Origin of the sequence: Streptomyces sp. NPDC005263 (assembly GCF_042872365.1) — a bacterium.
GTDB lineage: Bacteria > Actinomycetota > Actinomycetes > Streptomycetales > Streptomycetaceae > Streptomyces.
The window spans coordinates 679233-734783 of the sequence record NZ_JBIAKJ010000001.1; the positions used below are offsets into that span (position 1 = coordinate 679233).

The window sequence follows — 55551 nt, forward strand, 5'->3', positions numbered from 1 at the left end:
GCCGCGGAGCGGCGCGCCGACGCTCGGCGAGCACACCGACGACGTGCTCCGCGAACTCAACTGAACTCATACATCTGGAGGTACGGCGTGGGCATCCTCGACGACAAGGTCGCCATCGTCACCGGCGGTGGCAGAGGGCTGGGCCGGGCACACTGTCTGGCGCTCGCCGAGGCCGGCGCGACCGTGGTGGTGAACGACCTCGGCTCGGGCATACACGGCGAGCAGACCGGTGACTCCCCCGCCGACGAGGTGGTCGCCGAGATCACCAAGCTCGGCGGCCGGGCGATCGCCAACCACTCCTCGGTGACCGACTGGGCGGCGACCGAGACCATGGTCGCGGACACCGTCGCGGAGTTCGGCCGCCTCGACATCGTCGTGAACAACGCGGGCATCGTGCGTGACCGCATGTTGTTCTCGATGACCGAGGCCGAGTTCGACGCCGTGATCGCGGTACATCTGAAGGGCACCTTCGCGCTCACCCGGCACGCGTGCGCGTACTGGCGCGAGGCGTCGAAGCGGGGCGAGCGGGTCGCCGGCCGCGTGATCAACACGACCTCCGGGACCGGCCTGTTCGGCAACCAGGGCCAGTCCAACTACGGGGCCGCGAAGGCCGGGATAGCCGGGCTCACCGTCCTCACCGCCCTGGAGATGCGCAAGTACGGCGTCACCGCGAACGCCGTCTCACCCATCGCGGCGACCCGGATGACGGACGGACTGGCCGTCGGCGCCTCCCTCCAGGCCGTCGACGGCTTCGACCCGCGCGACCCCGCCAACGCCTCCGGAGTCGTCGTCTACCTGGCCTCCGACAGCGCGGCCTGGCTCACCGGCCAGGTCCTGCGCATCGAGGGCAACCGGCTGAACCGGCTCCAGGGCTGGACGGTCGCCGGCGTCCACCCCAGCGAGTCAGGGCAGGCCCTCACGTACGACGAACTCGTCGAAGCCGTACCGCGGTTGTACGGTGTCGCCCCGGCGGGCCGGGCCACCGGAGTCGGCCAGTGAAGGGCCACGACGCGGCGGCTCTCGTCCTGCGCGCGACCCTCGGTCCAATGCTCTTCGCCCACGGGTGGAACAAGGTCGCCGGGCCGGGCGGACTGGAAGGGACGACGGGTTGGTTCGAGTCGCTCGGCCTCAAGCCGGCCGAGGTGCACGCCCGGATGGCCGCCGGGACCGAGATGGCGGCGGGGGTGGGCATCACCCTGGGTGCCGCCAATCCCCTCCCCGCGGCGGCGGCCGTCGGCCTCATGACCGTGGCCGCGCGGACCGACCACCGCGGCAAGGGCTTCTTCGTCTTCAAGGGCGGCTGGGAGTACGTCGGTGTGGTGGGCGGCGCGGCCGTCGCGCTGGCGGCGCTCGGCAACGGCCGGTACTCGCTCGACGGGCTGCTGCGCCGCCGACGCGCGGGCGCCGGACCCGCGGTGCTCGCCGCCGGCCTCGGCACGGCGAGCGCGGCGGCGCTGCTGGCACTGTGCTACCGGCCGGAGCCGAAGCCGGACGAGACCCCGACAGATCACTGAGCACGGATCACCAAGTACAGATCACTGAGTACAGATCACTGAGTTCAATCAGGGCTATATATCAAGGAGTCGACATGGACGCGGCTGACTTCAGCGCGGTGCTGTCAGAGGTCCGGCGCTTCGTCCGCGAACGCGTCGTGCCGGTCGAGGCGGAGATCGACGAGAAGGACGAGATGCCCGCGGACATCCGCGAGGCGGCGAAGAAGATGGGACTGTTCGGCTTCGCGCTGCCCGAGGAGTACGGCGGGCTGGGTCTGTCGGCGTACGAGGAAGCCCAGCTGATGTTCGAGCTCGGGTACACGACTCCGTCCCTGCGTTCCATGTTCGGGACCAACAACGGCATCGCCGGGCACGTCCTGATGGTCGGCGGAACCGAGGAGCAGAAGGCTCAGTGGCTGCCGAGGATCGCCTCGGGTGACGTCCTGGCGTCGTTCGCGCTCACCGAGCCCGAAGCCGGTTCGGACCCGTCGACGCTGACCACACGGGCCCACCTCGACGGCGAGGAGTGGGTGATCAACGGCGCCAAGCGCTACATCACCAACGCCCCCCTGGCCGACGTCTTCATGGTCTTCGCCCGCACCGACCCCGACGCCCCGCGCACCCGCGGCATCTCCACCTTCCTGGTCCCGGCCGGCACCCCGGGCCTCACCGTGGCTCCCCGGGACCACAAGATGGGCCAGTTCGGCGCCTGGACGGCGGATGTGTACTTCGACGACGTACGCGTGCCCGCCGAGGCACTCGTCGGCGGCGCGGACGGCCTGAACCGTGGCTTCTCCACCGCGATGGGCTGCATCGCGCACGGGCGGGTGCACATCTCGGCGTTGATGGTCGGCATGGCCGAGCGACTGGTCGACGAGTCCGTGGCGTACGCGAGCACCCGCAAGCAGTCGGGGAAGCTCATCGGCTCCTTCCAGCTGGTCCAGGGCCTGATCGCCGACTCTATGACCGACTACTACGCGGGACGCGCCACGGTCCTGGAGGCGGCCCGGCGCTTCGACTCGGGCGAGGACACGAAGATCGGTCCGTCCTGCACCAAGTACTTCGCGAGCGAGATGGTGTGGCGGGTCGCGGACCGGGCGGTACAGATCCACGGTGGTGCGGGATACATGCGCGGGGTCGCCGTCGAGCGCTTCTACCGTGACGCCCGGCTGTTCCGCATCTACGAGGGCACCAGCCAGGTCCAGCAGGTCATCATCGCGAAAGCGCTGCTGGGTGAGGCGGCGCGGGCCTGAGGAACGGGACGCCCTGCGTTCGAGCCATGCCGAACGCAGGACGTGCAAAGGCGTGTCCCGTCGTGCAGGTCGTGGTCACAGGACCGCGGTGAGCAGCGACACGGCGGACTCCTGACGGCCGATGGCGGCGCTGTCGAAGGGCCCTGCCCAGCTCAGCCCGTACTGATCGGCGCTGTTGCGGTCGTGCGCGTAGGCAGAGCGGGCCTGCGCGTCGAGGTAGGCCCGGTAGGGGCGGCCGGGAAGCAGCGCGTCCAGCTCGGCGAGGTTGCGCGCGAAGACACCCTTGAACGAGGACTGGTCGGCGTTGCAGCCACCTACCGGCTCGCAGGTCTCCGTCAGGATCCCGTTCGGGGACAGCACCGGACTGGCGATCACCGCGTCGGTGATCTTCCGGCCCTCGGTGAGCAGTTGACGATCGTGGGTGCCCCGGTACAGCTCGGCGAGACCGCCCAGGACCACGCCCTGGTTGTACGTCCAGGTGGTACCGCCGTTGTTGGCACAGCCACCGCTCTGCGTGTTCAGACCGTCGTTGACGAGGTGGTCGCCGTTGATCATGCCACTGTCGCGGAACCACTTCCACGACTGGCGAGCGCGGTCCAGATACACGGTGTCCCGCGGAATCCGGTTGTGCAGGGATGCGACGAGCTTGAAGTACAGCTCGTTGCTGATCGCGTTCTTGTACGTCTTTCCGGGCAGGTCCCACCAGATTCCGCCGCCACAGGTGTCGTCCCCGTTCTGGCGCATGTAGGCCTCGTCCGTCCGCGCGATGTCCAGGTACTGCGTGTCGCGGGTGAGGTCGTACATGCGCACCATGGCCAGTGCCCACCACCCGGTGTCGTCCGTGGAGTCCGCCCGGAATTCGCCACCGCCCTGGGGCCACCAGTCCAGAGGCCGGCGCTGGAGCGCGATGGTGTTCCTGACCTCAGGCAGGTACGAACGCGAGCCGGTCTTCACCATGTAGTCGAGCAGCGCCTGGAGGGCGTTTCCCGACTGCCACCACGGAGAGTCCGGGTCCCAGCGCCCGGTGTTCTGGTCGTAGAAGCCCATCATCGCGTCCACGGCCGCCGTCGCCTTGGCGCGGCTGGTTGCCGCGCCACCGGGGGTGGGGCCGGCCACGGCCTGGGCGGGCACCGCGGCGCCCACCAGGCAGAGGATCGCAGCGCAGGCGGCGCTGCCTGTGGTCATGCGGAGTCTTCGGATCCGTTCGGGCATTGCGCATACTCCTTGCCAGAGGTGGTGCCGGGGTGCCGATGCGTGGGTGCCGATGCGTGGATCAGGTGGCGAGACCTGGGAGAAGGGCTCTGGGCGGGCGCAGTGACGGCGTGCCGGCCCAGCTCAGGCGACTAACACCTGTCCGCCCGCCTGACGGCAGAGTTGGAGCGTCCGGGGGTCGGCGCCGCCCGTGGTGACCAGGACGTCGATGTCGGACAGCGAGCACAGACGCAGGGACCCGGTGCCGGGGAACTTGGCCTCCGAGGCGAGAAGGACCAACCGGTCCGCGGCCTCGATCATCGCGTGCTTGATGGGTTCCTCCACGGCCATGTCGTCCACCACATGGCCGCCGGCGCGTACGCCCGTGCAGCTCAGGAACAGCAGGTCGGCGCTGACCTGACTCAGTGCCCGCTCGGTGAGCGAGCCCACCAGGGACTGGTAGTTGCGGCGCAGGACGCCGCCGAGCATCACCCGGTCGTGCGAGGCCGACACGTCGAACGGCTCCTCGTCGGCCGCGTTCTCCGCCGCCCCGCGCAGCGGCAGGGCGGCGCCGCCGTAGGTGCGCAGGAGCTCGCCGTCGCGGTCCAGCAGCGTCAGATCCCTGCGGATCGTCGACTGACTGACCTGTAGCCGATCGGCCAGTTCACGGACGGAGGCGACTCCTGTCGCCCGGAGCGCCTCTTTGATCTTCGCGTGCCGTTTGCTCGATATCACGCAGCGAAAGTAGCACTGGATGAGCAAGTTCAGTCATTTCACGATCGGAAACAATCATTTTACTGACCCAACCTTGTCACTTGACTGCAAAAGTGCGCACAGTTGAGCACTGGAACTCCTCCGGCCGACCCGCCAGCACCAGGAGAACAGCCCATGAGCGACAGAACGCGCCCCGCGCGGCCCCGCCACCTCGCCACCGCCGTGCTCGCCGTCGCCTGTCTTGCCACAGCGGCTGCCTGCGCTCCCGGGCCCAGCGGCGGCTCAGCCAAAAGCACCGCGAAGAGCGATGCGAGCCCGGTCTCCACCGACCCCGCCACGGCAGGCAAGGTCACTCTCACCGAGTGGGACCAGAACACCGACACGGGCACCAACGCCTCCACCGCGGCGCTCAACAAGGCGTTCATGAAGAAGTACCCGAACGTCACCATCAAGCGCGTCTCCCGCTCCTTCTCCGACCTCAAGACGACGCTGAAACTCGCGCTGTCCTCGGACAGCCCCCCGGACGTCGTCCAGGCCAACCAGGGCTATCCCGACATGGGCGCCTTCGTGAAGGCCGGGCTCCTCCAGCCCGTCGACCGCTACGCCAAGGCCTACGGCTGGAACACCGCCTACCCGTCCCAACTGCTCGACCTCAACAAGTTCTCCCCCGACGGAAAGACCTGGAAGACCGGCAGCCTCTACGGCGTCTCCCAGACCGGCGAGATCGTCGGTGTCTTCTACAACAGGGCCAAGCTGAAGTCCCTCGGCCTCACCGCGCCCACCACCCTCGCCCAGTTCGAGACCGCGCTCGCCAAGGCCAAGGCCTCCGGCCTGCTGCCCATCTCCTACGGCGACTCCGACAAGAGCCCCGGCATCCACATCTTCGGCGTCGTGCAGGCCGCCACCGCCGGCAAGGACGAGGTCCGCAAGCTCGTCTTCAACGCCGGCGGCGCGAAGTGGACCGACGCGGGGACCGTCAAGGCAGGTCAGACCCTGCGCGACTGGGCCACCAAGGGCTACCTGAGCTCTGGCTTCAACGGTCAGAGCGGCGACCAGGCGGCAGCGGCCTTCGCCCAGGGCAAGTCCCTGTTCCTGGTGGACGGCACCTGGCAGGCCGCCACCCTCGCCCCCAAGATGGGCAGGAACGCCGGCTTCACCGCGCTCAGTCCGAGCGCCGGAGCGCCCCCGCTCACCCAGGGCGGCGAGGGCCTCGCCTGGGCGGTCACCTCCAAGTCCGAGCACCCCGACGTGGCCGCCGCCTACATCAACTTCCTCGTCGACCAGAACGGCATGCGGGCCTCCGCCGACAACGGCAACCTCCCCGCCCTCCCGCCCTCCGACTACAAGCCCGCCGCCGGCACCGTCCAAGCCGACGTCCTCGACCAGTGGAAGGCCGTCAGTCAGAAGGACGGCCTGCTGCCGTACCTCGACTACACCACCCCCACCTTCTACGACACGCTCACCGCCGCCCTACAGGAGTTGACGGCGGGACAGCTGACGCCCCAGAAGTTCGGCGAGACGCTGCAGAGCGACTACTCCTCCTTCCAGCAGAGCCAGTAGGACCACACGACCGATGGCTGCCACCGCACCCCGCCCGACCACGCGCAAGCGCCCGGCCGACGCCTCCCACAGGCGCGCGGCCGGGCGCCGTGACCGCGTCCAGTGGAAGGGCTACCTCTACGCCCTCCCCGCCCTGACCGTCCTCGCGGTCTTCCTGCTCGTCCCCCTCGGTCAGCTCGTGCGGATCTCCCTCTACCACTGGGACGGCCTGTCCGCCTCCACCTGGGCGGGACTGGCCAACTACACCGAGATCGCCCGCGATCCGCAGCTACGGGCCTCCTTCGGTCACTCCTTCGTACTCATCTTCTTCTTCGCTCTCGTCCCGATCGCGCTCGCCCTGGTCCTCGCCGCGGTCACCACCCGCGCCGCCAGGCTGCGCGGGGTGTCCGTCTTCCGGGCGGTGATCTTCCTGCCCCAGGTCGTCGCCATGGTCGTCACCGCCACCGCCTGGACGGCCGTCTACGCGCCCGACGGGGTGCTCAACCAGGCGCTGGACGCCGTCGGTCTGGGGAGCGTCGACCGGTCCTGGCTCGGCGACTTCGGTACCGCGCTGCCCGCCGTCGGACTCATCGGCACCTGGCTGGAGATCGGCCTGTGTCTGGTGCTGTTCATCGCCGGCATCGGCCAGATCCCCCGCGAGCTGTACGAGGCGGCCAAGGTCGACGGTGCCGGAGCTGTCCGGGAGTTCTTCGCGGTCACCCTGCCGGGGCTGCGCGGCCAGATCACGGTGGCGCTCACCCTCACCGTCATCGCGGCGCTGCGCACCTTCGACCTGGTGTACATCGCCACCCACGGCGGACCGGGCAACGCCACCAGCCTGCCGGCCTTCGAGGTCTACAACCGGGCCTTCAACACCGGCCAGGTCGGTTCGGCCTGCGCGATCGCCGTGGTTCTGACCGGGGTGATCCTGCTCCTCACCTTCCTGATCACCAAGCTCCAACCCGAGGATGACGGATCATGATCTCCCGGCGTGAACGCGCACTGAACTACGCCGTCCTCACGGTCTTCGCCGCGCTGGCCCTCGTCCCGCTGGTCGGGGTGGTGGCCTCCTCGCTGACGCCGCGCGCTCAGTCCTCCCCGGCCTTCACCTGGCCGGACCACCTGGACTGGAGCAACTTCTCCACGGCGTGGGCGCAGGGGCACTTCGCCACGTATCTGCGCTCCAGCCTGCTGGTCGCGGTGAGCGTCGTCCTGATCACGGGCGTACTGGCGATCCTCGCCGGGTACTCCTTCGCGCGCTTCGACTACCCCGGCCGCTCGCTGCTCTTCTACGTCACCCTGGTCGGGCTCATGGTCCCGCCCGAGGCGTTCGTCATCCCTCTCTACTTCAACCTGCGCGACATCGGTCTCACCGACTCGTACTGGTCGCTGATCCTCCCGCAGACCGCCCAGTCGCTGGCCTTCGGCGTGTTCTGGATGCGCAACTTCTTCCGTTCCGTACCGTCCGCCGTCATCGAGGCGGCGCGGCTCGACGGGGCGTCGGACTGGCGGGTGCTGTGGCAGATCCTCGTGCCCATCAGCCGGCCGGCGCTGCTCACCATGGCGATGCTCGTGTTCATGTGGACCTGGAACGAGTTCCTGCTGCCGCTCGTCATGATCACCGACGAGGCGAAGCGCACCGCACCCCTGGGCCTGGCGTTCTTCCAGAGCGCGCACACCACGCAGTACTCCCTGCTGGCCGCGGCCTCCGTCATCGTCGCCCTGCCGGTCGTCGTCCTGTACGTCTTCCTGCAGCGGCACTTCATCTCCGGAATGCTGTCCGGCGCGGTGAAGGGGTGAGCACAGCCTCAGACCGATGACCGGCGCGGGCCGAACCGCCCGGGGGACGTCAGATACCGAGCCGGTCCAACAGCCGCTCGTGGTACACCGCCGGGCCGCCGAGGAGGAGTTGCGAGGACTTCGCCCGCCGGAAGTACAGGTGGGCGGGGTGCTCCCAGGTGAAGCCGATACCGCCGTGCACCTGGATGTTCTCCATGGCCGCGAACATGTACGCCTTGGAGCAGCAGGCGTGTGCCACCGCCGCGGCGACCGGGAACTGGGCCGAGCCCTCGGCGGCGAGCAGCGCGGCCTCCCGGCTCGCCGCCTCCGCCAGTTCCACCTGGACGAGCATGTCCGCGCACTTGTGCTTGATGGCCTGGAAGGAGCCGATGGGCCGGCCGAACTGCTGCCGGGTACGGGCGTGGTCCGCGCTCATCTCCAGGCATCTGCGTGCCCCGCCCGCCTGTTCGGCGGCCAGACCGATGGCGGTGATGTCCAGAACCCTCCCCATGACGCGCCCGCCTGCCCCGTCCGCTCCGATCAGCGTCGCGGGCACGGCGTCGAGGGTCAGCCGGGCCATCGCCCGGGTGGCGTCGAGGGTCTCCATCGAGGTGGCCGTGAGCCCCGTCGTCTCCCGCTCGACGGCGAAGAGCGAGGGGCCGGCGACGGTGCGGGCCACCACGAGCAGCAGATCGGCCGTCGTACCGTCGATGACGAAGCTCTTGCGGCCGCTCAGTGTCCAGTTGCCGTCCCCGTCCGGTACGGCGCGCGCGGAGATCAGAGCCGGGTCCCAGGAGCCGTCGTCCTCGGCGACGGCGAGGGTGGCCGTGGTCCGGCCGGCCGCGATACCGGGCAGGTGGCGCGCGCACGCCTCCCGGTCGCCGGAGGCCAGCAGCGCCTGGGCGGCCAGCACGACGGTGGCGAAGAACGGCGCGCACAGCAGGGCGCGGCCCATCTCCTCCAGTACGACCCCGAGTTCGACCTGGCCGAAGCCGTCGCCGCCGTACTCCTCCGGGATCACCAGGCCCGGCAGTCGCAGCTGGTCGGCCGCCTGGGTCCAGACGGCGGGGTCGTAGCGCGGTTCGCTCTCCATGAGCTTGCGCACGGCCTCCTCGGGTGACTTGGCGGCCAGGAACTCCCGTACCGAGGAACGCAGTTCCCGCAGTTCGCTGTCGTCCGCGGTCATGGACGCACCTCCTTGGCAGCGGCGGCCACCGGTTCCTTGGGCAGGCCGAGGACCCGTTCCGCGAGGATGTTCTTCATGATCTCCTCGGTGCCGCCGAGAATGCGCAACGCCGGGGTGGCCAGGAGCAGTTCGGACCAGGCGTATGTTCCCCACCGGCCGGTGTCGGCGATGATCCGGGGGCCGAGCACGTCGGACACGAAGTGCGCGGCCCGGGTGAGGTTGTGGCCGTACATCAGCTTGGAGACCGACATCTCGGGGCCCGGTGTGCCCCCGCCGCGCAGGGTGCGCAGGGCGCGGGTGTTGAGGTGCTCGGTGGCCATGGCGTCCACCAGGAGTTCGGCGAGGCGGGCCCGCAGGGCGCGGTCGTCCCAGGTCCAGGTGGCGCGCATCAGGGCCGAGAGGCGGTCCGGGGACAGGGCGGCGGCGACCGGGCCCGCGCCCTCGCTGCCGACCGTGGCCCGCTCGTTCATCAGGGTGGTCAGGGCGACGCTCCAGCCGCCGTCGACCTCGCCGAGCCGGTGGTCGTCGGGGATGCGGACGTCGGTGAGGAAGACCTCGTTGAAGTCGGCGCCGCCGGTCATCTGACGCAGCGGTCTGACGTCGACACCCGGGGCATCCATGGGGACCAGGAAGGCCGTGATGCCCCGGTGCTTGGGTGCGTCGGGGTTCGTGCGGGTCAGGGCGACGCCGATCTGGCTGTGCTGGGCGACCGAGGTCCACACCTTCTGCCCGTTCAGCACCCAGTCCTCGCCCTCGCGGACGGCCCGGGTCGCCACGCTCGCCAGGTCGGATCCGGCGCCGGGCTCGCTGAACAGCTGGCAGGCGATGGCGTCACCGCGGTACAGGGCGGGCAACCAGCGGTCCTTGATGTGCTGCTGGGCGTGGGCCAGGAGGGTCGGGCCGATCATGCCCAGGCCGATCACGCTGAGCACGCCGGTGTCGGCGACGTCGTAGTCGGACTCGACGGCGTCGTAGACCAGGTCGTGGACGGGGCTCAGGCCCCGGCCGCCGTACTCGGGCGGGCCGGTGATCCAGCCGAAGCCGTTCTCGTGGCGGATCCGCTGCCAGGCGCGCGCCCGCTGGACGTGCTCGCGTTCCTCCTCGGGCGGGAGGCTGCTGAAGTACGCCATCGAGTCGTCGCCCTCGCCCCAGGTGAAGGCGGTGCGGTCGGGGGCCTTCGCCGCGTGCGCGTCGAGGAAGCGGCGCGCCTCGGCGGCGAAGTCCTGCGGGTCGGGCGGTTCGTGGAGCGGGTCCATGGCGGGTTCCCTGGGGTCTCAGGTCGACAGGATCGTCACCGCCGACGCGCCGGGCGCGCCGTACAGGTGGGTGTAGCCGACGCGGGGTGTGCCGGGGATCTGCCGGGTCCCGGCCGTGCCGCGCAGTTGGAGGACGATCTCGTGGATCTGCCGGAGACCGGACGCGCCGATGGGTTCGCCGTTGCCGAGCAGGCCGCCGTCGGTGTTGACCGGGAGCGGGCCGCCGATCTCGGTGGCGCCCTCGGCGATCAGGCGCTCCTGTTCGCCGTCCTTGCACAGTCCGTTCTCGGCCATGTGGATGACCTCCGACCCGGCGTCGGTGTCCTGGAGCTGGGCGACGTCGACGTCTTCCGGGCCGATGCCCGCCCGCTCGTACGCCTCCCGCGACGCCTCCACCGTCGGGCTCTCGACGGGCTCCCCGACGGGGAACGACGGGCTCTGCACCTCGAAGGCTCCGAGCCTGCGGCTGCGCAGGGCGGTGGAGCGGACCCGTACGGGCTTCCCGGTGTACTTGTGGGCCTGGTCGGCACGGCACAGGACGAGGGCGGCGGCGCCTTCGTTCGGGCCGCAGTACATGAACTGGCGCAGCGGGTAGTTGAGGACCGGGGAGGCCAGTACTTCCTCCGGCGTGAGGGGGGTGCGGCGCCAGGCCTTCTCGTTGCCGGCCGCGTTGCGGAAGTTCTTCGACGCCACGCGGGCGAGGGTCTGGTGGGAGATGCCGTGGTCGTGCATATAGCGGTTGATCTTCATGCCGAAGAAGTGGGTGGTGAGGAACAGCCCGGTCTGTCCGTACCAGGACGGGATGCCGGCCACGGACGGATCGGCGGCGAACGCGCCCCGCGGGTGTTTGTCCATGCCGATCGCGACGGTCAGGTCGTGCTCGCCGGTCTCGATGGCGCGGGCGGCCAGCGCGAGGGCCGTACCGGCGGTGGCGCAGCCGTTGAACACGCCGCGCAGCGGGATCCCGGTCAGGCCGAGACGGCCGACGACGGCGTCCGGGTTGGCGACCTCGTAGCTGCCGATGTAGCCGCCCTGGACCTGGGGCCAGGTCACTCCGGCGTCCGCGAGGGCCAGCCGGACCGCGTCCGCGCCCATGTCCAGCGCGGGTTTGCCGGGGAAGCGGCCGAACGGGTGGAGTCCCACCCCGATGATGACGGCCTCGGTCACGATGTCTCCTCCTCGGCCGGGGCGAACGCGAACGTCATGACCTCGGTGCCGTCGTCCTGCGTGGTGTAGGGCACGAGCGTCAGCCGCATGGGCTGTCCGATGTGCAGCTTGTCCGGGTCGGGTTCGGTGAGCCGGGCCTCGACCAGCAGTTCACCGGGGAGTTCGATGTAGCCGACCGCGTAGGGCTCGAAGGCCTCGGGACCGTCGTACGGCGGGGACGGCGGGCGGAAGTCCTGGGTCGTGTACGTCCACAGCGTCCCGCGATCGGCGAGCAGCCGTTCCTCCGACTGTCCGCTCGCGCATCGCACGCAGACCGGGGCGGCGGGGAAGCTCACCAGATGGCAGTCCGCGCACTCCGAGCCGATCAGCCGGAGGGGCTCGGACGTGGATGGCGGCCAGGTGAACAGGCCTTGCGCGACGGGTTTTTGGGCGGCCGTCACCTCAGTGCTGGTCATCTCGGACTCCGTTCCGGTTGCCGAGGGCGTCGGCGTTCGGCGCCGCCTTGGCCACCAGGTTCGGGACGACCGAGGACAGTTCCTCCGGTGTCCACCGGGAATCCGCGCTCGCGCCGGGTCCGTTGACCCAGCCCTCCAGGACGGTGATCCGGTTGCCCATGACCCCGAAGACCCGGCCGGTGACCTCGCGCGAGGCGGCGGAGCCCAGCCACACCACGAGCGGCGAGATGGCCTCGGGGGTGAGGTCCTGGGCCTCGGCCGCCCGCTTCATCATCTCGATGTCCTCGGTCAGCCGGGTGAGCGCGGTGGGCGCGATGGCGTTCACCGTCACCCCGTAGCGGGCCAGTTCGGCGGCGGCGATGAGGGTGAGGCTCGCGATGCCTGCCTTGGCGGAGCCGTAGTTGGACTGGCCGGGGTTGCCGAAGATGCCGGACGGGGAGGTCGTGTTGATCACCCGGGCGTCGTTGTCGTGCCCGGACTTGGCGCGCTCGCGCCAGTACGCGGCCGCGTGATGCAGGGTGGCGAAGCCGCCCTTGAGGTGGACGGCGAGGACGCTGTCCCAGTCCTGTTCGGTCATCGACACGATCATCCGGTCACGCAGGATGCCCGCGTTGTTGACCAGGACGTCCAGGCCGCCGTAGGTGTCCACGGCCTGCCGGACGAGCCGGCCGGCGCCGTCCCAGGTGGAGATGTCGTCCGTGTTGGCGACGGCCTCGCCGCCGGCCGCGACGATCTCGTCCACCACGGCCTGGGCGGGCCCGGCCGAGGCGCCCGCCCCGTCGCGCGTGCCGCCGAGGTCGTTGACCACGACTTTCGCCCCGTGCGCGGCGAACGCCAGGGCGTGGGCCCGGCCGATCCCGTTGCCGGCGCCCGTGACGACCGCGACGCGGCCGTCGACGACTGCTTCGGACATCCTCAACTCCTCTGTGATGACGATCAGTTGGCCTCGGCGAGCAGGACCCGTGGGTCCTCGCTGCCGCAGGCGCACCGGCCGGTGGTGACCTGGCCCGCGATACCGAGAGGTGTCTCGGTCAGCAGCGAGGCGCGTCCTTCGCCCGCCGCGACGGTCAGCTGTCCGTCCCGTTCGCCGACCCGCCATTCGGCGGCGTTGACGTGCGCGCCGCAGCGCTCGGGGCACTCCAGCGCGAGGGCCGGTCCCAGGGCCGAGAACACGCCGGCGGACACACCCACCGCGCGCAGCGGCGGGACGGCCGCGGGCCGGGCCAGCACGACCGGCGTCGAGCGGAACATCTCGCCGACGTCGGTCGTGCCGGCGAGTCCCTCCAGGGTCTGCGCCGACAGGCCGATGACGGCGTGCGGGGTGAGTTCGCGGTGGAAGACCGAGGTGCGGCGGTGGTCCCAGCCCATCGCCTCGGCGATGCCGTACGTCACCTTCAGCGCCCGCAGGGCGCCGATCACCGCGTGACACCAGAAGCCCTCGAACCCGGAGGTGGTCAGCAGCGCCCGCTGCCCGGCGCCGAGGCCGTGCTCCCGCAGCCGTGCGGTGGCCCAGTCGGTGTCGCGGGCGAGTTCCGCCCAGGTCAGTTCCATGTCCTTAGTGCCGTCGGCGGTGGGGAAGCGCACCAGGTAGGCGAGTTCGGGCCGGTCGAGGTTCCGGGCCCGGGCGAGGGTGTCGGCGCGGGCCATCAGCTCTTCACCACCCGGGGGAACTTCGCGACGCTGGTCATGGTCTTCAACAGGTCCTCCTCGGTGCGCATGTCGAGCACCGGTTTCACGCCGGTCCGCTCGCGCACGGCCTCGCCGAGCCGCCCGGCCAGGGCGTCGACGTCGTCGGTGAGATGGGGGTCGTAGCCGACCCGCAGCCGCAGTTCGTCGACCTCGCGGCCGTCCCGGACGATCTGGAAGACCCCGGCCACCGTCTCGGGCTGGTCCTCCACGGCCTGCCAGATGTCCCGCAGGACCACCGAACGGCCGTGGACCAGTGTCTCGTCGCCGCGCCGCCCGGCCACCCACATCCGGGCGTGGGTACGGCCGCAGCCGCAGCGGTCCCCCGACAGCCGGACCAGGTCCTCGCTGCGGTAGCGGATCAGCGGCGCGGCCCGGTTGTCCAGGTCGGTGGCGACCAGTTCACCGAGGTCGCTGTCGGGCACGTCGCGCCAGCCGCCGTCCTCGTCGACGTCGACGCACTCGGCGAACACGGTGTCCTCCCAGAGGTGGAAGCCGTCGTGCTCGCGGCACTCCCAGGCGGTGCCGGTGTCGGCGGCGCTGGTGTACTCGTAGACGTCGATGCCCCAGTCGTCGCGGATCCGCTCGCGCATCTTCCGGCTGAGGGGCTGACCGGCGCAGGAGGCGCCCTTGAGTGAGGAGAAGGCCTCCCTCAGGTCCACCTTCTCGGCCAGGTGTTCCAGCTCCACCATCTGCGGATACATCATCTGCAGGTAGGCAGGGCGGTAGGTGCGCAGGGCCTCGACGACCTCGGCCATGTTCCCCATCCAGGTGTCCACCTCGACGACCACCGCGCCGAGCGCCTGGAAGCCGGGGTCCATGAGGTTGCGGAAGGTGCCGGGCGGGCTGAGCACCCGGTCCCCCGGCCTGAGCCCCAGCTCCCACAGATCACGCACCTGCGCGGTCACCAGGGGCGGCGCGTCCTGCCAGATCTCGGCGAAGAACTCCGGGTCGCCGGTGGTGCCGGAACTGGAGGAGACCGAGGTCAGCTCGTCGACCGGGACGCAGAGCAGACCGCCGAACGGGTCGCCGGTGCGGGCCCGGCAGGAGCGGATCATGTCCTTGGTGATGAAGGGGATCCGGGCGCGGAAGTCCTCCAGGGAACGGATGTCGCGCGGGTGCACGCCCTGCTCGTCCCAGAGTTCCCGGTAGAAGGTGGAGTTGGCGTAGGCGTACTCCACCAGCTCCAGGACGCGTTCCTCCTGGAGCGCCCGCAGTCGCTCGCGGGGCATGGTCTCCACCTGTGGCTCGAAGTACCTGTCACCGGTGTGCCTGTCACCCACCATGGCGCCTCCTCGCGGCTCAGTGCCCAGATCTTCCAGCTATCAGCGCAATCAGTCAACCAATTCGACGGATTAGAGGTCCAGGCTCGCACTCCACCGACAGATATAGTTAACTATTAGCACTCATTAGACCTTCGGGAGTGTTCAGGAGCGTGCGCTGTGAAGATCGTTGTCTGCGTGAAACATGTGCCCGACGCCACTGCGGACCGCACCTTCACCGAGGACGGCACCACCGACCGGGACTCGGTCGACTCGCTGCTGTCCGAACTCGACGAGTACGCGGTCGAGCAGGCCCTCAGGATCGCCGAGTCGGGTGTCGAGGCCGAGATCAGTTACCTCACGATCGGCCCCGACGACGCCCGGGACGCGCTGCGCAAGGCGCTGGCCATGGGTGGCGACTCGGCGATCCATGTGAACGACGAGGACATCGAGGGCAGCGACGCCTTCGGCACGTCTCTCGTCCTGGCCAGGGCGATCGAGCGGCACGGCTTCGACCTCGTCCTGTGCGGGATGGCCTCGACGGACGGCACCATGGGTGTCGTACCGGCGATGCTGGCCGAACGGCTCGGTGTCCCGGCCGTCACCCACCTGGAGGACCTGGCGATCGAGGACCGCACGGTGACCGGCCGCCGCGAGGGCGACGGCGCGACCGTACGGATCCAGGGCGCCCTGCCCGCCGTCGTCTCGGTGACGGACCGCTCCGGGGACGCCCGCTACCCCTCCTTCAAGGGGATCATGGCCGCGAAGAAGAAGCCGCTGGAGACCCTCGACCTCGCCGATCTCGGCATCGACGCCACCGAGGTCGGCCCGGCCGGCGCCCGGTCGGCCGTGGACGCCGCGACCAGGCGCCCGGCGCGCACCAAGGGAGAGATCGTCGCCGACGACGGCACCGGCGGCGCCGGGCTGGCCGCGTTCCTCACCACCAAGAAGTTCATCTGACCCCTGGCCGCACGGCCCAGCGAGACCCAAGCGAGAGGAGTGCATCACCGTGGCCGAGATCCTCGTCCTGGTCGACCACACGGACGGCGCAGTACGCAAGCCGACCCTCGAACTGCTCACCCTGGCACGCCGGTTGGGCGAACCCTCGGCCGTCTTCCTGGGGCCGGGCGCGGACGCCGCAACCGAGGCCCTCGGCCGGTACGGTGCACACCGGGTCCATGTCGTGGACGCCCCCGAGGTCGACGAGTACCTCGTCACCCCGGCCGTCGACGCCCTCACCCAGATCGCCGAACGCACCGGACCGGCGGCGATCCTGCTGCCGTCCGGGCCGGAGGGCAAGGAGATCGCCGCCCGGGTCGCCCTGCGACTGGGGTCCGGCCTCATCACCGACGCGGTGGACGTCCTCGCCGGGCCGGACGGCCCGGTCACCGAGCAGTCGGCGTTCGCGGCCACGTACCAGGTCACCGCACACGTCACCCAGGGCGCGCCGGTCATCACGGTCAAGCCGAACGCCGTCGCGCCCGAGCCCGCCCCGGTCACCCCCGCCGTCGAGAAGCAGGACATCACGTTCGGCCCGGCGGCCACCGCCGTGCGGGTGCTGTCCCGCACCCCGCGCGAGCGGGGGGACCGTCCCGAGCTGACCGAGGCCGACATCGTGGTCTCCGGCGGACGGGGGGTGGGCGGGGCCGAGAACTTCGCCGTCATCGAGCGGATCGCCGACCTCCTGGGCGCGGCCGTCGGGGCCTCCCGGGCCGCCGTGGACGCCGGCTGGTATCCGCACAGTCACCAGGTCGGCCAGACCGGCACCCAGGTCTCCCCGCAGCTCTACCTGGCCGCGGGTATCTCCGGCGCGATCCAGCACCGGGCGGGCATGCAGACGTCCAAGACCATCGTCGCCGTCAACAAGGACCCGGACGCCCCGATCTTCGAGCTCGCCGATCACGGCGTCGTCGGGGACCTCTTCGAGGTGCTGCCGCGCCTGGCGGACGAGATCGAGCGGCGCCGGAGCTGATCCGGCACCCTTCGGCCGCTTCCGGCCCGGAGCTGATCTCTCATCCCTCCGGCCTTCCATTCGACCGTTCATACAACTAAAATCGCTAACTGATTGCATCCATTGACCCGAAGGGGCGTCATGACGAAGATCTGGGTCAACTCCGGGGACTCCCATGTGATGGAACCCGCCGACGTGTGGACCGAGCGGCTGTCCGCACGGCTCGGGGCGCGGGCGCCGCGCAGTGAGCGCGGCGAGAAGTACGAGATGCTCTACATCGACGGTGAACGCATCGACCGTCAGCTCGGCGACTTCATGGACGCCATGCGTCCGCCGGGCGCCTGGGACCTGAACGTCCGGCTCAAGGACCTCGACCAGGAGGGCGTGTGGGGCCAACTGGCCTTCCCCTCCATGGGTTTCTGGCTCGTCTCGATCACCGACCGGGAGCTGGCCCGGGAGACCGTACGGGCCTGGAACGACTGGGCGTACGACGAGATCCTCCGCAAGAACAAGCGCGTCATCACGACCGCCTGCCTCTCGACGGCCGACATCGACGACGCGGTCGCCGAGGTAGAGCGGGTGGCGGAACTGGGCTTCCAGGCAGTTTTCCTGCCGTGCGCGACCCGGCCGGGCGAGGAATACGCCCTCGACCGCTGGGAGCCGCTGTGGACCGCGGTCGAACGGGCGGGCCTGGTGCTCGCCTTCCACATCGGCACCGGCGGTGAGAACGTCGTCTTCCGCGGACCCGGCGGCGCGGTCGTCAACTACATGGAGACCACCTATCCGGGCATGCGAGTGGTGTCCCACATGGTCGCGGGCGGCGCGCTGGACCGCCATCCCGACCTGAGGATCCTCATCGCGGAGGGCGGCGCGGGCTGGGTGCCGGCCATCGGCGACCGGATGGACGAGGCCTACCGCCAGCACGGCATGTTCGTGCGGCCGAAGCTGAGCCGGCTGCCCAGCGAGATCATCAGGCAGCAGGTGTACGCGTCCTTCCAGCACGACAAGAGCTCGGTGGAGATCGTCGAGTCGACGGGCTACCGCAACGTGATGTGGGGCGACGACTACCCCCACCTGGAGGGCACGTACGGCCACACCCAGTCCACCCTGCACGACCTGTTCGACGGCGTGTCCGAGGACATCCGCGAGCGGGTCACCCGGGGCACCTTCAACGAGCTCTTCCGGCTGCCGGAGCAGACTCCCCAGGAGGCGGCCGTCTGACCGGCGTCGGCGACGGAACACCGGTGACCACTCCCCCCTCCCCCGCGTATCCCGACGACCTGGAACGGCCCGGGCTGGTCAGGACCGGACGGTCCACCTTCCTCAGGCCCGTCCGGCCCGAGGACGCCGACCGTCTGGTCGCCTTCGTCGGCAGCCTGTCCCGGGCCACCCTGGCCTACCGCTCGCTGGGGCCGGTGGTCCGCGCCCGCGACGACGTCATCCGGCGCGGCGCGCACGTCGACTACCTCAACGAGCTGGCGCTCGTCGCCCTGGCCGGCGACGAGATCGCCGGACTGGTCCGCTACGTCCGCGACCCCGAGGAACCCGAGCACGCCGAGGTCACCTTCACCATCCGGGACGACCACCAGAGCGAGGGGTTCGGCAGGCTCCTCCTGGAGCACATCGCCGCCGCCGCCCGCGCCCGGGGCATCCGGGTACTGGAAGCCGACGTGCTCGCCGACAACACCCGGATGATCAACGTGTTCCTCGGCTCCGGCTACCGCGTCGAGGCCGGGCCGCCCGGGCAGATCATCCACTTCGAGATCGCCATCGACCCGCAGACCCTGGCCGTCGCCCGGGCCGAGCGTCGCGAACACACGGCCGTGCGGCGTTCCCTGCGGCCGCTGCTCGAACCCCGGTCGGTGGCGGTGATCGGCGCCAACCGCGACCCGCTGACGATCGGCCACGAGATCGTGGCCAACCTGCTGCGGGGCGGCTTCGAAGGCAGTGTGTTCCCGGTCAACCCGCGCGCCGAGCGGATCGCCGGGGCGCGCGCGTATCCCCGGGTCCGTGACCTGCCCGAGGCGCCGGACCTGGCGCTGGTCGCCGTACGGGCCGAGGCCGTGCCCGATGTCGTGCGGGAGTGCGCGGACGCCGGGGTCAAGGCGGTGGTCGTCGTCTCGACGGGCTTCGGGGAGCAAGGAGCCGAGGGGCGGGCGACGGAGCTCGAGCTGGCCCGTTTCGCCCGTGCCTCCGGGATGCGGCTGGTCGGCCCGAACTGCATGGGCGTGGTCAACACGACGCCCGCGGCGCGGCTGGCCGCGACCTTCTCGCCCGCCCTGCCGACGCCCGGCCGGGTGGCGATGTCCAGCCAGTCCGGGCCGCTGGGGCTCGCGGTGCTCGACTTCGCCCGGCGGCTGCGGCTCGGCTTCTCGGGGTTCGTGTCGGTGGGGCACGCCGTGGACGTGTCCACCAACGATCTCCTCCAGTGGTGGGAGGAGGACCCGGCGACCTCGGTGATCCTGCTGCACGTCGAGACCTTCGGCAATCCGCGCCGGTTCGCCCGCGTCGCCCGCCGTATCGCACCGCGCAAGCCGATCGTCGCGGTCCATCCGGGCCCCGCGGACTCGGCGGTGAGCTCGCTGTTCGCCCAGTCCGGGGTGATCCGCACCCGCAGCCTCCAGGAACTGTTCGACGTCGCCCTGCTGCTCGCCCACCAGCCTCCCCCGCCCGGGGACCGGGTCGCCGTGATCACCAACGCGGGCGGGCCGGCGGCGCTGACCGTCGGGGCGTGCGCGGCGAGCGGTCTGTGCGTGCCCGCACTCGGTGACCGCACCCAGAGACGGCTCCGGGCGGCGCTCGGACCCCACTGCGACGTCGCCAACCCGGTCGACCTGACGCCGAAGGCCACCGCCGCGCACTACCGGCAGGCACTGGACGCGGTCCTGGCCGACGACGGCGTCGACGCGGCGGTCGTGCTGTTCATGCCGCCGCTGGCGGACAAGCCCGACGAGGTGGCGTCGGCGATCCTGGACGCGGCCGCGGCCCGGCCCGACAAGACGGTGGTGGCCAGTTTCCTGGGCGGCGCGGGCGTCGCCGATCTCCTGCACCGGGGCGACCTGGTGGTCCCGACGTACGCGTTCCCGGAGGCGGCGGCCGCCTCGCTCGGACACGCGGCGGCCTACCAGGCCTGGCGCGGCACTCCGGCGGGCGTCGTACCGGACCTCCCGGATGTCGACACCGGGCGCGCCCGGTCGCTCGTCGCGGCGTGTGCCCCCGGCCCGGTCCCCGCGGCGGTCGCCGCCGAGTTGCTGGCCGCGTACGGCATCGGCGTGACGGACGTGCGTCCGGGCCCGGGCCCGGACGCGTTCCTCACCGTCGGCGCCGATCCGGTCTTCGGCCCGGTGGTCTCCTTCGGTCTCACCGGGGACTACGCCGACCTGATGGCGGACGTCGCCCACCGCGTCACCCCGCTCAGCGACCGCGACGCCCGGGAGATGGTCCGCTCGTTGCGGGCCGCCCCGCTGCTGGACGGCCGGGTGGGCGGCCCGGGGGTGGATCTGGCGGCCCTCGAGGACACCGTCCTGCGGATCTCGGCGATGGTCGAGGACCTCCCCGAGATCGAGGCGCTGGAACTGCGCCCGGTACGGCTGCTGCGGCCCGGGGACGGAGTGGCCGTCACGCACGCGACGATCCGACTCGCGGACAACCCGACAGGAGGACCCCCGTGAAGGTGGGCATCTACTTCGACCTGCGCAACCCGCCGCCGTGGCAGCGGAGTTGGTCGCGCGTGTACGGATTCGCCCTGGAGATGTGCGAGGAGGCGGACCGGCTCGGCATCGACTCGGTCTGGTTCTCCGAACACCACGGCTTCGAGGACGGGTACCTCCCGCAGCCGCTCACCATGGCGGCCGCGGCCGCCGCCCGTACCCGCCGGGTGCGCCTGGGCACCGCCGTCATCCCGGCACCGCTGCACGCGGCCCCCGAGATCGCCGAACAGGCCGCGATCGTGGACATCATCAGCGACGGCCGCCTGGACCTGGGGCTCGGCACCGGCTACCGGGTGCCCGAGTACCGGCTGTACGGTGCCGACCTCGCCAAGCGCTACACCACGACCGACCAACGGGTCCGGGAGATCCGCGGCCTGTGGGCCGATTCCCTGGTCACACCCGGCCCGGTCCAGGATCCGCTGCCGATCTGGCTCGGCTACCAGGGCCCCCAGGGCGCCCGGCGGGCCGGCCGGCTCGGCACGGGACTGCTGTCGCTCAACCCGGCCCTGCTGACGCCGTACCGGGAGGGACTCGCCGAGAGCGGGTACGACCTGTCGGCGGCCCGGATGCAGGGCTCGTTCACCACGTTCGTGACCGAGGACCCCGACGGCGACTGGCCGGTGGTGCGCGAGCACCTGGCGTACCAGTGGGACAGCTACCGCCGATCCATGGTGGAGGGGACCGACCAGCCCGCTCCCCGCCCCATCGACCCCGAGAAGTGGCGGGAGACGGGGCTGCGCGCGAGCGGCGTGGGCCAGTTCCTGTACGGCACACCGCAGGACACCGCCGATGCCATCAGGGCGTACGTGGCAGGGTTGCCCGTGGAGGGCGTGTTCCTGTGGGCCTCGCTGGCCGGGATGCCCGACGAGATGGTGGCCCGCCAGGTCCAGCTCATCGCCGGGAAACTGCGCCCGCTGCTGGCCGACGTCTGACAAGCCGATGTCTGACAAGAGGAGTCACACCATGTCCGCGACGACACCTACGGGGCCCTGGGCGGGGTCGGACTTCCAGGAGCCGCCGCGCACCCCTGGTGGGGTGGCCCTGTGCGGGGCGTGCCGCGCCGCCGGCTCCTGTCGGCTGGGAGTGGAGCACGAGCGGCTCGACGAGGACGGGGCGGCACGGTTCGAGCTGTCCTGCCCGCGTGAGCAGGAGGGCGGGCCCGATGTCGCGCACGGGGGCTGGACCGCGGCCGTCCTCGACGACTGTCTGGGCCATCTGCCGCTGCTGCACCGGGTGTTGAGCGTCACGGCGGAACTGAGCGTGAGTTTCGTGAAGCCGGTGCCGGTGGGACGGCCGCTGGAGGTCCGGGCGTGGGTGGAGAAGCGGGAGGGCAGGCGCTGGTACATCGCGGGCGAGATGGTGCTGCTGCCGACCCGGGCCGTGCTGGCCCGGGCCTCCGGGATCTGGGTGACCCGGGACCGGGGCCATTTCGACCGGCACCAGGAGTGGCTGGCCCAGCAGGACACGGGCGGCGAGGCTCAGTAGGACCTGAGCCCCATGCTGCGGGCGATGCCGTTGCGCTGGATCTGGCTGGTCCCTCCGGAGATCGTGGCGACGATCGACTCCCGGTAGCGGAAACTCATCACGCTCTCCGTGGAGAAGCCGTGGCCCGCGCAGACCTGCATCCCGAGCCGGGCGGCCGCCACATAGGTCTCCGAGCCCTTCAGTTTCGCCATCGACCCTTCCCGTGTGCACGGTCTGCCCTGGGCGAGCAGCCAGGCCGCGCGGTACGCGAGCAGCCGGGCGGAGTCGATCTCGGTCTGCAGATCGGCCATGGCGTGGGCCAGTGCCTGGAAGTTGCCGATCGGCCGGCCGAAGGCGTGCCGGGTGCGGGCGTACTCCAGCATCTCGTCGAGGGTGGCCTGGGCGGCGCCCAGATAGCCGCCGGTGATGATCACCTTCTCCAGTTCGATGTTGGAGAGCATGACTTTCCAGCCCTCGTCGCGCGGGCCGACGAGGTTCTCCTTGGCCACCAGGGCGTCATGGAAGAAGACCTCGTTGGTACCCAGGATGTGCCGGGCGAGCGTGGGCGTCCGGCGTACGTCGACGCCCTCCGTCGCCGGGTCGACGAGCAGCAGACTGATGCCGCCGTGCTTGGGCTCGCGGGGGCCGGTGCGTACGTAGGTCGCGATGGTCGTGTCCGGCAGACCGCCGCCGGTGCACCACGCCTTCTGCCCGCGGACGAGGAAGTGGTCCCCGTGGTCCTCGGCCGTGGTGCGCAGGGCGGCGGCGTCCGACCCGCTGTCCGGTTCGCTCAGGCCGACGGCCAGCCGGTGGCGCCCCGTCATCACCTGCTCGCGGATGAAGTCGCGCTGCGCCTCGCTGCCCCAGCGGAACACCGTGATCCCGGGGATGAGTACGCCGATGTAGCACATGGCGACGTCGAAGCTGGCCCGCCCGAGTTCCTCGGCGATCAGGATCAGCTCCAGCGGTCCCCCGCCGTCCCCGCCCTCGTCCTCGCTGAACGGCAGCGAGAACCACCCCAGGTCGGCCATGCCCCGGAACAGCTCGGGCGGTACGACGCCCTCCTCGTCCCACTGCTTGGCCTTCTCGGCCGGGCACACGTCGGCGACGAACTCCCGTGCCGTCGCGCGCAACAGGTCCTGCTCGTCGGTCAGCCCGAAGTCCACGGCCACTCCTCGACACCACTAGGATATTCATCTAGCTAATTATTCTATGTTAGCGGATAGGTGGGAGAGCGGAAGGGGGAAGAGGCTCGGTGAACCCGACAAAGGCGGTGCGGCGGATGTCGGGTGCTCGGGACGGGTGTCGTCGCACGCTGGGGGCATGGATGACACGACCTTGGTATCCCGTTTCCTCCGCGACGGCTTCGTGAAGCTGGAGGGCGCCGTCGCGCCGCGGGTGGCCGCGGACTGCGCGCGGCTGCTGTGGCGGGAGACGGGCTGCGCCCCGGACGACCCGTCGACGTGGACGCGGCCCGTGCACTGGGTGGCCGGCATGGCGCAAGGGCCGTTCGCCGCCGCACCCAACTCCCCGTCGCTGCATCACGCGTACGACCTGTTCGTCGGCGCGGGACGGTGGGAGCCGCGTTACTCGCTGGGCACGTTCCCGCTGCGCTTCCCGCACGAGGAGGAACCGGACGACGCGGGCTGGCACGTCGAGGGCAGCTATCTGCCCGACGGCGAGAGCTGGTACTTCACGAATCTGCGGTCCCAGGGCCGGGCGCTGTTGATGCTGTTCCTGTTCAGCGAGGTCGGTGCGGACGACGCCCCGACCCGGATCCGGGTCGGCTCACACCTCGACGTGCCGAAGGTGCTGGAGAAGTACGGGGAGGACGGGGCGAGCGGACTGACCCTCGCGCCCGATCTGGTGGCGGCGTCCGACCACCGGCCACTCGCCCTCGCCACCGGGTCACCGGGCGACGTCTTCCTGTGCCATCCGTTCCTGGTGCACGCGGCGCAACCGCACCATGGAGTGCGGCCGCGCCTCATGGCCCAGCCGCCGCTGATGCCTGCCACGCCGTACGAACTGGAGCGGGCCGACGGCGCGTACTCACCCGTGGAGATCGCGATCCGCCGGGGTCTGGGACAGGACGCCCCCGGTGTGGACGGGGACGGCACCGACCGCAGCGCCGGGTAGACGGACTTCACGGCATCCCCGGCACGGTGGCCACGAACAGGGAAGAGTGGAGAGGGAAGAGGGAGGGGGCCGGGCATGCTGGAGCGGCTGAACCAGGCCATGGAGCACATCGAGGGCCATCTCGACCAGGCCGTCGAGGTGGCGGAGTTGGCACGCCTCGCGGGCACCTCGGAGTACCACCTGCGCCGGATGTTCTCCGCGCTCTCGGGCATGCCGCTGTCGGAGTACATCCGGCGCCGCAGGCTCACCCTCGCGGGCGCCGAGGTACTCGCGGGGCGTGGGACGCTGCTGGAGATAGCGGTGCGCTACGGCTACGGCTCCGGCGAGGCGTTCGCGCGGGCGTTCCGTGCCATGCACGGCATCGGACCGGGCGAGGCCCGGCGTACCGGAGCCGCCCTCAACTCCCAGTCCCGGATGGCCTTCCGCCTCACCGTCGAAGGCAGCAGCACCATGCGGTACCGCGTCGTGGACAGGGGGGACTTCACCGTCGTCGGGCTCAAGGCCCGGGTGCCGCTGGTGCATTCGGGGCCGAACCAGGCGATCATGAATTTCGTCCGGGGGATCGACCCGCGGACCATGGAGCAGCTGGAGAAGCTGTCGGACCAGGAGCCGCACGGCATCGTCGCGGTCTGCGACGATCTGGACCCCAGCCGCGCCGAGGGCACCGAACTCGACTACCACCACGGCGTGATCACCTCCGCGGCCGCTCCGGAGGGCACGACCACGTTGACGGTCCCGGCCGGCACCTGGGCGGTGTTCACCACCTCCGGGCCGGTACCGCGGGCCATCCAGGAGCTGTGGCGGGACGTGTTCACCGAGTGGTTCCCGTCGAACCCGTACCGCACCCGCGCCGGCCCCGAGATCCTGCGCACCCGTCTGTCGCCGGAGAAGACCGAGGCCGACGCCGAACTGTGGCTCCCGGTGGAGCCCGAGCACGGCCGGAACGGCTAGCGGCTAGCGGCTAGCGGCTAGCGGCTAGCGGCTAGCGGCTAGCGGCACACGGTTATCTGCCTGGCCCGCGATTGAGGAGGGCGGCGCACCAGCGGAAGTGGCCGTCGCTGCCGTCGGAGCTGAACAAGTCGTAGGTGGTGAGGGCGTAGACCGTCTGGTAGAGCGCCAGGGTGCCCGGGTCGTGGTGCAGCTCGGTGGCGAAGAGCCGGGTGAGGGCGGCGGTGCGCTGCTCGGCGTGCGGCCCGTACATGTCCCAGATGGCAGCGGTGACGGCGGCCTCGAAGGCGGGGTCGCCCGCTGTGGTGAAGAAGCCGAAGTCGAGGAGGGCGACCGGGCGACCCCGGTCGTCGACATGCAGGTTGGGCGGCACGAGATCGCCGTGGATGACGGTGACGGCGGTGTCGGGCAGCGCTTTCAGTGACTGGACGGCTCGTGCGACCTTTGCGGAAAGGTCGGTGACATGGGCGTCGAGCACATTGCCGTGGCGGCGTAGGGCGCGTTGGACGAGGCCGGCGAGGGCGTCCGGGAAGCGTGTGTGGCCCGCCCAGAGTGGGCGGTCGTCACCTTGGACGGTGAGCTGTCGCATGGCCTCGGTGCCCGGGACGGTGGCCAGTCCGCGCAGGACCGTGAGGAGAGCGTCGGTCTCCTCAGCGGGCACGTCGCGTTCTTCGGGTCGGACCGGTGTGTCCTGGCCGAAGGGTGATCCCGGCAGGGCACGTTCGTAGGTGACGAGGACGCCCTCGTGTTCCTCGACCTCGAGGATGTCCGGTGTGGCGAAGGGTAAGAGGCGGCGAGCGAGGTCCGCGTACACCTGTCGGGTCAAGGGGAGGTCGGCCGGTGGTCTGCCGCTCCAGACTTTGGCGACCGTGCCCTCGTCGAGCCAGTAGACGGCGCCCTCGACCCCGGCTGCCAGGGGTCGGGCCCCGTGATGTCCGCGGTGTGCGAAGTGACGGAGCCAGTCCGCGCTGTGCTGTTGCCTGTAGTCGACCACGGGGGAAGTACAGTTCCCCTCGCCCCGTCTGTCACGTGAATATGCCTCACGGTGGCTGGTCACAGGGCTGGTGGACGCGCCGGGGCGGCGACCGGCTCCAGCGGTCGTCGCACGCGGAAGCGGTCACGTCGGGACAAGGGCCGTTCGACGAGGACGTACGAGGCGAGAGCCGCCGCGACCGTCGCCGCCAACCCGGCGGGAAGCAACCGGCCGCCCTGCACGCCGAGGTCGGACAGCAACCTGATGACGGGGTAGTGCCACAGGTACATCCCATAACTGAGGTTGCGCCCCACCCACACCGCCGCGGAAACGGACAGCAACCGGGAGGGCCACGCCTGAGGGCACAGCTCCAGCGCGGCCACCACCACGGCCGACAGAACCGCGGCGGCCAGCAACCCGACCGTGAACCACACGGGGTTCCAGCCGCTCGCCTCGGTGATCGGGACCTGCCAGGCGATCAGCCCCAGCAGCGCGAGCGCGGGCCAGCACAGTCGTCCCGCCCAACGACGCAACAGCGCCAGCCGGGGATCGTCGGCCCGCAGTCGGGCCAGGACGACGGCCAGCAGCGCCCCCACGAGGAGCTGGTCGGCGCGGGTGTCGGGGCCGTTGTATATGCGGTGCGCCGCCGTGGGATCCCACAGCGCCGTCCGCCAGAGCACCGGCAGGACGCACAGCGCCGCCACCCAGCCCAGCACGGTCCGCGCCGTCGCGTTCCGCAGCAGCACCAGCAGCAGAAGCGGCCAGGCCAGATAGAACTGTTCCTCCACTCCCAGCGACCAGGTGTGGCTGAGCGGCGCCGTGAGGTCCGAGTAGGGTCCGGGCTCCCCGGCTCGTACGAGGTTGACCACGGAGGTCGCGGCCAGCGCCGCCGCCACCCACGCCCCGTCGAACAGCGGCAGCGGCAGGGCCACCGAGAGCAGGGCGGTGACCGCGCACATCACCAGCATGGCCGGCCCCAGCCGCAGCCAGCGCCGACGGTAGAACGACCGCAGGTCGACGCGGCCGGTACGGGCGTACTCGGCGAGCAGCAGCCGGGTGATGACGAACCCGCTGATCGTGAAGAAGACGTCCACGCCCACCGAGCCTCCGGGCACGGCGTCCGGCTCCAGGTGATAGACGATCACCAGCACCACGGCGACCGTCCGCAATCCGTCGAGCCCGGCCACCCGCCCACCGCGCAGCGCCGACGAGAAGCCCCGTCCGCCGCTTCTGCGCCGTGGCGCCGGCATGGGGACGAAGGGGGGCACCACTCGCCCGGCCGGGCTCTGCTCCGCGGGTTTGTCTACCGTGCTCCGGTGGGGGGTACTCATAAGGGCCGCGTCTGCCCGGGCATGGTGGACGGCACACACATTCTCATGCTCCCCACAGGTTCAGCACCGCTTTCCGGCCGCCGGGTGCCGCGACCTAGATGGTGGACATCTACGACAGAACAGGAATAGTCACGACATGCTCGGAATTTCGCGATAAGGGATAATTGACCTGTCATGGCGACGCGCGATCGTGCGTCCCCCCACTGACCATGAACAGGCAGGTCGGACCATGCCCAAGAAATCCCCTTCGTCCGAGCCACCGCACGGAAAGGGCCCCAGCCGCCACAAGGGGACCGGCCAGCACGGCTGGTCGCCCGACGTGGATGAGACGCGGCAGCAGGACAACCCGAGCGCCCGCCGCTCCTTCCGTGCGGAGGAGGCCGGCGAGAAGGGTCCGGGCCGGCGGAAGTCCGCGGAGGAGAAGAAGTCCGTTCCCGGCGACACGGTCGAGAGTCGCAGTGCGCGCGGCGAGGAATACGGCGACGCGGACGAGAAAGGGAAGCGGGACACCGGACGCAAGGGCCGTTCCCAGCGGCCCAGCGGCACCAGGGACGCCTCCGCCAAGTCCGGCGTGGACCCGCAGGACCCGCCGTCCGAGCGCTGACCTGGTCAGGGCCTGTCCGGCGGATCGTGCCGGAGGGGCCCTGACCGCTGTTCGGGGCGCGGACGGCCCGGTCCTCGGCGAGCGACACCCCTGTCAGCAGATCCGCGGCAGCTGCTCCCCGATCGGCAGATCGACCACCCGGGTTCCCCCGAGGCCGGTCCGGGCCACGACCATGCCGGGGTGTTCCTCGACGGCCTCACCGATGATCGCGGAGTCCGCCCCCAGCGGATGGGCCCGCATCGCGTCGAGGACCGCGTCGGCGTGCTCACGCGGGACGAAGGCGACCAGCTTGCCCTCGTTGGCGATGTACATGGGGTCCAGGCCGAGGATGGCGCAGGCATTGGCCACGGCCGGTGGGACCGGGACCTCGCGTTCCCGGATCACCACCCCGGTGCCGGAGGCCTGCGCGATCTCGTTGAGCGAGGCTGCCAGACCGCCCCGGGTGGGGTCGCGCAGCACGTGCAGATCCGGGGTGACGGCGAGCATGGCGTCGACCAGGCCACCGAGCGGCGCGCAGTCGCTCTTGATCTCCACTCCGAACTCCAGGCCCTCACGCACGCTCATGACCGCCACCCCGTGCAGGCCGATGGCACCGTTGACGATCACGACATCGCCGGGGACGACCCGCTGCGGACGCAGATCGACGCCCGCCGGGACCAGACCGATGCCCGCGGTGTTGATGTAGATCCCGTCGCCGTGTCCGGCCTCCACCACCTTGGTGTCCCCGGTGGCCACCTCCACGCCGGCGGCGCGCGCGGCCGCCCCCAGCGCCTCGGACACCCGCGTGACCACATCCAGCTCGACGCCCTCCTCCAGGATGAACCCGCAGGACAGGTACGCGGCACGGGCACCGCTCATGGCGAGGTCGTTGACGGTGCCGTTGACCGCCAGGTCGCCGATCCCGCCGCCGGGAAAGAACAGCGGCCGCACCACATAGGAGTCGGTGGAGAACGCCAGCCGGGCACCGCCCAGGGACAGCACGGCGGCGTCACCCATCTGGGCGAGCACCTCGCCCCCGAAGGCGGGCGCGAAGATCTGCTGGACCAGTTCGGCGGAGAGGACCCCACCGCCGCCGTGGCCCATGACGACGCGGGGCCTCTCACGCAGGGGCGCCGGACACGTCCACCCTTCGACGTCCAGGGCGGCGGGGGCGGGCAGATCGGTGGTGTCAGACAACGGGGGTCGCCTCCCGGGCCTTGGTGGCGGGCATGTCCAGCCTCCGGTAGAGGTAGTACGCGGCACAGGCGCCCTCGCTGGAGACCATGGTGGCTCCCAGCGGGGTGCGGGGGGTGCACAGGGTGCCGAAGGCCTCGCACTCGTGCGGCTTGAGCAGTCCCTGCAGGACCTCGCCGCTGCGGCACTCGGCCGGTTCCTCGGTCCGGATGCCCTCGACCGAGAAGCGGTGCTCGGCGTCGTGGTCGCGGTACGCCGACGACAGCCGCCAGCCACTGTCGGGGATCACCCCGATGCCGCGCCAGGCACGGTCGGTGACCTCGAAGACGTCCTCCAGCATGGCGCGGGCGGCCGGGTTGCCCTCCGGGCGGACGGCACGGGCGTAGGCGTTGTCGACGGTGTGCTCACCACGTTCCAGCTGGCGGACGGCCCGGCGCACCCCTTCGAGGATGTCCAGTGGCTCGAAGCCGGTCACGACGATCGGAACCCGGAAGCGTTCCGCCAGTTCCGGGTACTCCCCCATGCCCATCACGCTGCAGACGTGCCCGGCCGCGAGGAAGCCCTGCACCCGGCAGCTCGGCGACGACATGATCGCCTCGATGGCCGGGGGTACCCGGACGTGGGACACCAGCATGCTGAAGTTCCCGATGCCCAGCTTCCGGGCCTGATGGACCGTCATGGCGTTGGGTGGTGCGGTGGTCTCGAAGCCGATGCCGAAGAACACCACCTCGCGGTCCGGGTTCTGCCGCGCGATCCGCAGCGCGTCGAGCGGCGAGTAGACGACACGGACGTCACCGCCCTCCCCGCGGACCTGGAACAGGTCCCGTCCGGTGCCCGGCACGCGCAGCATGTCGCCGAAGGAGCAGAAGATCACCTCCGGCCGGGAGGCGATCTCCAGGGCCTTGTCGATGACCTCCAGCGGGGTCACGCACACCGGACAACCGGGTCCGTGGATCAACTCGACCTCATCCGGCAGGAGTTGGTCGATGCCGTGCCGGATGATGCTGTGTGTCTGCCCTCCGCACACCTCCATCAGCGCCCACGGCCTGGTCACGGTGGCGTGGATGTCGTCGAGGAGCCGACGCGCCAGCTCCGGGTCCTGGAACTCTTCGATGTACTTCACCGGTTGTGCACCTCTTCCACCGGGTCCGAACCCGTCTCCGCCGCCGCCGCTTCCCAGGGGTCGCCGAACTCCTCCTGCAGCAGGCCGAGTTCGGCGAAAAGTTCGAGCGTGTGTCGTGCCGACTCCTCGTCCAGCCGTTGCAGGGCGAAGCCGACGTGGACGATGGCGTACTCGCCGACCTGGAGGTCGGGCAGGTACTCCAGGCACACCTCCTTGACCACGCCGCCGAAGTCGACGGTGGCCATCCGGGTGCCGTCCCGTTCCTCGATGTCCAGCACTCTGCCGGGTACCGCCAGGCACATGAGCCTCTCCTCGCTGTGGGTCGCGCGTGGTCAGTCGGTGGGAGTGGTCCGGGCGGCCACCATCAACTGGCCCAGGGCCAGGCCGCCGTCGCCCGGCGGCACCAGGTGGTGCCGCAGGACCGTGAAGCCGTCCTCGCGCAGGGTGGTGGCGCAGGCAGAGGAGAGCAGCGTGTTCGCGAAGACGCCGCCGGTCAGGGCGACGGTGTCCAGTCCGTGCCGCTCCCGGGCCCGCGCGCAGATCCTGTGCACCAGGCCGCTCACGGCCCGGTGGAAACGAGCCGCGACCAGGGCCGTCCCGACGCCTGCGCGCAGATCACCGACGATCGCCGCGAGTACGGGTGCCGGATCGGCCCGCACCGCGCCGTCCCCGCTCTCCTTTGACGTGTGCAGGGCGAAGGCGTACGCGGTGGTGTCCTCGGCGGGTGCGAGCACAGCCGCGCCCTCCAGCTCGACGGCGGCCTGCGCCTCGTATCCGGCGCGGTGGCACACCCCGGCCAGAGAGGACACGGCGTCGAAGAGCCGACCCATGCTGGACGTGGGAACACAGTTCAGGCCGCGCTCCAACTGCCGTTCCAGCAAGCGAAGTTCGTCGGGAGGGCAGGCGGCCGTACAGGCGAGGTCGGCGGACCAGTCGATCCCGGCCGCCCTGAGATGGGCCAGCGCCATGCGGTACGGCCGGCGGACCGCGGCGTCGCCACCGGGCAGCGGAACGTACCCGAGGTGCCCGAACCGGGTGAAGCGGTCGTAGTCCGCGAGCAGGAACTCCCCGCCCCACACGGCGCCGTCGTCGCCGTGGCCGGTGCCGTCGAAGGCGACGCCGATCACCGCCCGGGTGCCGTCGAGGCCGTGCTCGGCCATCGCGGCGGCGACGTGCGCGTGATGGTGCTGGACCCGCACCACGGGCCGGTGCGCCGCGTTCCGGTCGGCCCACCGGGCGGAGCGGTAGCCGGGGTGCCGGTCGGACGCCAGCGTCTCGGGCCGCACCCCCGTGATGGACTCCAGCTGTGCCGTCGCGCGTTCGAAGGCCCACTGTGTACCGACGTCGTCCATGTCGCCGATGTGCGCCGACAGCCATGCCCGGCGGCCCTCCCCGAGGCAGAAGGCGTTCTTCAGGTCCCCGCCGACGGCGAGGGCCGGCCGCACCGGCACCGGGAGGGAGAGCGGCAGTGGCGCGTATCCACGGGAGCGGCGGATCAGCAGCGGTTCCCCGTCGCAGACGCGGACCACGGAGTCGTCGCACGGGACGTGGATCGGCCGGTCGTGGGTGAGCCAGGCGTCGGCCAGGTGCGCGAGCCGCTCCAACGCCTCGGGGTCGTCGGTGACGATGGGCTCCCCGGAGACGTTGCCGCTGGTCATGACGAGCAGCCGGGGTTCGTCCGGGTCGCCGGGCAGGCCGAGCAGCAGATGGTGCAGGGGCGTGTACGGCAGCATCACCCCGAGGTCGGGACTGCCGGGCGCGACGGCCTCGGCGGGCCTCGGGTCCCCGGCGGTGGACGACGGGTGCGTACGCCTCCGCAGCAGGACGACCGGTCTGGCCCGTCCTTCGAGCAGGTTCCGCTCCTCGGGACTCAGCCGGACGAGGTGACGTACGTCGTCCGCGGTCCTGGCCATGAGGGCGAACGGCTTGTCGCCGCGTGCCTTGCGGCGTCGTAGGAGGGCGACCGCCGACTCGTTCGTGGCGTCGCACGCCAGGTGGTAGCCGCCCAGACCCTTCACGGCGAGGATCGCGCCGGCGGACAGCAGGGCGCGGGCGTCGTCGACCGGGTCCGCCCCCGTGAGGTGCTCGGACCGCGGGGCCAGCAGCCGCAGACGCGGCCCGCACGCGGGGCAGGCGACCGGCTGCGCGTGGAAGCGGCGGTCGGCCGGATCCGCGTACTCCCGGGCGCAGTCGGCGCACATCGCGAAGCCGGCCATGGTGGTGTGGGCCCGGTCGTACGGCACGCCGGTGACGATCGTGAAGCGCGGGCCGCAGTGGGTGCAGTTGACGAACGGGTGGCGGTACCGGCGGTCCGCCGGGTCGGACAGCTCGGCGAGGCAGTCGGCGCAGGTGGCGCAGTCCGGGGAGACCAGGGTGCGGGCCGGTCCGTCGGTGCGGGAGGTGAGGATGGTGAACGCGGTCCCGCCGGCCGGGGGAACCTCCCGGTGGTGGACGGACTCCACGCGGGCCAGCGGGGGTGCCTGGGCGGCGATCCGGTCGCAGAACCGGGCCACGGCCGCGGCGGTGCCCTCGACCTCCGCGACGACGCCTTCGGGCGTGTTGGTCACGTGTCCGGCCAGGGCGAGTTCGGTGGCGAGGCCGTACAGGTAGGGCCGGAAGCCGACCCCCTGCACCACTCCGCGGACGGTCACCCGGCGGCGTCGCGGGGTGTCCTCGGCGACGGCGGCCGGGGCCTGCGGACCGCTCACGAGGGGGTGTGGGCCATCGTGCCGGTGGCCTCGGGGTGCGTGTGCGGGTGACCGTCGGGCTCGTGCGTGTGCCCGTGGTGCTGGGGCAGCCGGGCCATGACCGGCGCGTGGAGGGGTGCGCCGTCCGCGGCTGCCAGCGCCCTGTCGAGCAGCGCGCCGACTCCCTGCCCCCGGCGCGCCGAGGTCAGGACCACCTCGACTCCCGGGTTGACCTGCTCCACGTTCGCGCGGAACGCGGCCTCGTCGAACCCGACGGCCTCGGCGATGTCGGTCTTGGTGACCACCACCAGGTGGGCGAGGCCGAAGGCGGTGGGGTACTTGAGCGGCTTGTCCTCGCCCTCCGTCACGGAGGCGAGGGTGACCCTCAGGGTCTCCCCCAGGTCGTAGGAGGCCGGGCAGACCAGGTTGCCGACGTTCTCCACGAACAGCAGCCGTGTGTCGTCGGGCAGCCACCCGTCCAGGTGCCCGGCGAGCATGCCCGCCTCAAGATGACAGAGTCCGTCGGTGAGCACCTGCTTGACCGGGACGCCCGAACGCGCGAGACGGGCCGCGTCGTTCTCGGTGGCCAGGTCGGCGCTCAGCGCCGCGACCGGAACGGACCGCTCGCGTGCCCGCAGCAGCTCCTGCTCCAGCAGCGCGGTCTTGCCACTGCCGGGGCTGGACAGCAGGTTGACGACCGCGGTGCCTCGGGCCGTGAGGTGGGCGCGCAGTTCCTCGGCGCTCGCGTCGTTCTTCGCGAGTACGGCCTGGCGCAGGTCGACGACACGACACATGGTTCAGCGCTCCTCGGAGATCGGTTCGCGGGTGGGCGCGTGCGGGAGGCCGCCGTCCTCCCATTGCACGTCGATGATCTGCAGCTCCCGGCCGGTCAGCAGGTCGGTCCGCGTGCCGCCGCATTCGGGGCAGGTCAGCCGGGGTGGCATGCCGACGGCCCAGTCGTGTGCGCAGGGCGTGCAGCGGGCCCGCCCCGGCACCGCTTCGGTGACCAGTTCGGCGCCTTCCAGCAGGGTTCCGGCGCAGGCCAGTTCGAAGGAGAAGGCGAGCGCGTCGGGTACCACACCGGCCAGTTCGCCCACCTGGAGTCGTACCGATCGCACCGCCGTGACGTCGCCGGCCCGCGCGGCGGCCTCTGCCACCTGGTCGACGACGGCCAGCGCGACGGACATCTCGTGCATGGGTCTGGCGTCCTTCCGTGCGCGGCCTGCCTCCGGTCGGATTTCATTAGAGGCTTGTGCGGCCGGGCCGCACGGCCCGGCACGCCGTGACCGGCCGGCGGGTACGCCGTTCGACGCAACCGCGCGGCGCACCGGTCGCGGCCACCCTTCACATCCGTCGGATGCGCAGGTAGCGCCGCACGTCGGGGAACACCTCGACGGCGACGGCGACCATGGCGGCGAAAGCCGCTCCACCGATGACGATCTTCTTCATCCCGTCTCTCTCCTCATGTCGAGGCCTCAGCGGTTGAGGCCTGCGCCCGGGGCGGCTCGCCGTCCCGCAGCAGCTCTTCGATCAGCCGGACAGCCTCCGGTACGGCGTCGGAGACCGGCGCGCTGAGACCGATGCCCTCCTCCACCGAGGCCGGTTCGCACCCGACGACCAGGACACGGCGTGGTGGCTCGGCGCCGGTCCCGGCGCACAGGGTGCCCAGCAGCGCCAGCACGGCGTCGGGGGTCATCCGGTGACCGTCCAGCGCGTGGGCGGCGGGCGAGGCGCTCTCGCCGAGGTCGTGTTCGATCACGTACAGCGTGCCGGGAGCTCCGCCGCGTGCCGTGGCGTCCACCAGGACGAGGGTGTCGTAGCCGTCCAGGAGCTGGTACGCGAGGTGCACCCCGCGCACCCCGATGTCCACGACCTCGATGTGTCCGGGCATCTCGCGCTCGGCGAGCCGGCGGGCGGTCTCCACGCCGAAGCCGTCGTCCCCGAGGAAGATGTTGCCGATGCCGGCCACCAGGACCCTGGGGCCCGACTGCGGGGAGGGGTTCATGCGTCGTCCTCCAGCGGTGTGACCTCGTCGGGCTGGAAGTACAGGTACCGTCCCTGCTCGCGGCGGATGTCGGCGCCCGGGTCGCCGTCGACCGTGACCGCCAGGTGCACCTGGCCGTCGACGTCGTGCAGCACCGCCTCGACCGTCGCGGTGCGGCCCCGCAGGAAGATGTCCTGCGCGTCGGTGCGCCGCAGGCCCGGGCGCAACTCGACGCGGCTGCCCCTGCCCACCGACCGGCCGTCCACGTCCACCCGGTCGCGCTCCGGGTCGAAGCCCGCCTCGCTCGCCGGGTCCCACCAGGGGGTGTCGGGCCGCCGCACTCCGTGCTCGTCGGGGAAGCCGCCGTCCTCGGTGGCGGGGCCCGGGCCGGTCACCTCGCGCAGGCTGCGCACCGCACCGTGCAGACGTTCCAGGACCTCGGCCGGCATCGAGTCCGCCAGGTCGATCACGGCGGCCGCCCGCTCGTCGGTGCCGCGGGCCTCGCGTTTCTCCTCGTCGGTGAGGGCCGCGGTGCGCAGCGCGAGGATCTCGTCGATCTCGGTGGCGTCGTAGAGCGCGCCGGGGCTCTCCGGCGCGATGGCCGGATGGTCCTCCAGGATGATCGGCGAGGACAGCACCAGGTCGGCGCGCCCGGGTTCGCCGGCGAGTACGGGCCAGGTGTGCAGGTTGCGGCAGCCGGCGACCGCGGCCTTCGCCCACTCGGGGGGATCGGTCATCGACAGGAACGACCCGGCGCTGAGGGCCATGAGCGTGTGGGTGGCCACCAGGGAGTGCGGCAGCGCCGCGTCCCGGTCGGCGCCCCTGCCGCCGGGAGGTGTCCAGTCGCTGGTGTTCTCCACCACGGCGGTCAGCCGCAGGGTCCGGTAGGGGCCGTCGATCTCGCCGGCGGACAGCCGGATCGTCCCGCTGATCTCCTCTCCGCGCCGGACCAGTCGGCCGACGGTGCGGCCGGCCGCGTCCAGAACGGGTGCGGTGTCCTCCCGGGCGGGGCGTCGGAAGGGATGCGTGACGCCGTCGCCGAGGAGCTCGTCCACCGACGCGACCACCTCGACGCGCTCCTCCTCGCCCTCGTCCCAGGGCACCAGCACCCGGTCTTCGAGGCGGAGCTCGGGCACCGTCTCGTAGCCGCCGTCCGGGCGGAGCCGCTGTACCGTGCGCCGGCGGGCGTGCAGGAAGCGCACCTCGACCGAGAGGGTGGCCCCCGCCTTCGGTTCCATCAGGCACTCGGTGTGCTGGAAGTCGTGTTCCTCGCAGTCGGCGCCCCAGGCGGGCGGCACGAGCACCCCGAACTGCCAGCGCAGCCGGTTCTTGGCGGCCGAGGCGCGGTACGGGTAGAGCACATAGCCTTCGAAGAGGACCGCGTCGGCCACCTGCCGGGCGAGGGCGAACCGTTCCTCGGTCTGGGGCGCGAACGCGGGCGCGGTCACGGTCGGGTCCTTCCGGTGGTGCCGGTGAGTGCGCGCAGCGGGTCCTTGCGGGGCGGGTCCGCGGCACCGCTGTCGTCGAGCAGGGCCTTGAGGGTCGCCTCCCAGGAAGGCAGCGCGTGCCGGGAGCGGTAGGCGAGGAGGGCGTCCATGGTGTCGCGCGGCAGCCGGATCCAGCCGCATCCGGGGAAGTGCTGCTCGACCATCTCCCGCCAGGTGGCGACCGGCATCCCGAAGCCCGCCTCCCGGTCCCAGGGGACGGGTTCGACCTGGAAACCGCCGGCTCCGGTGAACGCCGTACCGGAGAACAGCATCAGCAGCGGAACCTCACCGCCGGTGAGCGCGGCGAGGTAACGGGTCGCGGCGATGTCCAAGTCGTAGGTGCAGGGCACGACGAGGTCGACGTCGGTCTCCCCGGTGAACCCGGGGACCATGAGCGAGACCTGCGCGAACTGCACCGGCTTGAGGGTGCTGCCCCAGCGTGCGCGCTCGCCGAAGAGGTCCCCCAGGCCGTCGGCCTCGGCCGGGTCGTAGGTGCGGCGGGCGGGTTCGATGCGGATCTGGCAGCGCAGCGCGAGGGCGTGCACGCGGGCGTTGTCGGCGGCGGTGACGCGCAGCCGGAAGACCAGGGTCGGTCCGGCGGCGTACCGGTCGGCGCGGACGCCGGTGCAGGCGAAGGAGAACTCGGTCACGGCCGCACCGCCTCGCCCACGGGCCGGGCGCGTCGCGTGACGTCGGCGAAGAACGCGTCCAGGGCGGCGCGGGCCTCGGCCCCGCCGTCGAAGCCCTGCCACAACAGGCGCATCCGGCCGACGAGTTCGTAGCAGATGTCGATGGGGACCAGGTGGCACTCGCCGTGGCCGTCGGTGCGGCGCAGCAGCAGCGCCTCCACGTCGGGTTCGAGCAGTGCGGCGAGGCGGCTGTCGCCGAGGACCGCCGTCCAGGTGGCCGGATCGAGTTCGCTCTCGGTGGCTCCGGCCGGGCTCGGGTACAGGGCGACCAGCCGGTCGAGTGCCGCGTTGCGGAAGAGGAAGGCGACGCCGACCGGGATCTGCAGCGCCTCCCAGGCGCTGTCGTCGAGGTGGTGTGCGGGGTCGGTGAGGTAGCGGGCCGGGACCGTGCGGAAGCGGCCCGCGGCGGCGCCCGGCTGCTCCATCAGCAGCGCGCAGGGGGCGCACGCGCAGACCAGGGCGCGTTTGTCGGTGTCGACGAGATGCCGGTGGTCCGCCTCCACCGTCACGGCGCACAGTTCGCACCGTTCGGGCCGCGGAGGTCTCTCGGTGAGGAACCTCCGCAGGCCCGGTGTGCGCGTCGCCGGGGACGCCGTCATCGGGCCCCCGCCGGTGCCGTGCCGATCTGGAGCAGGGTGGGCGCCGCGGGAGCGGCCTGTACGTCGACGGTGCTGACCTCCGGTGCGAAGCAGGCGAGCGCCGCCTCGGCGGCTTCCCGGGCGCCCGCTGCCGCTCCGGGCCCGGAGCCGCAACCGCAGCCGCCGGCCTCCCGGGCCCGCAGCGTCAGGGTGCCGCTGTCCTCGTCGAAGTCCACGACGTCCAAGGCGTGTTCGCGGACGCTGTCGAGGGCCCGGGCGATGCGGGTGTCGCGGTCCTCGGGGTGCAGCTCGTGCAGGACCAGCAGGCTCGCGACGAGTTCGTCACCGAGGAGTGCCACCGGCGGTTCGCCGGGGGCGGCGGACAGCAGGTGGAGGATGCGGGCCAGACCGGCGCCGTAGAAGTCCATGAGGGACCGTACGAGTTCCTCGGCCGCCGCGGCGGCGGCCGGGTCGCCGCTCGCGGTCAGCCGTTCCAGGACCTCCTCGACCCGGCGTCCGGTCTGCTCCGCGCTCACCGGCACGGCGGCCGTGCTCGCGCTCATCCGCCCAGTCCGCTCAGGCCGGTGGGCACGTGCATCGACTTCACCGTCTTGCCGTCCCCGAGGTACATGTGAACGCCACAGGGCAGACAGGGGTCGAAGCTGCGGACCGCGCGCATGATGTCGATGCCCTTGAAGTTCTCCGGGGTGTTCTCCTCGAAGATGGGCGTGTTCTGCACGGCGTCCTCGTACGGGCCCGGCGTGCCGAAGGTGTCCCTGGTGCTGGCGTTCCAGGGGGTGGGCGGGTACGGGTGGTAGTTGGCGATCTTGCCGTCGCGGATCACCATGTGGTGGGAGAGGACACCGCGGACCGCCTCGGTGAAGCCGACCCCGATACTCTCGTCCGGTACCTCGAACTTCTCCCAGGTCTGGGTCCGGCCGGCCCGGACCTCCTCGAGGCCCTTCTCCGCGAAGTGCAGTGCGACGGCGGCGGTGTAGGCCTGGAAGTAGGTGCGCGCGCGGTTGCGTTCCAGCGCGTTGCTCCACTTCGGGATCTTCCACTCGAAGCGGGTCTCCGGCTTGGTCATGGTGCGGGGCAGGTTGATGACGACGCTGTGGCCGGTCGCCTTCACGTACCCGGTGTCGACGAGGCCGGACAGGGCGGTCGACCAGAGGCGGGCGATGGGGCCGCCGCCGGTGTCCAGGGCGAGGTGGTCCTTGCCGTCGAACCAGCGTGGCGACATGACCCAGCTGTACTTGTCGTCGAAGTTCCGCTTCTGCGGGGCGGGGATGGTGTGCTGGTTCCACGGGTGGCGCGGGTCCACCGGGTTGCCGAGCGGGTCGTGGGTGACGAACTGTTCCTGGCCCTGCCAGTCCTCGTAGTAGGAGCTGCCCAGCAGGATGCGCATGCCGAGGTTGATCTCGGTGAGGTCGTTGGTGACGAGTTTGCCGTCGACGATGATGCCGGGGGTGACGAACATGCGCCGGCCCCAGTCGGTCATGTTGGCGTAGGTGAAGTCGCAGTACTCGGGGTCGTTGAGCGCGCCCCAGCAGCCGAGCATGACCCGGCGGCGGCCCACTTCCTCGTACCCGGGCAGTGCCTCGTAGAAGAAATCGAACAGGTCGTCGTGCAGGGGCACGACGCGCTTCATGAACTCCACGTACTTCATCAGCCGGCTGAGGTAGTCCGTGAAGAGCTGTACGGAGGCGATGGTGCCGACGCCGCCCGGGTAGAGCGTGGAGGGATGGACGTGGCGGCCCTCCATCAGGCAGAACATCTCCCGCGTGTAGCGGCTGACCTGGAGGGCCTCGCGGTAGAACTCCCCCTCCAGGGGGTTCAGCGAGCGCATGATGTCGGCGATGGTGCGGTAGCCGTGCTCGCCCGCGTGCGGGGCCTCGGTGCGCTCGGCGAGTTCGAGGACGCCCGGGTTGGTCTCCTTGACCATCTTCTCGCAGTAGTCGACCCCGACCAGGTTCTCCTGGAAGATGTTGTGGTCGAACATGTACTCCGCGGACTCACCGAGGTTGATGATCCACTCGGCGAGGTGCGGGGGCTTCACGCCGTACGCCATGTTCTGCGTGTACACCGAGCAGGTGGCGTGGTTGTCACCGCAGATGCCGCAGATGCGGCTGGTGATGAAGTGGGCGTCGCGGGGGTCCTTGCCGCGCATGAAGACGCTGTAGCCGCGGAAGACCGACGAGGTGCTGTAGCACTCCGCGACCCGCTTCTGCTTGAAGTCGATCTTGGTGTGGATGCCGAGGCTGCCCACGATCCGGGTGATCGGGTCCCAGGCCATTTCCACCAGGCCGCTGCCGTCGCCGGCCGCCTTCGTCTTCGGTGCCATCTGTGTGCCGTGCCCTTCGTTGCGCGGGGAGGTTCGTGGGGGGGGGTGCACGAAGCGGGGAGCGGATCACCTGCGGCGAAAGCTCACCAGGGGGGTCGGTATCCGGTGGTGATCTTGTCTCCGGTGCGGCGCCACTTGGGCTCCTTGTCCACCGTTTTCGCGGTGATCGACCGCAGCTTGCGGATCACGGTGCCGTACGCACCGCTGGTGCCGCTGGACACCTTGGCGCCGGGAGGCTCGTCCATGAACGGCATGAACTTGTCGGGGAATCCGGGCATGGTGCAGGCGATGCAGATGCCGCCGACGTTGGGGCAGCCGCCGATGCCGTTCATCCAGCCGCGCTTGGGCACGTTGCACTTGACGACCGGGCCCCAGCAGCCGAGCTTGACCAGGCAGGTCGGCGAGTCGTACGAGAGGGCGAACTGGCCCTGTTCGTAGTAGCCCGCGCGGTCGCAGCCCTCGTGCACGGTGGCCCCGAACAGCCAGGTCGGGCGCAGCTTGTCGTCCAGCGGGATCATCGGGGCGGCGCCGGCCGCCTGGTAGAGCAGATAGGTGAGCGTCTCGGAGAAGTTGTCGGGCTGGATCGGGCAGCCGGGGACGCACACGATGGGGATGCCGGCGTGCGACTTCCAGTCCCAGCCGAGGTAGTCCGGAACACCCATCGCGCCGGTCGGGTTGCCCGCCATGGCGTGGATGCCGCCGTAGGTGGCGCAGGTACCGATGGCGACGACCGCCAGGGCCTTCGGGGCGAGCCGGTCGATCCACTCGCTGGTGGTGATCGGCTGACCGGTCTCCGGGTTGTCGCCGAAGCCGCACCAGTAGCCCTCGGGTTTGATCGCCTCGTTGGGGATGGAGCCCTCGACCACCAGCACGAACGGGTCGATCTCGCCCCGCTCTCCCTTGAAGAACCACTCGATGAACGTGTCCGAGCCGCCGATCGGACCGCACTCGAAGTCGATGAGCGGCCAGTGGACGGCGATCTTCGGCAGACCGGGCAGGACACCGAGCACGATCTCCTCGATGCTGGGCTGCATGGCGGCCGTCAACGAGACCGAGTCGCCGTCGCAACTCAGCCCCGCGTTGATCCAGAGGATGTGGATCGTGGGTGTCTCGTCGGCGAGCGCGCCGTCCGCGTCCGCAGCGCCGACCGTGTCCGGCGTCGCCTCAGTCATGGGACCGCCTCCCGGGGAGGTAAGGGATGAAGGCCTGCATTTCGGCCGTCGCTCTTCTTCGTATCAGGGGTTCGGCTGTGACGAGACGTCATCGAGGGCCGTTCCGGTGACAGCGGCGGAGGGGGTCGGGCCGGTCAGGCGAACGGGGTGCGAGCGAGGTGCGGCGGGGTGCCCTGGGGCCGCTCCTTGTGGACGAAGGAACGGCGCAGGGCGTGATACGGGGCGTTCGGGTCGTCGAAGGTCCGGCGCATCCAGGTCAGCTCCCGCGCCCGGAAGCCGGCCAGCGGGGTCGTACTCTCCAGCCGGTCCAGCGCCGTCTTCTTCGCGGTGATCCGTGACGCCGTGGCCGGGTGTGACGCCAGCCGCGCGGCCAGTTCGCCGACCTCCGGTGCGAACGCTTCAGGGCCGCGGTCGACGACCCGGTCGACGAGGCCGAGGCTCAGTGCGCCGGCCGCGCTCACCGGGAGGGCCTCACGCATGAGCCGTTCGGCGGTCGCGGGACCCACCCTGCGCGGCAGGGTGTGAGTCCAGTACTCCGAGCCGTACAGGCCCATCAGACGGTAGTGGGGGTTGAGCACGGCGCCCGAGCGGCACCACACCTCGTCGGCGGCGAGGGCGAGCATCACCCCGCCCGCCGCGGCGTTGCCCGCGACCGCGGAGACCACCAGGCGGTCGGTCGTCGTCAGGACGGCCTCGACCAGGTCGTCGATGGCGTTGATGTTCGCCCAGGACTCGGCGGCGGGGTCGTCGGCGGCCTCGATGACGTTGAGGTGGATCCCGTTGGAGAAGAAGTCGCGTTCGCCGCCCAGCACCAGCACCGAGGTGGGACGCGTGCACGCCTGACGGTAGGCGTGCAGCAGACGCCGGCACTGGTCGGTGCTCATCGCGCCGCCGGGGAAGGAGAAGGAGAGGAAGCCCACGTTCCCGTCCTCCCGGTAGCGGATGTCCGTCCAGGTCTCATGCCGCGGTGCGGGCAGCGGGGGCAGGTTGTGTTCGGGCAGCGGCGGCAGCCGGTCGCCCAGGGCACGCACGGCGGGCAGTTTGAACGTGGGCGGCTGCCCGGGCGCGCGCCTGGGCCGCAGCTCCGGGATCCACACGGCGCCGTCCGTGGTGGCCCGGCAGATGGCCCCGGCCCGGGTGGCGAGCAGTTCGCCCGGGCGGCCGCGCAGCACGCTCTCGGGGTGGCCGCCGTGCAGATACCACTCACCGCCGAGCAGCACATCCAGCACGCCGGGCTGCGAGTCCGCCGCTCTCAGCTTGCGCAGGACGGTCCGAGTGGGGTCCTCGGCCCAGTCGATCCGCCGGACGCTCTGGTCGAGGTAGGGGCGCGGGCGCAGAGGGGCGTCGGATGTTGCTGACGCGTCCTGCTTGAGCGGTACGTGGGTTCCGGCGGCGTAGCGTTCCACGGCGAGCAGGAGGGCTTCGAGCGCGGCGTCGGCGATCTCACCGCGGTACAGCTCGCTCTTGGAGACCGGGGGGACCCGGCACGGTACGCAGGCCCACACGTCGCCGGCGTCCATCTCCGCGTCGGCCTGAAGGACGGTGACACCCCAGCGGTCGGCGCCCTCGTGAATCGCCCAGTCCAGGGAGGACGGCCCGCGATCGCCCACCGGCCCCGGATGGACGATGAGGCAGGTGTACGCCGCCCACACCTCCTCGGGGATCGCCGTCTTCAGCATCGGCGCCACGATGAGCTGCGGTGCGTGCCGCCGTACGGCGTCCGGCAGCGGATGGCCGGGAAGGGCGAGTTCCACCGCCACGGTGTGGCCGCGGTCGCGCAGCTCGGCGTGGGCGCGCTGGGTGAGACTGTTGAACGCGCTGGCCAGGATCAGGATGTGCACGGCTGCCTCCGGGCGGACGAACGGCTGGCAGGGGATGGCCACCGACCGCGATCGTCCGCCAGGAAGGGCCGCCGTCCTCGACGACGGACGGTGAGGTCATCCGAAAAGCGGGGTACCGATCCGCCGTCCGGCCTCACCGGTCATGGCCGCGGGAGAGACGACCCGTTCATCGGGTCGGCGGTCGTCAGGGGATCACTGTCGTCGCAGGCCGCTGGTGACGCGCTGCCACGGGGAGCGGGTGGCACCGAAGTGGGTCTCGTGTGTCCAGATGTGGGTGCACGAGCGGCACTGCAGGTGGAGCAGGCTGCCGACGTTGGACAGCAGGTAACGCCAGTGCTCGGAGCAGGTGCGGCCCTGCTCGCAGGTGTCGCACCCGCGCCGGTCGTCGCAGTTGGGGCAGGCCACCCAGGCGCGACGCCCGATGTCGGCCTGCGGGTCAAGCGGCAGCACGTCCGCCCCCTCTCCGCGGCAGCACACCGGCCGAGACCAGCTCGTCGTACACCCGCTGCTGTTCCGCGTCGAGGCCGGAGTACAGCAGCTCGTACGCCGCTTCCTCGCCGTGCAGCGCGGCGACGGGGTCCCAGTCGGGGCCGAGGGCGTCCAGGACATGAACGCGCCTGAGCAGTTCGTGGGAGCTCAGGTCGATGGCCAGATCGACTGTGGGGAGGGCGTCAGGTCGGTCCGCCGCAGGCATGTGCGCCTCAGCGGGTTCGTCCGGTTCGCCGGGATGGGCGCGACCATGGGGGGACATGCGACCGAACGTTAGGTAAGCCCCGCTCGCCCCGGCAAGGGCAGGTGGGGGAAGTCACAGTCCTCCGGAAGCCGTACGGGCTGGGGGGAAACCTCCCGTACCGCACGGTATCTCGTGATCTTCCCCCTTGATTTAACTGTATGAGACGTAAAGAAAGTCATGCGGCGGAAGCAGCCGGTCCACGCTCCGTCAGGAGCCGCCGGATCCGGTCTGACGCGGTCGGCGGTACGGCTTCACGGCGCGGCGGGCGATGGCGAACCGGTGGGTCTCGGACGGGCCGTCGTAGATCCGGAACGGCCGCACCTCCCTGATCAGTCGCGCCAGCGGGGCGTCCTCCGCGGAGATGCCCAGCGCGCCGCAGATCTGCACCGCCCGGTCCACGATCCGGCCCACGGCCTCCGCCACGAAGACCTTGGACACCGACGAGAACTGTCCGGCGCTCGCGGAGCCGTTGTCCAACTCCCAGGCGGTACGCCAGATCAGCGCCCGGCTCGCCTCGATGTCGATCTCGGAGTCGGCCAGCATCTGCTGCACCATGCCGAGGTCCCCCAGCAGCGAGCCGAAGGCCTCGCGGGTCCCGGCCCGCTCCAGGGCGACGTCCCGGGCGCGCCGCGCGGCCCCGAGCCAGCGCATGCAGTGCGTCAGCCGGGCGGGACCGAGGCGGACCTGGGCGTTCTCGAAGCCGCGGTCCACCTGGCCGAGCACCTGCCCCTCGCCGACCACGCACTCCTCGAACACGACCTCGCTGTGTCCGGCGAAGAGACTCTCGTCCAGCGTGTCGATGTTCCTGACCACGCGCATACCCGGGTTGCCGCCGTCGACGAGGAACATGGTGGCGCCGCCCGGACCGCCGGGGCTGCCGTCGGTGCGGGCCATCACGATGGTGAAGTCGGCGCCGTCGGCCCCGGTGATGAACCACTTGCGCCCGTCGATGCGCCAGCCCCCGGGGACACGCACCGCCGTGGTCCGCAGGGCGCGGGGGTCGGCGCCGGCGCCCGGCGCGGGCTCGGTCATCGCGAAGCAGGAGCGAAAGTCACCGGCCGCCAGCGGGCGGAGATAGCGGGCCTGCTGCTCCTCGGTGGCCACCTTCTCCAGCAGGTGCATGTTGCCCTCGTCCGGGGCCGCGCAGTTCAGCGCCAGCGGGCCGAGCACCGAGTACCCGGCGGCTTCGAACACCACCGCCTGTCCGCGCAGGTCGAGCCCGTGCCCGCCCCACCGCTCGGGGACGTGCGGCGCGAACACGCCCGCCTCGCGGGCCCCCTGCTGCAGGGCCTCGCGCAGGGCCCGCGGGGCGTCGTGGACGGACCCGCCGCATTCGCGCTCGGCGGGGATGACCACCTCGCGGACGAACTCGGCGGTGGCCTCGGCGAGCCGGGCGACTGACGGATCGACATCGAACTGGATCGGCACGGTTCCTCCCGCCGACAGGCGAACGGGCGCCAGTGCCCGCCGCATCGCGGAAACTGTACAACGAATCAAGTATCTTTTGACCCCAGCTGACAGAGAAGTCCCGACGGCGAGCCAATCCCCGCCGACAACGCGAACCGGCCATTGCCGAAACTGTAGGGCGGGTCCAGTATGTGAGCGCCGTTCCCGAGGGGGAAACGGCCGTTCCGACGAGGGGAGAAGATCTCCGATGAGCACCCAGCCGGTCCGGGTCGTCCGCCATGCCGACGGGGTCGTGGAGCTGCTGCTCGACGACCCCGCACGTGGAAACGCCCTCGACCTCACCACCGCCGAGGCCCTGCGCGACGCGGCCGTCCACGTCACCGCGGACCCCGGCGGGGCGGTGCTCCTGCGGGCGACGGGCGGGAACTTCTGCGTGGGCGGTGACCTGCGCGCCTTCGCCGGGCGGGGAGCGGACACCGCCTCCTACGTCCAGGCGGTCGCCGACGCCGCGCACGAGGCCGTACAGGCACTGCACGCGCTGCCCGTCCCGGTGGTGAGCGCCGTGCGCGGGGCGGCGGCGGGCGGCGGGGTCGGGCTGGCCCTGGCGGGCGACCTCGTCGTGGCGGCCCGCTCGGCGCGCTTCCGGCTGGCGTACACGGCGATCGGGCTCACCCCGGACTGTGGCGCCTCCTGGATCCTGCAGCGCCTGCTGGGGCCCCGGCGGGCAGCGGACCTGATCCTCACCAACCGGGTCCTGACCGGCGAGGACGCCGAGCGATGGGGGCTGGTGTCCCGGGTCGTGGAGGACGACGAACTCGACGACACCGCCCACCGGACGGCCACCGAGCTGGCCGCCGGCTCCGGCGCCGCGCTACGGGCCGCGAAGGCGCTGCTGCGGGCGGGCGCCGAGGCACCGCTCGGCGAACACCTCGCCGCGGAGGCGCACTCCATCGCCACCCTGGCGGGCGGCGCCGAGGCCCAGGACGCGATGGCCGCGTTTCTCGCCGCGCGGTCCCGCGGCCGGGGGTCCGCCGAGCGGACGGCACCCCAGGAGCCGCAAAGTGTTTCTTGAGTACCTCTTCACTAACAGGGGGGCTTGAGCGTAACCTCCGGGCAACACAGATCGCAGTTCCCTGCCTCGCACCACCGAGCGCAGTCCCTGCGACCCGGCAACCGTCGCCGCGCGGCCTGAGTCCGCGCCCCACAGAGAAGGAGTGGAGATGCATTCTGCTGCCGCGGAGCGGACAGACGCTCTCGACCATTCCCTCACCGATGCCGTCGTCGACCTCGTCCTGCGCGGCATGTGGCGCGGTGAGCCGGAATCCCGCTACCACCCCCTGGTCGACGCGGGCCTCGCCATGGTGAAGGGCCAGCTGGTGCTGCCCACCGAGTACGCCAAGAGCGCCGCCGCGAAACTGCTGCGGGTCCCGCCGGGCTCCGAGCTCCAGGACCGGATCACCGCGGTCTACGAGGCGTTCCTGCCGGTCAACAGGCAGGTCCGCGAGGTCTGCACGGCCTGGCAGTGCCGCCCCGACGGCAGCGTCAACGACCACACCGACAGCGTCTACGACGCCGAGGTCCGCGAGATGCTGGAGGACGTCCACGAGGCCATCCAGCCGGTGCTGCGCAGGCTGGAGCGGCTGCTCGCGGGCAGCGGCCGGTATCTCGTCGGCCTGGAGGAGGCGCTCGACCGGTTCGACGACGGTGAGGCCCAATGGCTGGCCTCGCCCCTGTGCGACTCGTACCACACCGTCTGGATGCGGCTCCACCAGGAGCTGCTGCTGGTCCTGGGCGTCAGCCGGACCGAGGACGAGGCCCTCGAGGAGGAGCTGGTCCGAAGGAGCCGGGGTTGAGCGTCACCGACGGCCGGGCGGGCGCGATCGGCCGGCCCCAGGACACCACGCAGTCGCGGGACACCACTCAGGTCCCGGGCCCTGCCCCGGTCCAGGACCCCACTCAGACACAGGCCCCCGGCCTCGCCCTGGTGCCGTACGGCCAGGGCCGTATCCGGGGACTCGACGCGGACGAGCTGGGCACGCACGGCGTCGCGATGGACCGGCTGGTGGCCCTCGGGCTGCCGGTGGTCCCCGGGCTGACCGTGCCCGCGGGCTCCGCGTCCGCGCTGGGCGAGCCCGGCACCGCCCGCGCGGCCGTCGACCTCGTGGAGCAGCTGTCCGGACGCCGGATCGGGGACCCGGCCCGGCCGCTGCTGCTGCGCCTGTCGGCGAGCGCGCCGAGCGAGGTCGCCGGACTGCCGCCCGACCTCGCCTGTCTCGGCGTCACCCCGGACAGCGCCGACGACCTGTGCGCCGTCATCGGCCGCGCGGAGGCGCTGTACGAGGTGTGGGCGGCCACCGTCCGGATGATCGCGGAGTACGCCCTCGACGTACCGGCCGCGCTGCTGGACGACGCTCTCCTCGACGCACCCGAGCCCCGCGCCCGGGTCGAGGCACTGTTGTCCCTCGTCGCACAGCACGCCGAGCGGCCCTTCCCGGACGACCCGGCGCAGCAACTCGCGCTGGCGGCCCGGGCGATGCTGGCCCGCTGGGACTCACCGCGCGCCAGAAGGTCGCGCCGGGCCCAGCGGCTCGCCCCCGACCTGGGTGTCGCCCTGCACGTACAGGCGCTGCGCATCGGTCCGGCGGACCGCTCCGGTTACGGCACCGCGGTCAGCCGGCACCCGGAGACGGGCCGTTTCTCCGCCCAGGGCGCGTTCTTCCGGGGCGTACGCCGAAGCGCGCCGCCCCCGCACACGGGTGAACCGCTGGAGAAGCTCGCCGCGGGCACCACGCTGCTGGAGCATTCGCTGCTCACCCTCGAGCGCCATCTGCACGCGCCGGTCTCCGTCGACTTCGAGGTGCGCGACGGCGAGGTCTCGCTGCTCGCCGCCACGGCGCACAGCCGCCCGCCGTTGCGCGCCTCGGTGTGCCTGGCGGCGGACCTGGCCCGGGACGGGGTGCTCGGCAAGGAGGAGGCGGTACGGCGGATCAGGCCCGCGCAGGTGCAGGAGCTGCTGCACCCGCAGCTGAGGCTGACCGGTGGCGAGGACCTTCTGGTACGCGGGTTGCCCGCGTCCCCCGGGGCGGCCGCGGGCGTCGTCGCGCTGTCCAGCGAACGCGCCCTGGAGCTGGCCGCCGAGAACACGCCAGCCGTCCTGGTGATGCACGAGACGACACCGGCCGACGTCCCCGGAATGCTGGCCGCCGCCGCCGTACTGACCGGCAGCGGCGGTATCGCCTCGCACGCGGCGGTGGTGGCGCGCGGCGCCGGGAAACCGGCGGTCTGCGGTGCCGAGGGGCTGCGCGTGGACCGGGCGGCCGGAACCCTGCGGATCGGAAAACGGGTGCTGCGGGAGGGCGACCCGGTGTCGCTCGACGGCCGCACCGGCGCCGTCTACGCCGGAACGCTGCGCATCAGTGTCGCCGGGCCGCCGCCGGAGCTGTCCACCCTGCTGGAGTGGGCCGACGGCGCGCGGCGGCTCGGTGTACGGGTCAACGCCGACACCGCGTCGGAGGTGAACACCGCCGTCGCCCTCGGCGCGGAGGGTGTGGGCCTGTGCCGTACGGAACACCAGTTCCTCGGCGAGCGGCTGCCGCTGATCCGCAGGGTCATCCTGGCCGCCGACCCGGCGGCCCGCGAGGAGGCACTGCTCGCCCTGGAGCACGCACAGCACGAGGACTTCAAGGCACTCCTTGCCGCGGTCGGCGACCGCCCGGTCACCGTGCGCCTGCTGGACGCGCCGCTGCACGAGTTCCTGCCCGCGCCCGGCGAGGCGGGCGACGAGGGGGCGGAGCAGCGCGCCGCGTCCTTGCGGGAGGCCAACCCCATGCTCGGGCTGCGCGGCGTACGTCTGGCGCTGCTGCACGAACGGCTCTACCCGGCGCAGGCCGAGGCGCTCTTCTCCGCCTGGACCGAGGTCGCCGCGACCGGGGTCACGCCCCAGCTGGAGGTCATGATCCCGCTGGTCAGCCTGCCCGAGGAACTCAAGGCGGCCGCCACCTTCGTACGCGACGCCGCCGCGGCGGTGGCCGCCCGCACCGGGGTGGAGGTGCCGTACCGGCTGGGCACGATGATCGAGACTCCGCGGGCCGCGCTGCTGGCCGCGGAACTCGCCGAGCACGCCGAGTTCTTCTCCTTCGGGACGAACGACCTCACCCAGCTCACGTACGGGTTCTCCCGGGACGACGTGGAACGGCAGGTGCTCGCCTCGTACCAGGAGCGCGGGTTCCTCACCGCCAGCCCGTTCGCCCGGCTCGATCCGCACGGGGTCGGCGCGCTGATCGCGCTCGCGGTGGAGAAGGCCAGGAGCGTACGGCCGGACATCAAGCTCGGTGTGTGCGGTGAGCACGGCGGGGACCCCGAGTCGATCGCGTTCTGCGACGACCTGGGGCTGGACTACGTCTCCTGCTCCGCGCACCGCGTACCGGTCGCCCGGATGGCGGCGGCGCACAGCGCGCTGCGCGGACGCGAAAGCGGGAGCGACAGCCGGAGCGGAAGCGGAAGCCGGAGCGAAAGCGACCGGGACGGGGTGGCGACATGACGACGGTGACCGATCGCGCGGGCGGAGCGACCGAGATGCCCGCGGAGTCCGAAGCCTCCGCTGCCTTGGAAGCCTCCGCGGCCGAACTGGAGGATCTGCGCGAGACCGTGCGCTCGGTGTGCGCGGACGCGGGTGGCATCGCCGCGGTGCGCCGCCTCGACGAGCACCTCCCCCGTATCGACGCCGGCCTGTGGGGCACCCTCGGCCGGCAGGTGGGCCTCGCGGCTCTCGGGCTGCCGGAGTCCGTGGGCGGCGTCGGGGGCCTCGCGGAGATCGCCGTGGTGTGTGAGGAACTCGGCAGGACGCTGGCACCGGTGCCGCTGCTGTCCTCCACCGTGCTGGCCGGTCAGGTGCTGGTCGGCTGCGGTACCGCAGCGAAGTCACTGGCGGAGCTGGCGAACGGCCGGGTGCACGCGCTCGCCGTGGTCGCGCCCGACGGGGTGTGGCGGCCGGAGGCCGTGCCGGTCGGGGTCACCTGGCGGGGCGGCGGCGCGGTCCTCGACGGCACCGCGCCGTTCGTCCTGGACGGGGCGGACGCCGAGGCCCTGGTGGTCGCGGCCGCCGGTCCTGACGGTGTGGACCTCTTCCTCGCCGACCCGTGCGAGCCGGGCGTGACCGTCCGCCCGGTGCCCACTCTGGATCTCAGCCGCGGCCAGGCGGTCGTCACGTTCTCCGGTGTCCGGGCCCGTGCGCTGACCGCCGGGGGCGAGGGGACGGAGGTCGTCACCCGCGCCCTGGACACCGCCCTGGTGGCGCTGGCCGCCGAACAGCTGGGCGGGGCGCAGGCGGCGCTGGACATGACGGTGGCGCACGTCCGGGAGCGTACGCAGTTCGGCCGGGCGATCGGCAGTTTCCAGGCGGTCAAGCACACCTGCGCGGACATGCTGCTCCAGGTCGAGTCGGCGCGGTCCGCGGTGGTGCGCGCGGTCCGTGCGGCCGGGTCCCCGGGGGCTCTCGCGGAGGCCGCGGCCGTGGCTCAGTCGTGGTGCGGCGAGGCGTTCACGTCCGTCGCCGCGGAGTGCGTGCAGCTGCACGGCGGCATGGGCTTCACCTGGGAGCACGACGCGCACCTGTACTTCCGGCGCGCGCAGTCCGACGCCGTGCTGCTGGGCGGCGCCACACACCACCGGGAACGGCTCGCCGGGCTGCTGGGCTGGTAGCCCGCGCCCCACCGGCGCGAGTCCGCGGCCGGTAAGAGACAGGACGACAGCATGACCACCAGACTCATCGACGAGGGCCTGTTCGCCGACGTGGATCCACCGCGTCTGGTGGGGGCACGCTGCGCGGGGTGCGGCACCGTCGTCTTCCCCCGGCAGGACTCCTGCCCCAGGTGCTCGGGCGGGACCATGTCCGAGCACCCGCTGCCGGTGGCCGGGCGGGTGTGGTCGTGGACGCGGCAGGCGTTCGCGCCCAAGCCGCCGTACCGGATGCCGGCCGACGGCCACCAGCCGTACCACGTGGGCTATGTGGACCTCGGCGAGGTACTGGTCGAGGCACGCCTCGCGGTCTCCCGCCCGGACATCCGGATCGGACTTCCGGTCCGGCTCACCACGGTGCCCGCGTACCAGGACGAGGACGGCACCGAGGTCTTGACCTTCGCGTTCCGCCCGGACCCGGAAGGACAGCGATGAGCCGGGCCGACGAGGTCTATGTGGTCGGATGCGGCATGCACCCCTTCGGCCGCGACGAGTCCGTCACCGGGATGGACATGGCCGCCCGCGCGGTACGCGAGGCGCTGGCCGACGCCGGCGTCGCCTGGGAGGACATCGGTTACGCGGCGGGCGGCTCCGACGTGTCCGGCAAACCCGACACCCTGGTGAGCCGACTGGGGCTGACCGGTGTGCCGTTCGTCAATGTGCAGAACGGCTGCGCCACCGGGGCCTCGACGGTGCTCACGGTGGCCAACGCGCTGCGGGCGGGCGAGGCGTCGCTGGGGCTGGCGGTGGGGTTCGACAAGCACGAGCGGGGCGCGTTCCACGTCTCCGCGGCCCGGTACGGTCTGGGCGACTGGTACGCGGAGACCGGGATGATGCTGACGACCCAGTTCTTCGCCCTCAAGACGCAGCGGTACCTGCACGAGCACGGAATTCCGGAGCGGGCGCTGGCGTCGGTGGCCGCGCGCGCCTTCCGCAACGGAGCCCGCCACCCCCTGGCCTGGCGGCGCAAGGAGTTGACGGAGCAGGAGATCCTGGACTCCGCCGAGGTGAGCCCGCCCCTCACGCAGTACATGTTCTGTTCGCCGGGGCAGGGCGCGGCCGCGCTGGTGCTGGCGCGCGGGGAGCGAGCGTTCGACCTGTGCGAACGGCCGGTGAGACTGGCGTCGTTGGCCTTCCGGACCCGACGGTTCGGCTCCTTCGAGGTGTTCGCGCCCTGGCTGCCACCGGGCCCGCACCGCAGCCCGAGCGTGGACGCGGCACAGGCGGTCTTCCGAGGCGCCGGTGTCGGGCCCGGGGATGTGCGGGTGGCCCAGTTGCAGGACACCGACAGCGGCTCGGAGTTGATCCATTTGGCGGAGACCGGGCTGTGCGGGCACGGCGAGCAGGAGGACCTGCTGACCGCGGGCGAGACCGACTTCACGGGCCGGATCCCGGTCAACACCGACGGCGGGTGCCTGGCGAACGGGGAGCCGGTCGGCGCGTCGGGACTGCGCCAGTTCCACGAGGTCGTACGGCAGTTGCAGGGCCGCGCCCCGGGCGTACAGGTGCCGGGCGGCCCGCGGGTGGGCTTCACCCATGTGTACGGGGCGCCGGGGATCAGCGCCTGTGCGGTGCTGACGGTCTGACCGGCCCGGCCGCGTCCGGCTCTGTCCGCCGGCCAAGCAGAGAACCTGGGAGAGCTGTCATGAGCGAGGTCAGGACCGCCCTGGTCACCGGCGGCGCGCGCGGGATCGGCGTCGAGATCTGCCGCCAACTCGCCGAGCGGGGGCTGCGGGTTCTGGTCGGGGCGCGAAAGCGGGAGGCGGCCGAGGAGGTGTGCCGCGCCATCGGGCCCGCGGCGCTGCCGCTCGCCCTCGACGTGGGTTCCGCACTCAGTGTCTCCACAGCGGTGGGGGAGGCCGAGGAACTGATCGGTGGCGGGAGCGGAATCGACGTACTGGTGAACAACGCGGGCGTGTCCCTGGACGGCGATCTGCGGCCCCCGCACCTCGACGAGGAGATCCTGCGCGCCACTTTGGACATCAACCTGGTGGGCGCCTGGCGGATGGCCGAGGCCGTCGTCCCGGGCATGGTGCGGGCCGGGTACGGGCGGGTGGTCAACCTCACCAGCTCGTACGGCTCGCTGGCGCTGATGGACTCCGGTCGGCATCCTGCCTACCGCGTCTCCAAGACCGCCCTCAACGCCCTGACCCGCATGCTCGCGGGCGAACTGGCGGGCACGGGCGTCCTGGTCAACGCGGCCGACCCCGGCTGGACCCGCAGCGGCATGGGCGGCGCCGCCGCCCCGCGCGGGCCGGAGGAGGGCGCGGACACGCCCGTCTGGCTGGCCACCCTTCCCGAGGGCGACACGACCACGGGCGAGTTGTTCGCGGGGCGCAGACCACTGCCCTGGTGAACCGGGTTGCCCGACACCCGCTCTCTCAGGCCGTCGTGGCGGCGGACTCGGTCTTCTGGTCGGCGGCGACGATGCGCAGCGCCAGGGACCTGACCGCCTGCTGCACCGACCGGGACGGCAGCTGCGACAGCGGCCCGCCCTCCGCCCGCAGCGCCATCACCAGGATGGTCGTACTGATCAGCGTGCGGACCGCGAGGGCCTGCGACGCGTGCCGTGCCTTGGCCGCCCGGGGGCCGCGGGTGGTGCTCTCGGGCAGGTAGTCGTACGCCCGCTGGATGTGCCGCTGCTCGAACTCGTCGCGCAGCAGCTTGATGTTGCCGTTGGCGGAGGCGATCTGTACCTGGTAGAGCCGCGCTTCGTCCGGGTTCTTCTCCACCCAGTCCCACACCGCGTCGATGACGCGCACCAGGCCTTCGGCGTCACCTGGCTCGGTGTCCGGCCGGGCGGTCTCCACGACGGTGTTCAGCTGGTCGAAGACGCGCCGCATCGCGAGTTCGAGCAGCTCCTCCTTGCCCGCGAAGTGGTAGTACACGGCCGTGGGCACCACCTGGGCCTCGTCCGCGATGTCCTGCACACTGGTCTCCGCGAAACCGTTGCGGCCGAACACCCGGACGGCCGCGCTGATGATGTGCTGACGTCGCGAGGGTCGGTGGGCGGGCTGCTTGCCGTTCGTGGTGGCCATCACGCTCCCTGGCGGTTGCCGCGACCGGTGCCCGTGCGCCCCGGTGTACTGACCATGCTATCTAGTTACTCCCGTGGGTCGTACCCGTCAAACCTGGTGCGTGTGTGGCTCAGGAGCGTGGAGGGCACGGCATACTTGACATCATGACTACATCCGGGACCCGCGCAGCCCACCGCCCCTCGCGCAGGCAGTGGGTGATCGAGGCAGCCACGGAGCTCTTCGCCACCCAGCCTCCGGACGAGGTGACGGTGGCGGACATCGCGGCGCGGGCGGAGATGACGTCGGCCGCGGTGTACTACCACTTCTCCTCCAAGGACCAGGTCCTGGTGGAAGGCATGCGGGTTTTCGCCGCCGCGCTGCGGGAGCAGTTGGAGACGCTCACCGAGGCACACCGGCCCGGTTCGGACATCGGTCCGACCGTCACGGCACTGGTGGTCTGGCTGGGCGAACACCGGTCGGCCGCGACCGTCTTCTTCGTGTCCTCGGCCGGCATGAGCCAGGAGGCGGAGGCCCTGCGCCAGGAGATCCGCACGCAGTTGCTGGACGAACTGGTACGACTGGTACGCAAGGGCCGCGAACCGGTCACGGACGCGGAGGCGGCGGTGATCGGCCTGGGGGTGCTGGCGCTGCTCGAAACCGCGGCGGTCTCACAGGTGCGGGGGGACGATGTCTACCGCTCCCTCGGGCACCGTTCCTTCATCAACGAGGTCGGTCGGCTCGCCGAGCGGATCGCGGATCCGGCGGCGGCGGACCAGCGGCCCTGAGTGGCGGACCCGAGCAGGGTGCCATCGGCTGTTCCTTGGCCGGGGCCACTCCCGTCGGCCGGCTGAGGCGGTGACGGCCGACGGGAGTGGAGACGGGGGTGTCAGACCAGCAGCCGCAGGGGTGTGCGCAGCAGCTCACCGATCGTGCGCAGGTATTCGGCCGCCGGTGCCCCGTCCACGGCGCGGTGGTCGAAGGTGAGGCTGAGGGTGAGCACCCGGGTCCGCCGGGGCTGTTCGTCCGTCCACTCCACGCCGTCCCTGAGCCGTCCCACTCCGAGGATGGCGACATTGCCGGGGTTGATCACCGGGGTGAAGAAGTCGACGCCGTACCCACCCAGCGAGGTGACGGTGAACGTGGCCCCTTCGAGGAGCGCCGGGGAGATCCGGCCGGACCGGGCCTGGTCTGCCAACTCCCTGGACCGGGAGGCGATGTGGGGCAGCGGCAGGTCCGCCGCGTCCTCGATCACGGGGACCAGCAGACCGTTGGGTACCGCGACGGCGAACCCGAGGTGGACGCTCTCGTACAGGTGAACGCCGTTTTCTGTCACCGTCGCGTTGAGCAGCGGGTGTGCGCGAAGCGCCAGTGCGGCGGCCTTGATGAGGAAATCGTTGAGGCTGGGCACCGGCAGGTCCGTGTCCGCCCACTCCTGCTTCAACTGGTCCCGCAGCGCCACGACGGCGTCCATCCGCACCTCGT

56 protein-coding genes (2 of these 56 running past the window's edge) are annotated in these 55551 nt (G+C 71.6%); 24 read left to right on the plus strand and 32 right to left on the minus strand.

All coding sequences use genetic code 11. From position 1 onward, the window contains the following. The 4 genes from ACFYRY_RS03135 to ACFYRY_RS03150 form a co-directional block, all read left to right on the plus strand. Positions 1-64: the 3' portion of a CaiB/BaiF CoA transferase family protein gene (locus tag ACFYRY_RS03135; protein WP_389139396.1), read on the plus strand. Its footprint begins 1091 nt before the window's first position; only the last 64 of its 1155 coding nucleotides appear in the window; its start codon lies beyond the left edge, outside the window; its stop codon occupies positions 62-64. 23 nt (positions 65-87) lie between these two features. Next, positions 88-999 (plus strand): SDR family NAD(P)-dependent oxidoreductase, encoded by a 912-nt coding sequence (locus ACFYRY_RS03140; RefSeq protein WP_389139398.1) that lies wholly within the window; start codon positions 88-90, stop codon positions 997-999. Beyond that, the gene (locus ACFYRY_RS03145; protein WP_389139399.1) at positions 996-1514 is read left to right on the plus strand and encodes a DoxX family protein; all 519 of its coding nucleotides are present in this window, start codon (positions 996-998) and stop codon (positions 1512-1514) included. The genes ACFYRY_RS03140 and ACFYRY_RS03145 overlap by 4 nt, the downstream gene beginning before the upstream one ends. 74 nt (positions 1515-1588) lie before the next feature. After that, positions 1589-2746, plus strand: a complete 1158-nt coding sequence (locus ACFYRY_RS03150; RefSeq protein WP_389139401.1) for an acyl-CoA dehydrogenase family protein — start codon at positions 1589-1591, stop codon at positions 2744-2746. A gap of 75 nt (positions 2747-2821) precedes the next feature. Here the strand turns inward: ACFYRY_RS03150 and ACFYRY_RS03155 are convergent, their stop codons facing one another. Together ACFYRY_RS03155 and ACFYRY_RS03160 are read right to left on the minus strand one after the other, a co-directional pair. Next, the gene (locus ACFYRY_RS03155; RefSeq protein ID WP_389139403.1) at positions 2822-3931 is read right to left on the minus strand and encodes a glycoside hydrolase family 76 protein; all 1110 of its coding nucleotides are present in this window, start codon (positions 3929-3931) and stop codon (positions 2822-2824) included. A gap of 150 nt (positions 3932-4081) precedes the next feature. Then, positions 4082-4672: a DeoR/GlpR family DNA-binding transcription regulator gene (locus ACFYRY_RS03160; RefSeq protein WP_389139405.1), complete on the minus strand. Its 591-nt coding sequence runs from the start codon at positions 4670-4672 to the stop codon at positions 4082-4084. Positions 4673-4825: 153 nt separating this feature from the next. Between ACFYRY_RS03160 and ACFYRY_RS03165 the strand changes: the two genes are divergently transcribed. Genes ACFYRY_RS03165 through ACFYRY_RS03175 form a run of 3 tightly spaced genes read left to right on the plus strand, consistent with a single transcriptional unit; the run spans position 4826 to position 7990 of the window. Next, positions 4826-6211, plus strand: a complete 1386-nt coding sequence (locus ACFYRY_RS03165) for an extracellular solute-binding protein (protein WP_389139407.1) — start codon at positions 4826-4828, stop codon at positions 6209-6211. Positions 6212-6224: 13 nt separating this feature from the next. Next, positions 6225-7172 (plus strand): carbohydrate ABC transporter permease, encoded by a 948-nt coding sequence (locus ACFYRY_RS03170; RefSeq protein ID WP_389139409.1) that lies wholly within the window; start codon positions 6225-6227, stop codon positions 7170-7172. Beyond that, positions 7169-7990 carry a carbohydrate ABC transporter permease gene (locus tag ACFYRY_RS03175; protein WP_389139411.1) on the plus strand — a complete coding sequence of 274 codons (822 nt, stop codon included), beginning with the start codon at positions 7169-7171 and terminating at the stop codon, positions 7988-7990. Before ACFYRY_RS03170 ends, ACFYRY_RS03175 begins: the two co-directional genes overlap by 4 nt. A gap of 49 nt (positions 7991-8039) precedes the next feature. Here ACFYRY_RS03175 and ACFYRY_RS03180 read toward each other — a convergent pair whose 3' ends face one another. The 7 genes from ACFYRY_RS03180 to ACFYRY_RS03210 are packed head-to-tail and all read right to left on the minus strand — an operon-like array spanning position 8040 to position 15005. Then, entirely contained in the window at positions 8040-9155 is a 1116-nt protein-coding gene (locus ACFYRY_RS03180; RefSeq protein WP_389139412.1) for an acyl-CoA dehydrogenase family protein, read from the minus strand. Then, the gene (locus ACFYRY_RS03185) at positions 9152-10411 is read right to left on the minus strand and encodes an acyl-CoA dehydrogenase family protein (RefSeq protein WP_389139414.1); all 1260 of its coding nucleotides are present in this window, start codon (positions 10409-10411) and stop codon (positions 9152-9154) included. Before ACFYRY_RS03185 ends, ACFYRY_RS03180 begins: the two co-directional genes overlap by 4 nt. A gap of 18 nt (positions 10412-10429) precedes the next feature. After that, on the minus strand, positions 10430-11578 hold the full coding sequence (locus ACFYRY_RS03190; protein ID WP_389139416.1) for a thiolase family protein: 1149 nt from the start codon (positions 11576-11578) through the stop codon (positions 10430-10432). After that, positions 11575-12033 carry a Zn-ribbon domain-containing OB-fold protein gene (locus ACFYRY_RS03195; RefSeq protein ID WP_389139418.1) on the minus strand — a complete coding sequence of 153 codons (459 nt, stop codon included), beginning with the start codon at positions 12031-12033 and terminating at the stop codon, positions 11575-11577. Before ACFYRY_RS03195 ends, ACFYRY_RS03190 begins: the two co-directional genes overlap by 4 nt. Continuing rightward, positions 12020-12946: an SDR family oxidoreductase gene (locus ACFYRY_RS03200; protein ID WP_389139419.1), complete on the minus strand. Its 927-nt coding sequence runs from the start codon at positions 12944-12946 to the stop codon at positions 12020-12022. The genes ACFYRY_RS03195 and ACFYRY_RS03200 overlap by 14 nt, the downstream gene beginning before the upstream one ends. A gap of 23 nt (positions 12947-12969) precedes the next feature. Then, entirely contained in the window at positions 12970-13680 is a 711-nt protein-coding gene (locus ACFYRY_RS03205; protein WP_389139420.1) for a hypothetical protein, read from the minus strand. Next, a complete protein-coding gene (locus tag ACFYRY_RS03210; RefSeq protein ID WP_389139421.1) occupies positions 13680-15005 on the minus strand; it encodes a phenylacetate--CoA ligase family protein in 1326 nt (441 codons plus the stop codon). Before ACFYRY_RS03210 ends, ACFYRY_RS03205 begins: the two co-directional genes overlap by 1 nt. Before the next feature lie 174 nt (positions 15006-15179). On the opposite strand from ACFYRY_RS03210, the gene ACFYRY_RS03215 reads away from it, so the two are divergent. The 6 genes from ACFYRY_RS03215 (at position 15180) to ACFYRY_RS03240 (ending at position 22127) form a co-directional block, all read left to right on the plus strand. Continuing rightward, positions 15180-15941, plus strand: a complete 762-nt coding sequence (locus ACFYRY_RS03215; protein WP_389139423.1) for an electron transfer flavoprotein subunit beta/FixA family protein — start codon at positions 15180-15182, stop codon at positions 15939-15941. Positions 15942-15990: 49 nt separating this feature from the next. Continuing rightward, on the plus strand, positions 15991-16953 hold the full coding sequence (locus ACFYRY_RS03220) for an electron transfer flavoprotein subunit alpha/FixB family protein (protein WP_389139425.1): 963 nt from the start codon (positions 15991-15993) through the stop codon (positions 16951-16953). 120 nt (positions 16954-17073) lie between these two features. After that, on the plus strand, positions 17074-18153 hold the full coding sequence (locus tag ACFYRY_RS03225) for an amidohydrolase family protein (protein ID WP_389139427.1): 1080 nt from the start codon (positions 17074-17076) through the stop codon (positions 18151-18153). Positions 18154-18176: 23 nt separating this feature from the next. Next, complete coding sequence (locus ACFYRY_RS03230; RefSeq protein ID WP_389139429.1) at positions 18177-20603, plus strand: GNAT family N-acetyltransferase; 2427 nt, start codon at positions 18177-18179, stop codon at positions 20601-20603. Beyond that, the gene (locus tag ACFYRY_RS03235; RefSeq protein ID WP_389139431.1) at positions 20600-21574 is read left to right on the plus strand and encodes an LLM class flavin-dependent oxidoreductase; all 975 of its coding nucleotides are present in this window, start codon (positions 20600-20602) and stop codon (positions 21572-21574) included. Before ACFYRY_RS03230 ends, ACFYRY_RS03235 begins: the two co-directional genes overlap by 4 nt. Positions 21575-21605: 31 nt before the next feature. After that, entirely contained in the window at positions 21606-22127 is a 522-nt protein-coding gene (locus ACFYRY_RS03240) for a PaaI family thioesterase (RefSeq protein WP_389139432.1), read from the plus strand. Here the strand turns inward: ACFYRY_RS03240 and ACFYRY_RS03245 are convergent. After that, positions 22121-23272, minus strand: coding sequence for an acyl-CoA dehydrogenase family protein (locus ACFYRY_RS03245; RefSeq protein WP_389139434.1), 1152 nt, complete (start codon positions 23270-23272; stop codon positions 22121-22123). The two genes, ACFYRY_RS03240 and ACFYRY_RS03245, sit on opposite strands and share 7 nt — an antisense overlap. A gap of 157 nt (positions 23273-23429) precedes the next feature. Between ACFYRY_RS03245 and ACFYRY_RS03250 the strand changes: the two genes are divergently transcribed. Next, complete coding sequence (locus ACFYRY_RS03250) at positions 23430-24242, plus strand: phytanoyl-CoA dioxygenase family protein (RefSeq protein ID WP_389139435.1); 813 nt, start codon at positions 23430-23432, stop codon at positions 24240-24242. Positions 24243-24317: 75 nt separating this feature from the next. Beyond that, on the plus strand, positions 24318-25193 hold the full coding sequence (locus tag ACFYRY_RS03255) for a GyrI-like domain-containing protein (protein ID WP_389139436.1): 876 nt from the start codon (positions 24318-24320) through the stop codon (positions 25191-25193). A 52-nt stretch (positions 25194-25245) separates the two neighbouring features. On the opposite strand, the gene ACFYRY_RS03260 is transcribed toward ACFYRY_RS03255, so the two are convergent. Beyond that, complete coding sequence (locus tag ACFYRY_RS03260; protein WP_389139437.1) at positions 25246-26184, minus strand: phosphotransferase family protein; 939 nt, start codon at positions 26182-26184, stop codon at positions 25246-25248. Positions 26185-26243: 59 nt separating this feature from the next. Next, positions 26244-27413, minus strand: a complete 1170-nt coding sequence (locus ACFYRY_RS03265) for an acyltransferase family protein (RefSeq protein ID WP_389139439.1) — start codon at positions 27411-27413, stop codon at positions 26244-26246. A 310-nt stretch (positions 27414-27723) separates the two neighbouring features. Between ACFYRY_RS03265 and ACFYRY_RS03270 the strand changes: the two genes are divergently transcribed. After that, positions 27724-28098 carry a hypothetical protein gene (locus ACFYRY_RS03270; RefSeq protein ID WP_389139441.1) on the plus strand — a complete coding sequence of 125 codons (375 nt, stop codon included), beginning with the start codon at positions 27724-27726 and terminating at the stop codon, positions 28096-28098. Positions 28099-28191: 93 nt separating this feature from the next. Here the strand turns inward: ACFYRY_RS03270 and hypE are convergent, their stop codons facing one another. From hypE to ACFYRY_RS03360, 18 genes are all read right to left on the minus strand, one after another. Continuing rightward, entirely contained in the window at positions 28192-29274 is a 1083-nt protein-coding gene (gene hypE / locus ACFYRY_RS03275; protein ID WP_389139442.1) for a hydrogenase expression/formation protein HypE, read from the minus strand. Beyond that, positions 29267-30394: a hydrogenase formation protein HypD gene (gene hypD / locus ACFYRY_RS03280; protein ID WP_389139443.1), complete on the minus strand. Its 1128-nt coding sequence runs from the start codon at positions 30392-30394 to the stop codon at positions 29267-29269. The genes hypE and hypD overlap by 8 nt, the downstream gene beginning before the upstream one ends. Further along, positions 30391-30696, minus strand: a complete 306-nt coding sequence (locus ACFYRY_RS03285) for a HypC/HybG/HupF family hydrogenase formation chaperone (RefSeq protein ID WP_389139445.1) — start codon at positions 30694-30696, stop codon at positions 30391-30393. Before ACFYRY_RS03285 ends, hypD begins: the two co-directional genes overlap by 4 nt. 30 nt (positions 30697-30726) lie before the next feature. Further along, complete coding sequence (gene hypF / locus ACFYRY_RS03290) at positions 30727-33102, minus strand: carbamoyltransferase HypF (RefSeq protein ID WP_389139446.1); 2376 nt, start codon at positions 33100-33102, stop codon at positions 30727-30729. Beyond that, positions 33099-33875, minus strand: a complete 777-nt coding sequence (gene hypB, locus ACFYRY_RS03295) for a hydrogenase nickel incorporation protein HypB (protein ID WP_389139447.1) — start codon at positions 33873-33875, stop codon at positions 33099-33101. Before hypB ends, hypF begins: the two co-directional genes overlap by 4 nt. A gap of 3 nt (positions 33876-33878) precedes the next feature. Further along, the gene (locus tag ACFYRY_RS03300) at positions 33879-34277 is read right to left on the minus strand and encodes a hydrogenase maturation nickel metallochaperone HypA (RefSeq protein WP_356766716.1); all 399 of its coding nucleotides are present in this window, start codon (positions 34275-34277) and stop codon (positions 33879-33881) included. A 148-nt stretch (positions 34278-34425) separates the two neighbouring features. Then, positions 34426-34530: a DUF6893 family small protein gene (locus ACFYRY_RS03305; protein WP_389139449.1), complete on the minus strand. Its 105-nt coding sequence runs from the start codon at positions 34528-34530 to the stop codon at positions 34426-34428. 13 nt (positions 34531-34543) lie between these two features. Then, the gene (locus tag ACFYRY_RS03310; protein ID WP_389139451.1) at positions 34544-35086 is read right to left on the minus strand and encodes a hydrogenase maturation protease; all 543 of its coding nucleotides are present in this window, start codon (positions 35084-35086) and stop codon (positions 34544-34546) included. Then, on the minus strand, positions 35083-36513 hold the full coding sequence (locus tag ACFYRY_RS03315; protein WP_389139453.1) for a hypothetical protein: 1431 nt from the start codon (positions 36511-36513) through the stop codon (positions 35083-35085). The genes ACFYRY_RS03310 and ACFYRY_RS03315 overlap by 4 nt, the downstream gene beginning before the upstream one ends. Then, a complete protein-coding gene (locus ACFYRY_RS03320; RefSeq protein ID WP_389139455.1) occupies positions 36510-37202 on the minus strand; it encodes a DUF6084 family protein in 693 nt (230 codons plus the stop codon). The genes ACFYRY_RS03315 and ACFYRY_RS03320 overlap by 4 nt, the downstream gene beginning before the upstream one ends. Further along, positions 37199-37840 (minus strand): DUF5947 family protein, encoded by a 642-nt coding sequence (locus tag ACFYRY_RS03325; RefSeq protein ID WP_389139457.1) that lies wholly within the window; start codon positions 37838-37840, stop codon positions 37199-37201. Before ACFYRY_RS03325 ends, ACFYRY_RS03320 begins: the two co-directional genes overlap by 4 nt. Next, positions 37837-38382 (minus strand): hypothetical protein, encoded by a 546-nt coding sequence (locus ACFYRY_RS03330; RefSeq protein ID WP_389139458.1) that lies wholly within the window; start codon positions 38380-38382, stop codon positions 37837-37839. The genes ACFYRY_RS03325 and ACFYRY_RS03330 overlap by 4 nt, the downstream gene beginning before the upstream one ends. After that, positions 38379-40163 (minus strand): nickel-dependent hydrogenase large subunit, encoded by a 1785-nt coding sequence (locus tag ACFYRY_RS03335; protein WP_389139460.1) that lies wholly within the window; start codon positions 40161-40163, stop codon positions 38379-38381. The genes ACFYRY_RS03330 and ACFYRY_RS03335 overlap by 4 nt, the downstream gene beginning before the upstream one ends. 83 nt (positions 40164-40246) lie before the next feature. Further along, positions 40247-41335 carry a hydrogenase expression protein HypE gene (locus ACFYRY_RS03340; protein ID WP_389139462.1) on the minus strand — a complete coding sequence of 363 codons (1089 nt, stop codon included), beginning with the start codon at positions 41333-41335 and terminating at the stop codon, positions 40247-40249. 134 nt (positions 41336-41469) lie between these two features. After that, complete coding sequence (locus ACFYRY_RS03345; RefSeq protein ID WP_389141042.1) at positions 41470-43176, minus strand: enoyl-CoA hydratase-related protein; 1707 nt, start codon at positions 43174-43176, stop codon at positions 41470-41472. 192 nt (positions 43177-43368) lie between these two features. Continuing rightward, positions 43369-43626, minus strand: coding sequence for a hypothetical protein (locus ACFYRY_RS03350; protein ID WP_389139464.1), 258 nt, complete (start codon positions 43624-43626; stop codon positions 43369-43371). Continuing rightward, positions 43613-43927, minus strand: coding sequence for a DUF6400 family protein (locus ACFYRY_RS03355; protein WP_389139466.1), 315 nt, complete (start codon positions 43925-43927; stop codon positions 43613-43615). The genes ACFYRY_RS03350 and ACFYRY_RS03355 overlap by 14 nt, the downstream gene beginning before the upstream one ends. A 189-nt stretch (positions 43928-44116) precedes the next feature. Next, positions 44117-45382: an acyl-CoA dehydrogenase family protein gene (locus tag ACFYRY_RS03360; protein ID WP_389139467.1), complete on the minus strand. Its 1266-nt coding sequence runs from the start codon at positions 45380-45382 to the stop codon at positions 44117-44119. 181 nt (positions 45383-45563) lie between these two features. On the opposite strand from ACFYRY_RS03360, the gene ACFYRY_RS03365 reads away from it, so the two are divergent. From ACFYRY_RS03365 to ACFYRY_RS03395, 7 genes are all read left to right on the plus strand, one after another. After that, the gene (locus ACFYRY_RS03365; RefSeq protein WP_389139469.1) at positions 45564-46388 is read left to right on the plus strand and encodes an enoyl-CoA hydratase/isomerase family protein; all 825 of its coding nucleotides are present in this window, start codon (positions 45564-45566) and stop codon (positions 46386-46388) included. A 148-nt stretch (positions 46389-46536) separates the two neighbouring features. Beyond that, the gene (locus ACFYRY_RS03370; protein WP_389139471.1) at positions 46537-47169 is read left to right on the plus strand and encodes a hypothetical protein; all 633 of its coding nucleotides are present in this window, start codon (positions 46537-46539) and stop codon (positions 47167-47169) included. Beyond that, positions 47166-49856 carry a putative PEP-binding protein gene (locus ACFYRY_RS03375; RefSeq protein ID WP_389139473.1) on the plus strand — a complete coding sequence of 897 codons (2691 nt, stop codon included), beginning with the start codon at positions 47166-47168 and terminating at the stop codon, positions 49854-49856. The genes ACFYRY_RS03370 and ACFYRY_RS03375 overlap by 4 nt, the downstream gene beginning before the upstream one ends. Beyond that, entirely contained in the window at positions 49853-51016 is a 1164-nt protein-coding gene (locus ACFYRY_RS03380) for an acyl-CoA dehydrogenase family protein (protein ID WP_389139475.1), read from the plus strand. The genes ACFYRY_RS03375 and ACFYRY_RS03380 overlap by 4 nt, the downstream gene beginning before the upstream one ends. A gap of 51 nt (positions 51017-51067) precedes the next feature. Continuing rightward, entirely contained in the window at positions 51068-51487 is a 420-nt protein-coding gene (locus ACFYRY_RS03385) for a Zn-ribbon domain-containing OB-fold protein (protein WP_389139476.1), read from the plus strand. Next, a complete protein-coding gene (locus ACFYRY_RS03390) occupies positions 51484-52638 on the plus strand; it encodes a thiolase family protein (RefSeq protein ID WP_389139478.1) in 1155 nt (384 codons plus the stop codon). The genes ACFYRY_RS03385 and ACFYRY_RS03390 overlap by 4 nt, the downstream gene beginning before the upstream one ends. 59 nt (positions 52639-52697) lie before the next feature. Beyond that, positions 52698-53408 (plus strand): SDR family NAD(P)-dependent oxidoreductase, encoded by a 711-nt coding sequence (locus ACFYRY_RS03395; RefSeq protein ID WP_389139480.1) that lies wholly within the window; start codon positions 52698-52700, stop codon positions 53406-53408. A 25-nt stretch (positions 53409-53433) separates the two neighbouring features. Here ACFYRY_RS03395 and ACFYRY_RS03400 read toward each other — a convergent pair whose 3' ends face one another. Beyond that, entirely contained in the window at positions 53434-54090 is a 657-nt protein-coding gene (locus ACFYRY_RS03400) for a TetR/AcrR family transcriptional regulator (RefSeq protein WP_389139482.1), read from the minus strand. A gap of 143 nt (positions 54091-54233) precedes the next feature. Between ACFYRY_RS03400 and ACFYRY_RS03405 the strand changes: the two genes are divergently transcribed. Continuing rightward, complete coding sequence (locus ACFYRY_RS03405; protein WP_389139483.1) at positions 54234-54854, plus strand: TetR/AcrR family transcriptional regulator; 621 nt, start codon at positions 54234-54236, stop codon at positions 54852-54854. 101 nt (positions 54855-54955) lie between these two features. On the opposite strand, the gene ACFYRY_RS03410 is transcribed toward ACFYRY_RS03405, so the two are convergent. Further along, a protein-coding gene (locus ACFYRY_RS03410; protein ID WP_389139485.1) for a 2-oxo acid dehydrogenase subunit E2 crosses the window boundary here: on the minus strand, positions 54956-55551 show its 3' portion. The gene runs 886 nt beyond the window's last position; only the last 596 of its 1482 coding nucleotides appear in the window; its start codon lies off the right edge, out of view — the gene reads right to left on this strand; its stop codon occupies positions 54956-54958.

Excerpts from the sequence above, each read along its gene's own strand:
- ACFYRY_RS03150 (WP_389139401.1), top strand. The coding sequence starts at position 1,589 with ATGGACGCGGCTGACTTCAGCGCGGTGCTGTCAGAGGTCCGGCGCTTC.
- ACFYRY_RS03155 (WP_389139403.1), bottom strand. The coding sequence starts at position 3,931 with ATGACCACAGGCAGCGCCGCCTGCGCTGCGATCCTCTGCCTGGTGGGC.
- ACFYRY_RS03165 (WP_389139407.1), top strand. The coding sequence starts at position 4,826 with ATGAGCGACAGAACGCGCCCCGCGCGGCCCCGCCACCTCGCCACCGCC.
- ACFYRY_RS03170 (WP_389139409.1), top strand. The coding sequence starts at position 6,225 with ATGGCTGCCACCGCACCCCGCCCGACCACGCGCAAGCGCCCGGCCGAC.
- ACFYRY_RS03175 (WP_389139411.1), top strand. The coding sequence starts at position 7,169 with ATGATCTCCCGGCGTGAACGCGCACTGAACTACGCCGTCCTCACGGTC.
- ACFYRY_RS03180 (WP_389139412.1), bottom strand. The coding sequence starts at position 9,155 with ATGACCGCGGACGACAGCGAACTGCGGGAACTGCGTTCCTCGGTACGG.
- ACFYRY_RS03185 (WP_389139414.1), bottom strand. The coding sequence starts at position 10,411 with ATGGACCCGCTCCACGAACCGCCCGACCCGCAGGACTTCGCCGCCGAG.
- ACFYRY_RS03195 (WP_389139418.1), bottom strand. The coding sequence starts at position 12,033 with ATGACCAGCACTGAGGTGACGGCCGCCCAAAAACCCGTCGCGCAAGGC.
- ACFYRY_RS03200 (WP_389139419.1), bottom strand. The coding sequence starts at position 12,946 with ATGTCCGAAGCAGTCGTCGACGGCCGCGTCGCGGTCGTCACGGGCGCC.
- ACFYRY_RS03205 (WP_389139420.1), bottom strand. The coding sequence starts at position 13,680 with ATGGCCCGCGCCGACACCCTCGCCCGGGCCCGGAACCTCGACCGGCCC.
- ACFYRY_RS03210 (WP_389139421.1), bottom strand. The coding sequence starts at position 15,005 with ATGGTGGGTGACAGGCACACCGGTGACAGGTACTTCGAGCCACAGGTG.
- ACFYRY_RS03225 (WP_389139427.1), top strand. The coding sequence starts at position 17,074 with ATGACGAAGATCTGGGTCAACTCCGGGGACTCCCATGTGATGGAACCC.
- ACFYRY_RS03240 (WP_389139432.1), top strand. The coding sequence starts at position 21,606 with ATGTCCGCGACGACACCTACGGGGCCCTGGGCGGGGTCGGACTTCCAG.
- ACFYRY_RS03250 (WP_389139435.1), top strand. The coding sequence starts at position 23,430 with ATGGATGACACGACCTTGGTATCCCGTTTCCTCCGCGACGGCTTCGTG.
- ACFYRY_RS03255 (WP_389139436.1), top strand. The coding sequence starts at position 24,318 with ATGCTGGAGCGGCTGAACCAGGCCATGGAGCACATCGAGGGCCATCTC.
- ACFYRY_RS03265 (WP_389139439.1), bottom strand. The coding sequence starts at position 27,413 with ATGCCGGCGCCACGGCGCAGAAGCGGCGGACGGGGCTTCTCGTCGGCG.
- ACFYRY_RS03270 (WP_389139441.1), top strand. The coding sequence starts at position 27,724 with ATGCCCAAGAAATCCCCTTCGTCCGAGCCACCGCACGGAAAGGGCCCC.
- ACFYRY_RS03285 (WP_389139445.1), bottom strand. The coding sequence starts at position 30,696 with ATGTGCCTGGCGGTACCCGGCAGAGTGCTGGACATCGAGGAACGGGAC.
- hypB (WP_389139447.1), bottom strand. The coding sequence starts at position 33,875 with ATGTGTCGTGTCGTCGACCTGCGCCAGGCCGTACTCGCGAAGAACGAC.
- ACFYRY_RS03300 (WP_356766716.1), bottom strand. The coding sequence starts at position 34,277 with ATGCACGAGATGTCCGTCGCGCTGGCCGTCGTCGACCAGGTGGCAGAG.
- ACFYRY_RS03305 (WP_389139449.1), bottom strand. The coding sequence starts at position 34,530 with ATGAAGAAGATCGTCATCGGTGGAGCGGCTTTCGCCGCCATGGTCGCC.
- ACFYRY_RS03310 (WP_389139451.1), bottom strand. The coding sequence starts at position 35,086 with ATGAACCCCTCCCCGCAGTCGGGCCCCAGGGTCCTGGTGGCCGGCATC.
- ACFYRY_RS03325 (WP_389139457.1), bottom strand. The coding sequence starts at position 37,840 with ATGACGGCGTCCCCGGCGACGCGCACACCGGGCCTGCGGAGGTTCCTC.
- ACFYRY_RS03330 (WP_389139458.1), bottom strand. The coding sequence starts at position 38,382 with ATGAGCGCGAGCACGGCCGCCGTGCCGGTGAGCGCGGAGCAGACCGGA.
- ACFYRY_RS03335 (WP_389139460.1), bottom strand. The coding sequence starts at position 40,163 with ATGGCACCGAAGACGAAGGCGGCCGGCGACGGCAGCGGCCTGGTGGAA.
- ACFYRY_RS03340 (WP_389139462.1), bottom strand. The coding sequence starts at position 41,335 with ATGACTGAGGCGACGCCGGACACGGTCGGCGCTGCGGACGCGGACGGC.
- ACFYRY_RS03355 (WP_389139466.1), bottom strand. The coding sequence starts at position 43,927 with ATGTCCCCCCATGGTCGCGCCCATCCCGGCGAACCGGACGAACCCGCT.
- ACFYRY_RS03360 (WP_389139467.1), bottom strand. The coding sequence starts at position 45,382 with ATGCGGCGGGCACTGGCGCCCGTTCGCCTGTCGGCGGGAGGAACCGTG.
- ACFYRY_RS03365 (WP_389139469.1), top strand. The coding sequence starts at position 45,564 with ATGAGCACCCAGCCGGTCCGGGTCGTCCGCCATGCCGACGGGGTCGTG.
- ACFYRY_RS03370 (WP_389139471.1), top strand. The coding sequence starts at position 46,537 with ATGCATTCTGCTGCCGCGGAGCGGACAGACGCTCTCGACCATTCCCTC.
- ACFYRY_RS03380 (WP_389139475.1), top strand. The coding sequence starts at position 49,853 with ATGACGACGGTGACCGATCGCGCGGGCGGAGCGACCGAGATGCCCGCG.
- ACFYRY_RS03385 (WP_389139476.1), top strand. The coding sequence starts at position 51,068 with ATGACCACCAGACTCATCGACGAGGGCCTGTTCGCCGACGTGGATCCA.
- ACFYRY_RS03390 (WP_389139478.1), top strand. The coding sequence starts at position 51,484 with ATGAGCCGGGCCGACGAGGTCTATGTGGTCGGATGCGGCATGCACCCC.
- ACFYRY_RS03395 (WP_389139480.1), top strand. The coding sequence starts at position 52,698 with ATGAGCGAGGTCAGGACCGCCCTGGTCACCGGCGGCGCGCGCGGGATC.
- ACFYRY_RS03400 (WP_389139482.1), bottom strand. The coding sequence starts at position 54,090 with ATGGCCACCACGAACGGCAAGCAGCCCGCCCACCGACCCTCGCGACGT.
- ACFYRY_RS03405 (WP_389139483.1), top strand. The coding sequence starts at position 54,234 with ATGACTACATCCGGGACCCGCGCAGCCCACCGCCCCTCGCGCAGGCAG.